At 72.1% G+C, this 56,301-nt stretch carries 54 protein-coding genes and 7 tRNA genes (1 of these 61 only partly in view); 21 read left to right on the top strand and 40 right to left on the bottom strand.

What is annotated here, in order from left to right; all coding sequences use genetic code 11:
* The 3 genes in view from alaS to JT723_RS27175 are tightly spaced (at most 6 nt apart) and all read right to left on the bottom strand, a layout consistent with a single transcriptional unit that may run on beyond the window.
* Window positions 1-1,320, bottom strand: the 5' portion of a protein-coding gene (gene alaS, locus JT723_RS27185; protein WP_205047446.1) for an alanine--tRNA ligase. The gene continues 1,350 nt to the left of window position 1, outside the view; the window shows 1,320 of its 2,670 coding nt (coding positions 1-1,320); its start codon is at window positions 1,318-1,320; the stop codon falls past the left edge of the window.
* Window positions 1,320-1,652, bottom strand: a complete 333-nt coding sequence (locus tag JT723_RS27180) for a DUF6167 family protein (RefSeq protein WP_205047445.1) — start codon at window positions 1,650-1,652, stop codon at window positions 1,320-1,322. Before JT723_RS27180 ends, alaS begins: the two co-directional genes overlap by 1 nt.
* A gap of 6 nt (window positions 1,653-1,658) precedes the next feature.
* A complete protein-coding gene (locus tag JT723_RS27175) occupies window positions 1,659-2,090 on the bottom strand; it encodes a DUF948 domain-containing protein (protein ID WP_205047444.1) in 432 nt (143 codons plus the stop codon).
* Window positions 2,091-2,471: 381 nt separating this feature from the next.
* On the opposite strand from JT723_RS27175, the gene JT723_RS27170 reads away from it, so the two are divergent.
* Window positions 2,472-4,625 (top strand): ATP-binding protein, encoded by a 2,154-nt coding sequence (locus JT723_RS27170; protein WP_240166255.1) that lies wholly within the window; start codon window positions 2,472-2,474, stop codon window positions 4,623-4,625.
* Between the two features lie 18 nt (window positions 4,626-4,643).
* On the opposite strand, the gene rpsD is transcribed toward JT723_RS27170, so the two are convergent.
* From rpsD to JT723_RS27145, 5 genes are all read right to left on the bottom strand, one after another.
* Entirely contained in the window at window positions 4,644-5,258 is a 615-nt protein-coding gene (rpsD, locus tag JT723_RS27165) for a 30S ribosomal protein S4 (RefSeq protein ID WP_205047443.1), read from the bottom strand.
* A gap of 242 nt (window positions 5,259-5,500) precedes the next feature.
* Window positions 5,501-6,856 carry a replication-associated recombination protein A gene (locus JT723_RS27160; RefSeq protein ID WP_205047442.1) on the bottom strand — a complete coding sequence of 452 codons (1,356 nt, stop codon included), beginning with the start codon at window positions 6,854-6,856 and terminating at the stop codon, window positions 5,501-5,503.
* A 111-nt stretch (window positions 6,857-6,967) separates the two neighbouring features.
* Window positions 6,968-7,627, bottom strand: coding sequence for a vitamin K epoxide reductase family protein (locus JT723_RS27155; protein WP_205047441.1), 660 nt, complete (start codon window positions 7,625-7,627; stop codon window positions 6,968-6,970).
* 102 nt (window positions 7,628-7,729) lie between these two features.
* The gene (gene hisS, locus JT723_RS27150; protein WP_205047440.1) at window positions 7,730-8,992 is read right to left on the bottom strand and encodes a histidine--tRNA ligase; all 1,263 of its coding nucleotides are present in this window, start codon (window positions 8,990-8,992) and stop codon (window positions 7,730-7,732) included.
* 11 nt (window positions 8,993-9,003) lie between these two features.
* Window positions 9,004-9,717, bottom strand: a complete 714-nt coding sequence (locus tag JT723_RS27145) for an MBL fold metallo-hydrolase (protein ID WP_205047439.1) — start codon at window positions 9,715-9,717, stop codon at window positions 9,004-9,006.
* Between the two features lie 292 nt (window positions 9,718-10,009).
* Between JT723_RS27145 and JT723_RS27140 the strand changes: the two genes are divergently transcribed.
* Both JT723_RS27140 and JT723_RS27135 read left to right on the top strand, forming a co-directional pair.
* Complete coding sequence (locus JT723_RS27140) at window positions 10,010-10,855, top strand: peptidylprolyl isomerase (RefSeq protein ID WP_205047438.1); 846 nt, start codon at window positions 10,010-10,012, stop codon at window positions 10,853-10,855.
* 147 nt (window positions 10,856-11,002) lie between these two features.
* Window positions 11,003-12,232: a DUF349 domain-containing protein gene (locus JT723_RS27135; RefSeq protein ID WP_205047437.1), complete on the top strand. Its 1,230-nt coding sequence runs from the start codon at window positions 11,003-11,005 to the stop codon at window positions 12,230-12,232.
* Window positions 12,233-12,288: 56 nt separating this feature from the next.
* Here the strand turns inward: JT723_RS27135 and JT723_RS27130 are convergent, their stop codons facing one another.
* The 15 genes from JT723_RS27130 to pgsA all read right to left on the bottom strand — a co-directional run bounded on the left by JT723_RS27130 (window position 12,289) and on the right by pgsA (window position 27,762).
* On the bottom strand, window positions 12,289-14,619 hold the full coding sequence (locus tag JT723_RS27130; RefSeq protein WP_251513679.1) for a RelA/SpoT family protein: 2,331 nt from the start codon (window positions 14,617-14,619) through the stop codon (window positions 12,289-12,291).
* Window positions 14,620-14,904: 285 nt separating this feature from the next.
* Window positions 14,905-15,465: an adenine phosphoribosyltransferase gene (locus JT723_RS27125; protein WP_205047435.1), complete on the bottom strand. Its 561-nt coding sequence runs from the start codon at window positions 15,463-15,465 to the stop codon at window positions 14,905-14,907.
* Window positions 15,466-15,654: 189 nt separating this feature from the next.
* A complete protein-coding gene (secF, locus tag JT723_RS27120) occupies window positions 15,655-16,833 on the bottom strand; it encodes a protein translocase subunit SecF (RefSeq protein ID WP_205047434.1) in 1,179 nt (392 codons plus the stop codon).
* Window positions 16,833-18,620, bottom strand: a complete 1,788-nt coding sequence (gene secD, locus JT723_RS27115; protein ID WP_205047433.1) for a protein translocase subunit SecD — start codon at window positions 18,618-18,620, stop codon at window positions 16,833-16,835. The genes secF and secD overlap by 1 nt, the downstream gene beginning before the upstream one ends.
* A gap of 78 nt (window positions 18,621-18,698) precedes the next feature.
* Complete coding sequence (gene yajC / locus JT723_RS27110; RefSeq protein ID WP_205047432.1) at window positions 18,699-19,178, bottom strand: preprotein translocase subunit YajC; 480 nt, start codon at window positions 19,176-19,178, stop codon at window positions 18,699-18,701.
* Between the two features lie 157 nt (window positions 19,179-19,335).
* Complete coding sequence (gene ruvB, locus JT723_RS27105; RefSeq protein ID WP_205047431.1) at window positions 19,336-20,418, bottom strand: Holliday junction branch migration DNA helicase RuvB; 1,083 nt, start codon at window positions 20,416-20,418, stop codon at window positions 19,336-19,338.
* 86 nt (window positions 20,419-20,504) lie between these two features.
* On the bottom strand, window positions 20,505-21,113 hold the full coding sequence (gene ruvA / locus JT723_RS27100; RefSeq protein ID WP_205047430.1) for a Holliday junction branch migration protein RuvA: 609 nt from the start codon (window positions 21,111-21,113) through the stop codon (window positions 20,505-20,507).
* Complete coding sequence (ruvC, locus tag JT723_RS27095) at window positions 21,110-21,712, bottom strand: crossover junction endodeoxyribonuclease RuvC (RefSeq protein WP_205047429.1); 603 nt, start codon at window positions 21,710-21,712, stop codon at window positions 21,110-21,112. The genes ruvA and ruvC overlap by 4 nt, the downstream gene beginning before the upstream one ends.
* Window positions 21,713-21,838: 126 nt before the next feature.
* Window positions 21,839-22,591, bottom strand: coding sequence for a YebC/PmpR family DNA-binding transcriptional regulator (locus tag JT723_RS27090; RefSeq protein WP_205047428.1), 753 nt, complete (start codon window positions 22,589-22,591; stop codon window positions 21,839-21,841).
* 82 nt (window positions 22,592-22,673) lie between these two features.
* Entirely contained in the window at window positions 22,674-23,264 is a 591-nt protein-coding gene (pdxT, locus tag JT723_RS27085) for a pyridoxal 5'-phosphate synthase glutaminase subunit PdxT (RefSeq protein WP_205047427.1), read from the bottom strand.
* A gap of 6 nt (window positions 23,265-23,270) precedes the next feature.
* Window positions 23,271-24,182, bottom strand: coding sequence for a pyridoxal 5'-phosphate synthase lyase subunit PdxS (gene pdxS / locus JT723_RS27080; protein WP_205047426.1), 912 nt, complete (start codon window positions 24,180-24,182; stop codon window positions 23,271-23,273).
* A 145-nt stretch (window positions 24,183-24,327) separates the two neighbouring features.
* Window positions 24,328-24,879, bottom strand: coding sequence for a LemA family protein (locus JT723_RS27075; RefSeq protein ID WP_205047425.1), 552 nt, complete (start codon window positions 24,877-24,879; stop codon window positions 24,328-24,330).
* Window positions 24,880-24,890: 11 nt separating this feature from the next.
* Complete coding sequence (locus tag JT723_RS27070) at window positions 24,891-26,051, bottom strand: glycosyltransferase family 4 protein (protein ID WP_205047424.1); 1,161 nt, start codon at window positions 26,049-26,051, stop codon at window positions 24,891-24,893.
* Window positions 26,048-26,989, bottom strand: a complete 942-nt coding sequence (locus JT723_RS27065) for a phosphatidylinositol mannoside acyltransferase (RefSeq protein WP_265749819.1) — start codon at window positions 26,987-26,989, stop codon at window positions 26,048-26,050. Before JT723_RS27065 ends, JT723_RS27070 begins: the two co-directional genes overlap by 4 nt.
* A 47-nt stretch (window positions 26,990-27,036) precedes the next feature.
* Window positions 27,037-27,762, bottom strand: a complete 726-nt coding sequence (gene pgsA, locus JT723_RS27060) for a phosphatidylinositol phosphate synthase (protein ID WP_372441387.1) — start codon at window positions 27,760-27,762, stop codon at window positions 27,037-27,039.
* A 259-nt stretch (window positions 27,763-28,021) separates the two neighbouring features.
* Here pgsA and JT723_RS27055 point away from each other — a divergent pair, with 259 nt between their 5' ends.
* A complete protein-coding gene (locus JT723_RS27055; protein WP_251513610.1) occupies window positions 28,022-30,238 on the top strand; it encodes an elongation factor G-like protein EF-G2 in 2,217 nt (738 codons plus the stop codon).
* Between the two features lie 214 nt (window positions 30,239-30,452).
* Window positions 30,453-32,102 (top strand): AbeC-like domain-containing protein, encoded by a 1,650-nt coding sequence (locus tag JT723_RS27050; RefSeq protein WP_205047423.1) that lies wholly within the window; start codon window positions 30,453-30,455, stop codon window positions 32,100-32,102.
* Window positions 32,103-32,146: 44 nt separating this feature from the next.
* On the opposite strand, the gene JT723_RS27045 is transcribed toward JT723_RS27050, so the two are convergent.
* Entirely contained in the window at window positions 32,147-32,704 is a 558-nt protein-coding gene (locus JT723_RS27045; RefSeq protein WP_205047422.1) for an HIT family protein, read from the bottom strand.
* Between the two features lie 66 nt (window positions 32,705-32,770).
* On the opposite strand from JT723_RS27045, the gene JT723_RS27040 reads away from it, so the two are divergent.
* Window positions 32,771-33,433: a potassium channel family protein gene (locus JT723_RS27040; RefSeq protein ID WP_205047421.1), complete on the top strand. Its 663-nt coding sequence runs from the start codon at window positions 32,771-32,773 to the stop codon at window positions 33,431-33,433.
* 97 nt (window positions 33,434-33,530) lie between these two features.
* Here JT723_RS27040 and thrS read toward each other — a convergent pair whose 3' ends face one another.
* The 5 genes from thrS to JT723_RS27015 form a co-directional block, all read right to left on the bottom strand.
* Entirely contained in the window at window positions 33,531-35,513 is a 1,983-nt protein-coding gene (thrS, locus tag JT723_RS27035; RefSeq protein ID WP_205047420.1) for a threonine--tRNA ligase, read from the bottom strand.
* Between the two features lie 196 nt (window positions 35,514-35,709).
* Window positions 35,710-35,784 (bottom strand) — tRNA-Val (locus tag JT723_RS27030).
* Window positions 35,785-35,822: 38 nt separating this feature from the next.
* Window positions 35,823-36,287 carry an SRPBCC family protein gene (locus tag JT723_RS27025; protein ID WP_205047418.1) on the bottom strand — a complete coding sequence of 155 codons (465 nt, stop codon included), beginning with the start codon at window positions 36,285-36,287 and terminating at the stop codon, window positions 35,823-35,825.
* 94 nt (window positions 36,288-36,381) lie between these two features.
* Window positions 36,382-36,453, bottom strand: a tRNA-Val gene (locus JT723_RS27020).
* Window positions 36,454-36,517: 64 nt separating this feature from the next.
* Complete coding sequence (locus JT723_RS27015) at window positions 36,518-36,931, bottom strand: TIGR02611 family protein (RefSeq protein WP_205047416.1); 414 nt, start codon at window positions 36,929-36,931, stop codon at window positions 36,518-36,520.
* A gap of 191 nt (window positions 36,932-37,122) precedes the next feature.
* Here JT723_RS27015 and JT723_RS27010 point away from each other — a divergent pair, with 191 nt between their 5' ends.
* Complete coding sequence (locus JT723_RS27010) at window positions 37,123-37,536, top strand: SsgA family sporulation/cell division regulator (RefSeq protein WP_003959770.1); 414 nt, start codon at window positions 37,123-37,125, stop codon at window positions 37,534-37,536.
* Between the two features lie 200 nt (window positions 37,537-37,736).
* Window positions 37,737-38,318 carry a CGNR zinc finger domain-containing protein gene (locus tag JT723_RS27005; protein ID WP_205047415.1) on the top strand — a complete coding sequence of 194 codons (582 nt, stop codon included), beginning with the start codon at window positions 37,737-37,739 and terminating at the stop codon, window positions 38,316-38,318.
* A gap of 39 nt (window positions 38,319-38,357) precedes the next feature.
* On the opposite strand, the gene JT723_RS27000 is transcribed toward JT723_RS27005, so the two are convergent.
* Together JT723_RS27000 and JT723_RS26995 are read right to left on the bottom strand one after the other, a co-directional pair.
* Window positions 38,358-38,642, bottom strand: coding sequence for a hypothetical protein (locus JT723_RS27000; RefSeq protein WP_205047517.1), 285 nt, complete (start codon window positions 38,640-38,642; stop codon window positions 38,358-38,360).
* Between the two features lie 117 nt (window positions 38,643-38,759).
* Window positions 38,760-39,209: a hypothetical protein gene (locus JT723_RS26995; RefSeq protein ID WP_205047414.1), complete on the bottom strand. Its 450-nt coding sequence runs from the start codon at window positions 39,207-39,209 to the stop codon at window positions 38,760-38,762.
* 124 nt (window positions 39,210-39,333) lie between these two features.
* On the opposite strand from JT723_RS26995, the gene JT723_RS26990 reads away from it, so the two are divergent.
* On the top strand, window positions 39,334-39,846 hold the full coding sequence (locus JT723_RS26990; RefSeq protein WP_205047413.1) for a DsbA family protein: 513 nt from the start codon (window positions 39,334-39,336) through the stop codon (window positions 39,844-39,846).
* Window positions 39,847-39,873: 27 nt separating this feature from the next.
* Here the strand turns inward: JT723_RS26990 and JT723_RS26985 are convergent, their stop codons facing one another.
* The 3 genes from JT723_RS26985 to JT723_RS26975 are packed head-to-tail and all read right to left on the bottom strand — an operon-like array spanning window position 39,874 to window position 42,190.
* Window positions 39,874-40,236, bottom strand: coding sequence for a GNAT family N-acetyltransferase (locus JT723_RS26985; protein ID WP_205047411.1), 363 nt, complete (start codon window positions 40,234-40,236; stop codon window positions 39,874-39,876).
* 53 nt (window positions 40,237-40,289) lie between these two features.
* Window positions 40,290-41,111 carry an aminotransferase class IV gene (locus JT723_RS26980; RefSeq protein WP_205047410.1) on the bottom strand — a complete coding sequence of 274 codons (822 nt, stop codon included), beginning with the start codon at window positions 41,109-41,111 and terminating at the stop codon, window positions 40,290-40,292.
* Window positions 41,108-42,190 carry a chorismate-binding protein gene (locus JT723_RS26975; protein ID WP_205047409.1) on the bottom strand — a complete coding sequence of 361 codons (1,083 nt, stop codon included), beginning with the start codon at window positions 42,188-42,190 and terminating at the stop codon, window positions 41,108-41,110. Before JT723_RS26975 ends, JT723_RS26980 begins: the two co-directional genes overlap by 4 nt.
* A gap of 366 nt (window positions 42,191-42,556) precedes the next feature.
* Between JT723_RS26975 and JT723_RS26970 the strand changes: the two genes are divergently transcribed.
* The 5 genes from JT723_RS26970 (at window position 42,557) to JT723_RS26950 (ending at window position 43,017) form a co-directional block, all read left to right on the top strand.
* Window positions 42,557-42,629 (top strand) — tRNA-Gly (locus JT723_RS26970).
* Between the two features lie 32 nt (window positions 42,630-42,661).
* Window positions 42,662-42,735: transfer RNA gene (locus JT723_RS26965), tRNA-Cys, on the top strand.
* 1 nt (window position 42,736) lies between these two features.
* Window positions 42,737-42,808: transfer RNA gene (locus JT723_RS26960), tRNA-Val, on the top strand.
* A gap of 37 nt (window positions 42,809-42,845) precedes the next feature.
* A tRNA-Val gene (locus JT723_RS26955) sits at window positions 42,846-42,917 on the top strand.
* Window positions 42,918-42,945: 28 nt separating this feature from the next.
* Window positions 42,946-43,017: transfer RNA gene (locus tag JT723_RS26950), tRNA-Val, on the top strand.
* 67 nt (window positions 43,018-43,084) lie between these two features.
* Here JT723_RS26950 and JT723_RS26945 read toward each other — a convergent pair.
* On the bottom strand, window positions 43,085-43,387 hold the full coding sequence (locus JT723_RS26945) for a TFIIB-type zinc ribbon-containing protein (RefSeq protein ID WP_205047408.1): 303 nt from the start codon (window positions 43,385-43,387) through the stop codon (window positions 43,085-43,087).
* Window positions 43,388-43,497: 110 nt separating this feature from the next.
* Here JT723_RS26945 and JT723_RS26940 point away from each other — a divergent pair, with 110 nt between their 5' ends.
* A complete protein-coding gene (locus JT723_RS26940; protein WP_240166251.1) occupies window positions 43,498-44,727 on the top strand; it encodes an RNA-guided endonuclease InsQ/TnpB family protein in 1,230 nt (409 codons plus the stop codon).
* Window positions 44,728-44,753: 26 nt separating this feature from the next.
* Here JT723_RS26940 and JT723_RS26935 read toward each other — a convergent pair whose 3' ends face one another.
* The 3 genes from JT723_RS26935 to JT723_RS26925 form a co-directional block, all read right to left on the bottom strand.
* Window positions 44,754-45,839: a phosphotransferase family protein gene (locus JT723_RS26935; RefSeq protein WP_205047407.1), complete on the bottom strand. Its 1,086-nt coding sequence runs from the start codon at window positions 45,837-45,839 to the stop codon at window positions 44,754-44,756.
* 184 nt (window positions 45,840-46,023) lie between these two features.
* A complete protein-coding gene (locus JT723_RS26930) occupies window positions 46,024-46,206 on the bottom strand; it encodes a hypothetical protein (RefSeq protein ID WP_205047505.1) in 183 nt (60 codons plus the stop codon).
* A gap of 245 nt (window positions 46,207-46,451) precedes the next feature.
* Complete coding sequence (locus JT723_RS26925) at window positions 46,452-46,718, bottom strand: DUF8836 family protein (protein WP_205047406.1); 267 nt, start codon at window positions 46,716-46,718, stop codon at window positions 46,452-46,454.
* 247 nt (window positions 46,719-46,965) lie between these two features.
* On the opposite strand from JT723_RS26925, the gene JT723_RS26920 reads away from it, so the two are divergent.
* From JT723_RS26920 to JT723_RS26895, 6 genes are all read left to right on the top strand, one after another.
* Window positions 46,966-48,228, top strand: coding sequence for a serine/threonine-protein kinase (locus tag JT723_RS26920; RefSeq protein WP_205047405.1), 1,263 nt, complete (start codon window positions 46,966-46,968; stop codon window positions 48,226-48,228).
* Between the two features lie 608 nt (window positions 48,229-48,836).
* A complete protein-coding gene (locus tag JT723_RS26915; RefSeq protein ID WP_205047404.1) occupies window positions 48,837-50,015 on the top strand; it encodes an acyl-CoA dehydrogenase family protein in 1,179 nt (392 codons plus the stop codon).
* A complete protein-coding gene (locus JT723_RS26910) occupies window positions 50,012-51,148 on the top strand; it encodes an acyl-CoA dehydrogenase family protein (RefSeq protein WP_205047403.1) in 1,137 nt (378 codons plus the stop codon). The genes JT723_RS26915 and JT723_RS26910 overlap by 4 nt, the downstream gene beginning before the upstream one ends.
* A 241-nt stretch (window positions 51,149-51,389) precedes the next feature.
* Window positions 51,390-53,075 (top strand): hypothetical protein, encoded by a 1,686-nt coding sequence (locus JT723_RS26905; protein ID WP_205047402.1) that lies wholly within the window; start codon window positions 51,390-51,392, stop codon window positions 53,073-53,075.
* A 2-nt stretch (window positions 53,076-53,077) separates the two neighbouring features.
* Entirely contained in the window at window positions 53,078-53,719 is a 642-nt protein-coding gene (locus tag JT723_RS26900) for a hypothetical protein (protein ID WP_205047401.1), read from the top strand.
* 16 nt (window positions 53,720-53,735) lie between these two features.
* The gene (locus JT723_RS26895; protein ID WP_205047400.1) at window positions 53,736-54,050 is read left to right on the top strand and encodes a hypothetical protein; all 315 of its coding nucleotides are present in this window, start codon (window positions 53,736-53,738) and stop codon (window positions 54,048-54,050) included.
* On the opposite strand, the gene JT723_RS26890 is transcribed toward JT723_RS26895, so the two are convergent.
* Both JT723_RS26890 and cobA read right to left on the bottom strand, forming a co-directional pair.
* On the bottom strand, window positions 54,047-54,859 hold the full coding sequence (locus tag JT723_RS26890) for a TrmH family RNA methyltransferase (protein WP_205047399.1): 813 nt from the start codon (window positions 54,857-54,859) through the stop codon (window positions 54,047-54,049). The genes JT723_RS26895 and JT723_RS26890 overlap by 4 nt on opposite strands.
* Window positions 54,852-56,090 carry a uroporphyrinogen-III C-methyltransferase gene (gene cobA, locus JT723_RS26885; RefSeq protein ID WP_205047398.1) on the bottom strand — a complete coding sequence of 413 codons (1,239 nt, stop codon included), beginning with the start codon at window positions 56,088-56,090 and terminating at the stop codon, window positions 54,852-54,854. Before cobA ends, JT723_RS26890 begins: the two co-directional genes overlap by 8 nt.
* Window positions 56,091-56,301 lie beyond the last annotated feature (211 nt).

Here is a 56,301-nt window from a genome sequence, read left to right as displayed (position 1 = left end):
GGCGTCGGCCTTGGCGCGGTCCCGCTGCTCCTTCATCAGCCGCCGGAAGCCGTCCTCGTCCACCGACAGGCCCTGCTCCGAGGCCATCTCCAGGGTGAGGTCGATCGGGAAGCCCCACGTGTCGTGCAGCAGGAAGGCCTGGTCGCCGGACAGCACGCTGCCGCCGGCCTGCTTGGTCTCGGTGACGGCGGTGTCGAGGATGTTGGTGCCGGCCCGCAGCGTCTTGAGGAAGGCGGCCTCCTCGGCCAGCGCGACGGTCTCGATCCGCTTGCGGTCGGTCAGCAGCTCCGGGTACTGCTCGCCCATGGTGGTGAGCACCACGTCGATCAGCTCGGCGGCGACCGCGTCGTGGGCGCCCAGCAGCCGCATGTTGCGGATGGCGCGGCGCATGATGCGGCGCAGCACGTAGCCGCGGCCCTCGTTGCCGGGGGTGACGCCGTCGCCGATAAGCATCATCGAGGTGCGCATGTGGTCGGCGACGACCCGCAGGGCCACGTCGGTGTCCTTGCCCTGGCCGTATTGGACGCCGGTCAGCTCGGTGGCCTTGTCGATGACGACCCGCAGGGTGTCGGTCTCGTACATGTTCTGCACGCCCTGCAGGATCATCGCGAGGCGTTCCAGGCCCAGGCCCGTGTCGATGTTCTGGGCGGGCAGGTCGCCGAGGATCGGGAAGTCGTCCTTGCCCTGGCCTGCGCCGCGCTCGTACTGCATGAAGACCAGGTTCCAGATCTCCACGTAGCGCTCGTCGTTGACGGCGGGGCCGCCCTCGGCGCCGAACTCCGGGCCGCGGTCGTAGTTGATCTCCGAGCAGGGGCCGCACGGTCCCGGCACGCCCATCGACCAGAAGTTGGGGCCCATGCCGAGCCGCTGGATGCGCTCCTCGGGCACGCCGATCACGTCACGCCAGATCTGCTCGGCCTCGTCGTCCTGCTCGTAGACGGTGATCCACAGCTTCTCCGGCTCCAGGCCGTAACCGCCCTGGTCCTGGGGCGTGGTGAGCAGCTCCCAGGCGTAGCGGATGGCGCCTTCCTTGAAGTAGTCGCCGAAGGAGAAGTTGCCGCACATCTGGAAGAACGTGCCGTGCCTGGTGGTCTTGCCGACCTCTTCGATGTCCGGGGTGCGGACGCACTTCTGCACGCTGGTGGCGCGCCGGAAGGGCGGCTTGACCTCGCCGAGGAAGTACGGCTTGAACGGGACCATGCCCGCCGGGACCAGCAGCAGCGTCGGGTCGTCGGCGATGAGGGACGCCGACGGCACAACGGTGTGTCCGCGCTCCTCGAAGAAGCGCAGCCAGCGGCGGCGGATTTCTGCCGACTCCATCAGTGTTCGTCCTTCCGGTCGTACGCGTTGTAGGCGATACCCCGGCGCGGTGCCGGGAGTTCGTTGTCCGGTTCCCGCGGGGCGGGGCGGCGGTCGCCGCGGTCGGCGCCGGTGAGCCCGAGGGCGTCGTGCAGTTCCCCTTCGCGCTGCGCCATGCCCGCCCTGACGTCGTGGGCGAAGGTGCGCAGCCGGGCGCCGGTCTCCAGCGCCCGGTCCGCCGCGGTCGCGGCGAGGCTGTCGGGGCTGAGCCTGCGCAGCGCGCGGTTGACCTTGGTGGTGGCCCACACGCCGGTGGCGGCACCGGTCAGGAACCAGAACAGACGGCGGAACATGGGGCCTCAGTCCTTCGAGCGGTTGCGGCGGCGGCCGCGTCGGGCGGCGGGCGGCTGCCCGGGCAGCACCTTGCCGGCGCCGCCGGCCTGCAGCCCGACCGCGCGCCGCACCCCGTAGCCGAAGGCGGCGACCTTCACCAGCGGGCCGCCGAAGGTGCTGGCGACGGTGGAGGACAGCGCGGAGGCGTTCGCGGTCACCTCGGCCACGTCCGCGGTGATCGTGTCGACCCGGTCGAGCTGGGTGTGCGCCGAGCGCAGCGCGTCCGAGGCCTCGCCGAGCAGCGGTACGGCCTGCTCGGTGATGCCGGCGACCAGCTCGGTGGTGCGGCGCAGCGTACTCGCCAGGCGCGCGAGCGCGACGGCGAGGAAGCCTACGAGGACTGCCCAGGACACCGCGACGACGAGGCCGGCCACGCCGGCCACTTCTCCACCGGACACTTTGCCGCGCTCCCTCTCGTCACCAGGTCGGTTGATCCCCGAGCCTATCGCGCCACGACGTTCTGCCCGTACCGCATTCCGGGGTGCCACTCGCCGTGGCGTGGCGTCCTCCTGCCCGTGAGGGCTGGGCGCGCAGTTCCCCGCGCCCCTGATGGTTGCCCTCTCGGAAGAGGGTGAGCGTTTTTCAGGGGCGCGGGGAACTGCGCGCCCCATCACGGTGCACCGAAGGAAAGCAACGCCACAGCAAGTGGCAATCACGGAAGGGGCTCGGGGAACTGCGAGACAAGCCCACCACCGGGGGAAGACGCCACGCCACGGCAAGTCGCAGCCCCTGATGCGCCGCTGTACGTAGCGCTAGCGTTCAAGTACGCTCCGTGCATCATGGAGACTGCGGGTAACCTCCCGTCCGAGCTGACGGGATTTGTCGGCAGGGCGCCGGAACTCGACCGGTTGAGCGCGATGGTGACCGGATCACGGCTGGCGACGGTCACCGGCGCGGGCGGGGTCGGCAAGAGCCGGCTGGCGTTGCAGGCCGCGTCCCGCGTGCAGGACCGTTTCCGCGACGGCGTCTGGCTCGTCGAGCTGACCGGTCTGCGCGGCGCGGATCTGGTGGAGCACACCGTCGCGGAGGCGCTGCGGCTGCCCGACCACACCACCAGGGTGCCCCGCGAGGCCCTGGCGGAGCACCTGGCCGACCGCGAACTGCTGCTGGTGCTCGACGGGTTCGACCGGCTGGCGGAGCCGTGTGCCGCGCTGGTCGCGGACCTGCTGCGCCGGGCGCCGGGGCTGCGGGTGCTGGCCGTCGGCCGGCGCCCGCTGGGCATCACCGGCGAGCTGCTGCTGCCGCTTGAACCGCTGCCGGTGGCCTCGGAGGCAGTGCAGCTGTTCGCCGAGCGGGCGGCGGCGGTGCTGCCGGGTTTCGCGGTGACGGCGGCGAATTCGGCCGCGGTCACCGAGCTGTGCTCACGGCTCGACGGCCTCCCGCTGGCACTGGAGCTGGCCGCGGTGCGGCTGCGCGCGCTGTCGGTGGAGCAGGTGCTTGAGCGGCTCGACGACCGCTTCCGGCTGCTGACCGGCGGCGACCCGAGCGCGCCGGCCAGGCACCGGGCGCTGCGTACCGCGATCGGCTGGAGCCACGAGCTGTGCAGCCCGGCGGAACGCCTGCTGTGGGCGCGGCTGTCGGTGTTCGCGGGGCGTTTCGACCTGGAGGCGGTCGAGTACGTGTGTGCGGGCAGCGGTATCGCCGAGGCCGAGGTGGTCGAGGGAGTAGCGGCGCTGGTCGCCCAGTCGGTGCTGAGCCGGCAGGAGGACGACGAGGGCGGTCCGGCCCGCTACCGGATGCTGGACAGCGTCCGCGAGTACGGCGCCGGGTGGCTGGCCAGGCTGGGCGAGGAGGCCAGGGTCAGGCGCCGGCACCGGGACTGGTACCTGGGCCTCGCCACCTGGTGCGAGCTGGACTGGTTCAGCCCGCGGCAGGCGGAGGTCGCGGCCCGGGTGGCCGCGGACCTGCCGAACCTGCGGCTGGCGCTGGAGTTCAGCCTGGACGGGATGCCGGGCGAGCCGGCCGAGGACCCGGCGGTGGGGCAGTACCTGGCGGGCACCCTGTGGTTCTGCTGGGTGGGCTGCGGGCGGCTGGCGGAGGGCAGGCACTGGCTGGGGCGCGCGCTGGAGGTGCCGGCGGAGCACTCGGAGGCCCGCGCGAAGGTGATGTGGGTGTTCGGCTATGTCGCCCTGCTCCAGGGCGACTCGGCGGCGGCGCTGGCGGTGCTGCAGGAGTGCAGGGACGAGGCGCGGGCGGCGGGCAACGCGGTGGCGGAGGCGTATGCGCTGCACCGCCTGGGCTGTCTGGCGCTGGTCTCGGACGACATGCCGCGTGCCGAGCGGTTCATCGACGACGCGCTGCTGCGCTACCGCTCGATCGGCGAGCTGAACAGCAACGTGCTGATGGCGCAGGTCGAGTTGGCGATGTCGGTGGCCTTCCAGGGCGACGTGGAGCAGGCGGTGCGGCTGGCCGAGGAGGTCAGGGACATCTGCCGGGACCACGGTGAGCGCTGGACGCTGGCGTACGCGCTGTACGTGCTGGGGTACGCGGCCTGGCTCGCGGGTGAGCCGGAGCGGGCCAGGCGGCTCACCGAGGAGTCGCTGGCCATCGACCACGCCTTCGACGACCTGGTGGGCGCGGTGCTGGCGCTGGAGCTGCTGGCGCTGATCACCGAGGGCGAGGGGGCGCCGTACGAGGCGGCGGTGCTGCAGGGTGCGGCGGGGCGGCTGTGGGAGTCGGTGGGCCTGCGGCTGTTCGGCTCGCGGTACTTCAACGCTCCGCACGCGGTGTGCGAGCAGCGGGTGCGCTCCGCGCTGGGGGACGCGGCCTATGCGGCGGCGCTGGGCGAGGGCGCCCTGCTGGGCCTGGACGCGGCGGCGCACCGGGTGCTGAACCGGCCGCGTACACCGCTGCGGGGCGAGGTGCGGGGGGCGCCGCGGACGCCCGCGGCGCGCACGCACGAGCCCGCCGCCTCTCCTGAGGCGGCGGGCTGAGGGTGCGGCGGCCTGCGCTCAGCGGGCGTAGTACTCCACGACGAGCTGCTCGTCGCAGATCACCGGGATCTCCTTGCGGTTGGGGTCGCGGTCGAGGCGGAAGGCCAGCTGCTGCAGGTTGATCTGCAGGTAGCGGGGGGCCTCGCCCTCGCCGGCCCAGCCGCCCTCGCGGGCGACCAGGAAGGGGGTCTTCTCCCGGGAGCGCTCCCTGACCTGGACGACGTCGTCCGGGCTGACCCGGAAGGACGGCTTGTCGACCTTGCGGCCGTTGACCTCGATGTGGCCGTGCACGACCATCTGCCGGGACTGGTAGATGGTGCGGGCCAGGCCCGAGCGCAGCACGAGGGCGTCGAGGCGGCGCTCCAGCTCGATGATCAGGGCCTCGCCGGTGCGCAGGCCCGCGACCTTCTTGGCGCGGTCGTAGGCGCGCTGCATCTGCCGCTCGCTGATGTCGTACTGCGCACGCAGCCGCTGCTTCTCCAGCAGGCGGGTCTTGTAGTCGCTGTTCTGCTTGCGACCGCGACCGTGCTCACCCGGCGGGTAGGGGCGTGCCTCGAAGTACTTGACCGCCTTCGGGGTGAGCGCGATGCCCAGCGCCCTGGACTTCTTGACCTTGGGACGCGACTGATTCACGTGCGTCGAACCTCCGGATCGAATTAGGTAAGGCTTACCTTAACTGAGGAGTGCGCGTGGATCGACCCGGGAACCCCGTACCCGCCGCCTCCGCCCCGCGAGGGGGCCTGAGCAGTCGGCGCACGGTCAGCCGCGTCCCGAAGCAGACGAAACGCCCCGCCGGCCGACGGCCGCGGAGCGCACGCACTCTGTTCGAGGGTAACCCGTCCGCCGCCCCGGTCATTCCGGCCCCGGCCCCGCGGCTACTCGGTGCGGCCCGCCAGCCGCTCGCGCACCCACTCCAGGACGTCGGCGTAGCGCCCCTCGGCCCCGTAGCGGGTCGGCTCGTAGTAGCGCCGGCCGGACAGCTCCTCGGGCAGGTACTGCTGGGCCGCGACCGCGCCCGGCACGTCGTGCGGGTAGACGTAGCCCTGCGCGTGGCCGAGCTTGGCCGCGCCCTTGTAGTGGCCGTCCCGCAGGTGCATCGGCACCGGTCCCGCCTTGCCCGCCCTCACGTCGGCGAGCGCGGCCCCGATCGCGGTGGTGGCGGCGTTGGACTTCGGGGCCAGGGCCAGGGCGATCGTGGCGTGCGAGAGGATCAGCGACGCCTCGGGGAAGCCGATCATGGCGACCGCCTGGGCGGCGGCGACCGCGGTGGGCAGGGCGGTGGAGTCGGCGAGCCCGATGTCCTCGCTCGCGGAGATCATCAGCCGCCGGGCGATGAAGCGCGGGTCCTCGCCCGCCTCGATCATCCGGGCCAGGTAGTGCAGCGCCGCGTCCACGTCGGAGCCGCGGATCGACTTGATCAGGGCGCTCGCCACGTCGTAGTGCTGGTCGCCGTCCCGGTCGTAGGTGACCGCGGCCCGGTCGACGGCCTCTTCCAGAGTGGCCAGCGTCACGGTGTCCTCGCCCTTGGCCAGGGCCGAGCCCGCCCCGGCCTCCAGCGCGGTCAGCGCCCGCCGCGCGTCGCCGCCCGCGACCCGCAGCAGATGCGCCTCGGCGTCCTCGGGCAGGCTCACCGCACCCGCGAGGCCGCGCTCGGCCTCCAGGGCGCGGTGCAGCACCCCGCGCAGGTCGGCGTCGGTGAGCGGTTCGAGGGTCAGCAGCAGCGAGCGGGACAGCAGTGGGGAGATGACCGAGAAGTAGGGGTTCTCCGTGGTGGCCGCGATCAGCGTGACCCAGCGGTTCTCCACGGCGGGCAGCAGCGAGTCCTGCTGCGCCTTGCTGAAGCGGTGGATCTCGTCCAGGAAGAGCACGGTCTCGCGCTGGAAGCCGCCGGACTGGCGCTTGGCGCTCTCGATGACCGTGCGGACCTCCTTGACGCCCGCGGTGATCGCCGACAGCTCCACGAAGCGCTTGTTGGTGGCCTTGCTCACCACATACGCCAGCGTGGTCTTGCCGGTGCCGGGCGGCCCCCACAGGATCACCGAGGACGGTCCCGCGGGTCCCCCGCCGCTCTCCCCCACCAGCCGCCGCAGCGGCGATCCGGGCCGCAGCAGGTGCTGCTGCCCGACGACCTCGTCCAGGACGCGCGGGCGCATCCGTACGGCGAGCGGGCTGGCCCCGGGGTCGCGCTCCCTGAGGTCCTCGGCGGCGGCGGTGAAAAGGTCTGGCTCCACGTCTTGCAGCGTAAATCACCGGTACGACACACACGTCGGCCGCCCGCCGGGGTGTGCCCGGGGGCGGCCGGTACGCGGTCGCAGAGCGGTCGGACGGCGATGCGACCGAGGTCAGATGACCGTCTTCCAGTAGTACCAGAAGTGCACCAGGATCAGCATCGCGATCACGCCGTACCAGAGCACCGGCACGACCCAGTGGAACTCCAGCACCAGCGCGCGGGCCTTGGCCGGGACCTTGATCAGGCCGTGCTTGATGTTGTGCACCGCCGTGTACCAGAACGTCGCGATGGTGACGACCCAGGCCAGGCAGCACCACAGGCACACCGCGTTGATGTTGTAGATCGTCTGGTACTGCAGCCAGGAGACGAAGCACACACCGAACAGGCCGCCGGCCTGCAGGCCGTACCAGAACCACGGCTTGTAGCGGGCGCCGGCGAACATGCCCATCGCCAGCGTCATCAGCACCGGGAAGGCGGCCAGGCCGATGATCGGGTTCTGGAAGCCGAAGACGTGCGCCTGGTCGCTCTGCATGACGTCGCCGCAGGAGATGACCGGGTTGAGGCTGCACGACAGGTGCAGCGTCTTGCCGTCGAGCTTCGCCTGGAGCAGCCGGAACTTGTCATCGGTGATCACGAAGGACGCGAGCAGGCCGAGAGCGCCACTGATCAGCAGCAGCCAGGTGAAGGGCTTGCCCGCCGCGATGCCGTCGGCGGCCGGGCGCTGCTCGCTCTCGCCGTCCGTTCGCGTCTCGTCCAGGGCGGAAGTCGTCATGATGGCCGATCTCTAGGTCCGTGGGGGCGGGCACCCCTCATTGTGCACCAGGGCCGTCAGGTTGGAGTAAGACTGAACGGCCCTGGTACACGGACGAGCGGTTCAGGCCATCCGCTCCTTGACGGCCGCCACGACCGCGTCGAGCGCGACCGGGGCCTGCTCGCCGCTTTCCAGGTCCTTGAGCTGGACGACGCCCTCGGCAAGGTCCCGGTCGCCCGCCACCAGCGCGAAGCGGGCGCCGGAGCGGTTCGCGGACTTCATCGCGTTCTTCATCCCCTTGCCGCCGTAGGCGAAGTCCGCCGCGACCCCGGCCCTGCGCAGCTCGGTGACCGCGGTGAACAGCGCCCGCCGCGCGTCCTCGCCGAGCGGCACCGCGTAGACGTCGGTGGCGGCGGGAAGTGCCAGGTCGACGCCCTCCGCGCGCAGCGCCAGCACCGTGCGGTCGACGCCGACCGCCCAGCCCACCGACGGCAGCGACGGGCCGCCGATCATCTCCGAGAGGCCGTCGTAGCGCCCGCCGCCGCCGATCGCGGACTGCGAGCCGAGCCCGTCGTGGACGAACTCGAAGGTGGTGCGGGTGTAGTAGTCCAGGCCGCGCACCAGCCGCGGGTCCTCCTCGTACGCCACCCCCGCCGCGGTCAGCAGCTCGCGCACCTGCTCGTGGTAGGCCTTGCAGGTCTCGCACAGGTGATCGGAGATGAGCGGCGCGGCGTCGAGTTGACGCTGCACCGACTCGCGCTTGTCGTCCAGCACCCGCAGCGGGTTGATCTCGATGCGGCGCCGGGTGTCCTCGTCGAGGTCCAGGCCGCGCAGGAAGTCCTGCAGGGCGCTGCGGTAGGCCGGGCGGCACTCGCGGTCGCCGAGCGAGTTCAGCAGCACCCGGTGGCCGCGCAGGCCCAGCGAGCGGTACGCCTCGTCGGCCAGGATGACCAGCTCGGCGTCGAGCATCGGGTCCTCGGTGCCGATCGCCTCGGCGCCGACCTGCGAGAAGTGCCGGTAGCGGCCGGCCTGCGGGCGCTCGTAGCGGTAGTACGAGCCCGAGTACCAGAGCTTGACCGGCAGGTTGCCCGCCTTGTGCAGGTTGGCTTCGAGCGCGGCGCGCAGCACCGAGGCGGTGCCCTCGGGGCGCAGCGCGAGCTGGTCGCCGCCCTTGGTGGTGAGGGTGTACATCTCCTTGGTCACGATGTCGGTCGACTCCCCGACGCCGCGGGAGAACAGCTCGACGGACTCGAAACCCGGGGTCTCGACGTATCCGTAGCCCGCGCGGCGGGCCGGTGCCGCGATCGCCTCGCGCACCGCGAGGTACACGGCGGAGTCGGGCGGCAGCAGGTCGTAGGTGCCCTTGGGGGCCTGGAACGTGCTCACGTCAGCAGTCGTCACAATCCTCGTCGCGGAGCCGCCGGGTGCGGGGCTCCTGAGCCGCGGGCCGCCTCTGCCAGATAGGGGTTGGCGGCGCGCTCGCGGCCGATGGTCGTCTGGGGGCCGTGCCCCGACAGCACCACGGTGGAGTCGTCGAGCGGCAGGCACACGCGGGCCAGCGACTCGTACAGCTCGGCCGTGGAGCCGCCGGGCATGTCGGTGCGTCCGACGGAGCCGGCGAACAGCAGGTCGCCGGAGAACAGCACGGACGGGATGTCCGCGGACTCCGGCAGCCGGTAGGTCACCGACCCCCTGGTATGGCCGGGGGCGTGCGCGACGGTGAACTCCATGCCGGCCAGCGCCAGGGCACCGCCGTCGGCCAGCTCCCGCACGTCGTCGGGTTCGCCGACGGTCAGCTCGCCCAGCAGCTGCTGCCCGACGCTGCGGCCCAGCGCCTTCTCGGGGTCGGTGAGCATGTAGCGGTCCTCGGGGTGGATCCAGGCGGGCACGTCGTGCGCGCCGCACACCGGGACCACCGAGGCGACATGGTCGATGTGGCCGTGGCTGAGGATGACGGCGACCGGCTTGAGGCGGTGCTTGGCGAGCATGTCCTCGACGCCCTGGGTCGCGAGGTGGCCCGGGTCGATGATGACGCACTCCTCACCGGCGGCGGGGGCGACCACGTAGCAGTTGGTCCCCCAGGCCCCGGCGGGGAACCCGGCAATGAGCACGTTCGTCCTTCTGTCGTCCGCGAGCGGTGTCGGCAGTTCACGAGCCTACCGGCGAGCACATCGCGGTCGCGAACACGTATCGGGCGCGCATCGGCCGGCCGGCGGACTGGACTGGACCCGCCGCAGGACGTCAAGATTTGCGCACACACGTGCCGCGACGCGGGACGGCATCGCGGCTACACAGTAAACGCACAGCTCACACGGCCTGCGGCACAATACGCCACGGGGCGATGGAAACACCGCACCAGACGCATCAGACGGCAGACGACACGAGCGACCGGGAGACGGCGAAGTGGTCACCAAGGATCAGCGGCGGCGGCAGCTCGCCCGGGAGAAGTTCGAGCGGCAGCAGGCGCGCAGGGTGGATCACCACCGCAAGTCGCGGCGGCGCAACGCGGCGGTGGCCGGGGTCCTGGCGGTCGTGGTCGCCGGCGGCGGCACCGCGTGGGCGGCGGGCGCCTTCGACGGCAGCAGCAAGAAGAAGGACGACGCGGCGGGCGCCACCCCGAGCGCGACCGCGCCCACCACCGCGGCGAGCAAGGTGCCCGACCCGTGCGAGAAGCCCGCCGCGGGCGACCCGACCACGGCGACGTGGAAGACCGCGCCGGCGATGTCGATCGACAAGAGCGCCAAGTACACCTTCACGATCAGCACGACGTGCGGCGACATCCCGATCTCGCTGGACGCGGCCAAGGCGCCGGCGACGGTGAACTCCTTCAAGTTCCTCGCCGACAAGGGCTTCTTCGACCACACGCGCTGCCACCGGCTCACCACCGCGGGCATCTTCGTGCTGCAGTGCGGCGACCCGACGGCGTCCGGCAGCGGCGGCCCCGGCTACAAGCTCCCGGACGAGAACCTGACCGCCTTCGGCAAGGCCGACGCGCAGGGCATGGTGACCTACCCGGCCGGCACCGTCGCGATGGCCAACAGCGGTCCCAACACCGGCGGCAGCCAGTTCTTTCTGGTCTACAAGGACAGTCCGCTGCAGCCCAACTACACTCCGTTCGGCACGATGAGCGCGGACGGCCTCAAGGTGCTGAACAAGATCGCCGCCGCGGGTGAGAACAGCGGCGGGCAGGGCGACGGCGCTCCGAACGCCACCGCCGTGATCAACAAGGCGACCGTCACCAAATCCTGATTCGCCCCGCATCGGATGCGGACAGCCGGGGCGATGGTCGCCTATGTTGGCGTTGGACCGGCCAGTGCGCACAGCCCGGCCGGAGAGACACTGTGGACGATGCCTGCCAGCCGCCCGGCCGGCAGGGCATCACGTGGAGGAGGCGCTGTGAGCAGCGACCCGTGGGGCCGCGTCGATGAGACGGGGACCGTGTACGTGCGTACGGCCGACGGGGAGAAGGAGGTCGGTTCGTGGCAGGCGGGCTCCCCCGCGGAGGCGCTGGCCTACTTCGAGCGCAAGTACGAGGGGCTCGTCGTGGAGATCGGCCTCCTGGAACGGCGGGTGCAGACCACCGACCTCGCCCCGAAGGACGCGCTGGCCGCTATCGAGCACCTGCGGACCTCGGTGACCGAGGCCCATGCGGTGGGCGATCTCGCGGCGCTCGGCGCCCGGCTGGACGCACTGGTCGCGCTGGTGGACTCGCGCCGCGAGGAGCGCCGGGCGGCCAGGGCCAAGCAGAGCGAGGAGGCCAAGGCCGCCAAGGAGCAACTGGTGGCCGAGGCCGAGCAGTTGGCGGAGAGCGAGCAGTGGCGCACCGCGGGTGAGCGGCTGCGGGCGCTGGTGGACACCTGGAAGGGCCTGCCGCGTCTTGACCGCAAGGCCGATGACGAGCTGTGGCACCGCTTCAGCCACGCCCGTTCGGTGTTCTCCAAGCGCCGCAAGGCGCACTTCGCCTCGCTCGACGCACAGCGCGAGGAGGCGCGGCGGGCCAAGGAGAAGCTGGTCGCCGAGGCGCAGGCGCTGTCGGACTCCACCGACTGGGGGCCGACCGCGGCCCGCTACCGGGAACTGATGACGGAGTGGAAGGCGGCCGGGCGCGCGCAGCGCGAGGCCGAGGACGATCTGTGGAATCGTTTCCGCGGAGCCCAGGACGTCTTCTTCGCCGCCCGCGCCGAGGTCTTCGCCGAGCGGGACGGCGAGCAGCGCGACAACCTCGCGGCCAAGGAGCAGCTGGTCGTGGAGGCCGAGAAGCTGCTGCCGGTGACCGACCTGAAGGCGGCGCGGGCCGCCTTCCGCGGCATCAACGAGCGCTGGGAGGCCATCGGCCATGTGCCGCGGGACGCCCGGCCGCGTATCGAGGCCCGGATGCACACCGTGGAGCGGGCGCTGGCGGACTCCGAGGAGGCCGAGTGGCGGCGCACCAACCCCGAGGTGCGGGCCAGGGCCGCGGGGCTGACCGGTCAGCTGCAGGCCGCGGTGGACAAGCTGCGCACCCAGGTCGACGCGGCACGCGCCGCGGGCAACACGGCGAAGGCCGACAAGCTCACGGCCGAGCTGGAAGGCCGCCAGGCGCTGCTCGACCAGGCGCTCAAGGGCCTGCAGGAGTTCGGCGGCTAGCCCCTGTCCCGCTCAGCTGCGCGGAAAGGCCCCGGTACACCCGTACCGGGGCCTTTTCAGCGCTGGCGGCCCGAGGTGACGCGGTAGACGTCGTAGACGCCCTCGACGCCGCGCACCGCCTTCAGGACGTGGCCCAGGTGCTTGGGGTCGCCCATCTCGAAGGTGAAGCGGGAGGTGGCGACCCGGTCGCGGGAGGTCTGCACGGCCGCGGACAGGATGTTGACGTGCTGGTCGGACAGCACCCTGGTGACGTCGGAGAGCAGCCGGGAGCGGTCCAGTGCCTCGACCTGGATGGCGACCAGGAAGACCGACGACTGGGTCGGCGCCCACTCGACGTCGATGATCCGCTCGGGCTGCTGCGACAGCGAGTCGACGTTGACGCAGTCCGCCCGGTGCACCGAGACGCCGTTGCCGCGGGTGACGAAGCCGATGATCGGGTCGCCGGGCACGGGGGTGCAGCAGCGCGAGAGCTTGACCCACACGTCGCTGGCGCCCTTGACCACGACACCGGGGTCCGCGTTGGCCCGGCGCTTGGTGCGGCCGGGCGACGGGGCGGTGATCTCCTCGACGTCCTCGGTCGCGCCCTCCTCGCCGCCGAGCGCGTCGACCAGCTTCTGCACCACGGACTGGGCGGTGATGTGGCCCTCGCCGATCGCCGCGTACAGCGCGGAGATGTCGGGGTAGCGCATCTCGTGCGCCAGGGTGACCAGCGAGTCGCCGGTCAGCACCCGCTGGATGGGCAGGTTCTGCTTGCGCATGGCCCGCGCGATGGCGTCCTTGCCGTGCTCGACGGCCTCCTCGCGGCGCTCCTTGGAGAACCAGGCGCGGATCTTGTTGCGCGCCCGCGGCGACTTGACGAAGCCGAGCCAGTCTCGGGACGGTCCCGCGCCGGCCGCCTTGGAGGTGAACACCTCGACCAGGTCGCCGTTGTCCAGGGTGGACTCCAGGGGCACAAGTCGCCCGTTGACCCTGGCGCCTATCGTCCGGTGGCCGACCTCGGTGTGCACGGCGTAGGCGAAGTCCACCGGGGTGGCGCCGGCCGGCAGCGCTATGACGTCGCCCTTGGGCGTGAAGACGAAGACCTCGCTCTGCGACAGGTCGAAGCGCAGCGACTCCAGGAACTCGCCCGGGTCCTCGGTCTCCTTCTGCCAGTCCAGCAGCTGGCGCAGCCAGGCCATGTCGTTGACCGCGTCGTCCTTCTTGTCCGAGCGCGGGCTGTCGGTGCGCACCTTGGACGCACCGGCGACGGCCTCCTGCTTGTACTTCCAGTGCGCGGCGATGCCGTACTCGGCGCGGCGGTGCATGTCGAAGGTGCGGATCTGCAGCTCGACGGGCTTGCCGCTGGGGCCGATCACCGTGGTGTGCAGCGACTGGTACATGTTGAACTTCGGCATCGCGATGTAGTCCTTGAACCGGCCGGGAACCGGATTCCACCGCGCGTGGATCGTGCCGAGCGCCGCGTAGCAGTCCCTGACCGTGTCGACCAGCACCCGGATGCCGACGAGGTCGTAGATCTCCGCGAAGTCCCGGCCGCGGACGATCATCTTCTGGTAGACGCTGTAGTAGTGCTTGGGGCGGCCGGTGACGGTGGCCTTGATCCTGGCGGCCCGCAGGTCCTGCTGGACCTGGTCGGTGACGATGGCCAGGTACTCGTCGCGCTTGGGGGCGCGCTCGGCGACCAGCCGGACGATCTCGTCGTACATCTTGGGGTAGAGGATGGCGAAGGCCAGGTCCTCCAGCTCCCACTTGATGGTGTTCATGCCCAGCCGGTGGGCCAGCGGGGCGTAGATCTCCAGGGTCTCGCGGGCCTTCTTCTCCTGCTTGTCCCGCTTGAGGTAGCGCATCGTGCGCATGTTGTGCAGCCGGTCGGCGAGCTTGATGACCAGCACCCGCGGGTCCTTGGCCATCGCGACGACCATCTTGCGGACCGTCTCGGCCTGCGCGGCCTCGCCGAACTTGACCTTGTCGAGCTTGGTGACGCCGTCCACCAGCAGCGCGACCTGGTCGCCGAAGTCCCGGCGCAGCTGGTCCAGGCCGTACTCGGTGTCCTCGACGGTGTCGTGCAGCAGCCCCGCCATCAAGGTGGCCGGGTCCATGCCCAGCTCGGCCAGGATGGTCGTCACGGCCAGCGGGTGGGTGATGTACGGGTCGCCGCTCTTGCGCTTCTGGCCGCGGTGCCAGCGCTCGGCGACCTGGTAGGCGGCCTCGATCTGCCGCAGCTGCGCGGTGTCGCCCTTGGGGTCGTTGCCCCGCACGACCCGCAGCAGCGGTTCGAGCACCGGGTTGTACGGGCTGGAGCGCTGCACGCCGAGCCTGGCCAGCCGGGCGCGCACCCGGCTGGAGGAGGCGCCGGGGCGGGTCGGCGCGACACTGCCGGGGGTGCGCACCGGCCGGACGGCGGGGGCGCCCGGCTTGGGCGCGGTCTCCGCGGTGGCGGCCTCAGCGGGCGCGTCGGTGCCGCGCGCGGCGGGGTCGGTACCGCCCGCGGCGTCGAGTGGCTGGGCCTTGTCTGGCAAGTGCACTCCTCACGCGGGGTCGAAATCCCATGGTATCGACCTGCGGCGACACCGGGGCGCGCGGAGCCCTCGGGCGCCCCCCGCGGCGCCCGCGTGCCGTCGTACGGCGCCGGGCGCCCCTGGGGCGGCCTGGGCGGCCCCAGGGGCGCCCGCGGGTCAGATGGTGACCAGGGCGTCCAGTGGGGCGTCTCCCAGGGCCGGGAGCAGCCGCTCACGGCCGCCGAGGAAGGTCAGCTCCATCAGCACCGCCAGGCCGGCGAGCCGGGCGCCGGAGCGGCGGATCAGCTCCAGGCTGGCTTCCGCGGTGCCACCGGTGGCCAGCACGTCGTCGATCACCAGCACCCGGTCCTCGGGGTCGAAGGCGTCGGTGTGCACCTCGATCTCCGCGGTGCCGTACTCCAGCTGGTAGGCCTGCCCGTGGGTGTCCCCGGGCAGCTTGCCGGCCTTGCGCACGGGCACGAAGCCCAGGCCCGCGCGGGCGGCGGCCGGGGCGGCCAGGATGAAGCCGCGGGCTTCGAGGCCGACGACCTTGGTGGCGCCGTGCCGCGTGCACAGCTGGGCCAGCGCCTCCACCAGGGCGCCGAAGGCCGCGGCGTCCGCCAGCAGGGGAGTGATGTCCTTGAACATCACCCCGGGCTCCGGGTAGTCCGGTACGTCCCTGATGTGGGCGAGCAGCAGCTCGCGCAGTTCGGCGGACGCGGTCGGCGTGGTGGTCATCGCGGTGTCTTCCTCGGCTTCCTGAGCGGCGTTCCCGATCATCGTCGCTGATCGGCGGTCCTGGTCATCGTCGCTGAGCGGCGTTCCTGATCGGCGTCTCCCCCGCATTGTGCCCCCGGCGCAACGCACGGGCCGCCCGGCCGTGACGGCCGGGCGGCCCGTGGGTGACCACCGGTTTCCTGCTGCGGCTCAGCGCCGCTTGCCGGAGGGACGGCTCCGGCCGCCGCGTCCGCGGCTGCCGGGCTGGGTGCGTGAGCTGCGCGCGGCGCCCTGGCCGCGCGGGGCGACCACACCGGCCGCCGCCGACGCGGTGGCCTCCTCGCCGTCCTGCGGGTCGGCGTCGTCGTCCGCCGCCTCCGGGTCCTCGCCGCGCGCCTCGGCCTCCTTGGCCTTCTGCGCGTCCGAGGCCCGCTTGGCCAGCACCCGCTTGCGCAGGGCCTGCATCTGCGGCTCGCGCTCCTTGAGGTCCGCCACGATCGGGGTGGCGATGAAGATCGAGGAGTACGCACCGGCGGTGAGGCCGACGAACAGCGCGAGCGCGATGTCGTTGAGGACACCGGCGCCGAGGATGCCGCCGCCGATGAACAGCAGCGCGGCGACCGGCAGCAGCGCCACCACGGTGGTGTTGATCGACCGGACCAGGGTGCCGTTCAGGCTGCGGTTGGCGACGTCGCTGAACGTCTTCTGGTTCTGCTTGGTGATGCCCCTGGTCGCTTCCTTGAGACCGTCGAAAACGACGACGGTGTCGTAGAGGGAGTAACCGAGGATCGTGAGCAGACCGATCACCGTACCCGGCGAGACCTCGAAGCCGACGATCGCGTAGACGCCGGTGGTGATCGTGATGTCGTGCAGCAGCGCGACCAGCGCCGCCACCGCCATTCGCCACTCGAAGGCGATGGCCAGGTAGATGACCACCAGCACCAGGAAGATGATCAGACCCTGCAGGGCCTTCTTGGAGATCTCCTTGCCCCAGCTGGGGCCGACGATCTCCGCGTTGATGTCCTTCGAGGGGATGTTCAGGTCCGCGCTGATCTTCTGCTGGACCTGCTTGGAGGTCGCGGTGTCGATGTCGCTGACCTGGATGCGCAGCCCACCGGTGCCGAGCTTCTGGATCGTGGCGTGGTGGCCCGCGGTGTCACCGGAGATCTTGTCCTGCGCCTGCGAGACCGAGACCGAGGTCTTGGGCGTGGTGAAGACCGCGCCGCCGGAGAACTCGATACCGAGCTTGAGGCCGTTCACGGCGAGGCCGATGATCGCGGCCAGCGTGATCAGGATCGAGACCCCGTACCAGAGCTTGCGCTTGCCCACGAAGTCGTAACTGACCTCGCCACGGTGCAGCCGGTGACCGAGAGTGCCGAGCTTGGACATCAGGCTTCCTTCGTCTCGGTGCTGTGGGTACGGCGGACGCGGCGCAGCGGCGCCTTGACCCCGAGGCTCTTCGGGTCCAGGCCGGACCACTTGTGCCCCTGGGCGAAGAACTTCCGGCGCGCCAGGATCGTCATCAGCGGCATGGTGAACAGGAAGACCACCGCGACGTCGAGCACGGTCGTCAGACCCAGCGTGAAGGCGAAGCCGCGGACCTTGCCGACGGTGACCACGTAGAGGACCGCCGCGGCCAGGAAGGACACGAAGTCCGACACCAGGATGGTGCGCCGGGCACGCGGCCAGCCGCGCGCCACCGCGGGCTGCAGCGATCTGCCCTCACGCAGCTCGTCCCTGATGCGTTCGAAGAACACGATGAAGGAGTCGGCGGTGATACCGATGGCCACGATGGCACCGGCGACAGCCGGCAGGTTCAGCGCGAAGCCGATGGCCCGGCCGAGCAGGCACATGATCGTGTACGTCAGCGCCGCCGACGTCATGAGGCTCGCGATGGCCACGAAGCTCAGTCCGCGGTAGTAGGCGAACATGTAGGCGACGACCAGGGCGAGGCCGACGGCGCCGGCGATCAGGCCGCCGCGCAGCTGCTCGCCACCGAGCGCGGCCGAGACCGTGGTGGTCTCGGAGGGCTCGAAGGCCAGCGGCAGTGAGCCGTACTTCAGCACGTTGGCCAGGTCCTCGGCCTCGTTCTGCTTGAAGCCGCCGGAGATCTGGGCGCTGCCACCGGTCAGTGCGCTGTGCACGGAAGGCGCGGACTGGACCACGCCGTCCAGGTCGATCGCGAAGCGGTTGTTCGGCTCGGCCTGGCTGGAGAGGTCACCGGTGACCTTGGTGAACTGGCCGGCGCCGCTGGAGTCGAAGTTCAGGTTGACGACCCAGCCGTTGCCCTGCTGGGTGTCGAAGGCGGCGTTGGCGCCCGAGACGCGCTTGCCGTCGATCAGGGAGGGGCCGAGCACGTACTTCTGCCAGATGCCGCCCTCCTGCCCGCAGGCGATGACCTTCTTGCCCTTGTCCTGCGCGGAGCCGTCGGTGATCGCGTTGCGCTGCTTGTCGTTGGAGCAGTCCAGCGCGGTGAACTTCGCCTGCAGGTCCGCCGGGACCGACAGGTCGCCCGACGAGGTGCTCGGGTTCGTCGCGTTCGGGTCGGTGGCCGGCGGGGTCGTCGGCAGCGGGGTGGGCGCCTTGTTCACACCGGAGGCCAGCGCACCGGAGACGGGGCGGTTCTGCACGGTGGAGGTGGCGGAGCCCGTGGGTGTGGCGGTGGACTTCGGCGTCGCCGTGCCGGTGGGCGTGGACGACGGGGTGCCGGAGGGAGTGCCGGACGGGGTGGCGCTGCCCGAGGGGGTCGGCGTCGGGGTGGCCGCGGGAACACCGTTGTCGACGGCGAGCACCTGGCGGAAGAACAGCTGCGCCGTGGTGCCGACCTGCTTCTGCGCCTGCTCGGCGTTGGTGCCCTTGGGGATGTTGACGATGATGTTCTTCGATCCCTCGGTCTGCACCTCCGCCTCTGACACGCCGAGGCCGTTGACCCGGTTGCTGATGATGTTGACCGCGGTGTTCATGTTCGCCTTGGTCACCGCGCTGCCCTGGTTGGGCTTGGCGGTCAGCGTGATACTGACACCGCCCGCCAGGTCGATGCCCAGCCGGGGTGTGGTGTCCCCGGAGAGAAACATGCCTCCGGTCATCGCCACCAGCGCGATGAGGATCACGGCCAGAGCGCGCCCGGGGTATCCCTGACTCCCCGAGGACCTGCGGCCCTTCTTGGCTGCTGCCACCTTCTTGATTCTCCCTGTCCTACCGCCCGGAGCCTGCGCGCTCACGGGCGGTGACGAGTGTTGCTCGAACCGGACCCTTTACTTGGCCGAACCGGAACTGCCCAGCTCCGACCCGTCCTCGGCCGCCTTCTTCAGCTCCACACGGTCCTCATCCGGCTCCTGAGCGTCGTCGTCCGCCGCCGCGGTCTCCCCGGTGCCCGCGTCGGCGGTGTCCTCGCCGGTCCCGGCCGCCTGGTCCGCGTCCTCCGCGGTCCCGGCGTCGTCCTCGTCCTCCGGCTCGATGCCGTGCACGATCCGGTTGAACTCCTGCTCGGACAGGACGGTGGAGATGGCGCCCTTGGTGAAGTGCGCGTGGACGCCGTCCGTGAGCTCCAGCAGCACCGTCTCCTCGTTGACCTCCTTCACCACGGCGTACATGCCGCCGATGGTGCGGATGCCGGTGCCGGGCTCCATCTTGTTGCGCATCTCCAGGGCCTGGCGCTGCTTGTTCTTGGCCGACCTGGTCATGAGCAGCATGCCGCCGATGAGGACGATGAAGATGAGGATCAGGGGATTCACGGTGGGGCGTTCCTTCGCACGGCCAACGGGCTGGCCTGGTTTCGGGATGTGAGTGCCGATCCAAAGGAAGGGCGTCGGCGGAGTCTAAGCGCTGGCTCGCCGCTGGAACAACGCCAAGCATGGCACCGAGGTTCCTGAACGGACGAGTCCGTCCGCGTCACGGACCGAACAGCCCGGTCTGTCCCGGTCCTGTCCCCGAACCTGTGCCCCCGCTGTGCTGCGGGGCCACCAGGCCCAGGTGCGTCCATGCCGCGGCGGTCGCCACCCGACCCCTGGGGGTGCGGGCCAGCAGTCCTTCCCGTACCAGGAACGGCTCGGCGACCTCCTCCACAGTCTCACGCTCCTCCCCCACTGCGACGGCAAGTGTGGACAAACCCACAGGACCACCGCCAAAAAGTGTCAGAAGAGCCCGCAGTACCGCGCGGTCCAGCCGGTCCAGGCCGCGGGCGTCCACCTCGTAGACCTCCAGGGCCTTCGCCGCGGTCTCCCTGGTGACCAGCCCGTCCGCTCTGACCTGCGCATAGTCCCGCACCCTGCGCAGCAGCCGGTTCGCGATCCTGGGGGTGCCGCGGGAGCGCCCGGCGATCTCCGCGGCCCCTCCCGCGTCGACGCTCACGTCCAGCAGGCCGGCCGAGCGGTGGATCACCCTTTCCAGTTCCGCCGGGGCGTAGAACTCCATGTGCCCGGTGAAGCCGAAGCGGTCCCGCAGCGGCGGCGGCAGCAGCCCGGCCCTGGTGGTGGCGCCGACCAGGGTGAAGGGCGGCAGCTCCAGCGGGATGGCGGTGGCGCCGGGCCCCTTGCCCACCACCACGTCGACCCGGAAGTCCTCCATGGCCATGTACAGCATCTCCTCGGCCGGCCGGGACATCCGGTGGATCTCGTCGAGGAAGAGGACCTCGCCCTCGGCGAGCGAGGACAGGATCGCGGCCAGGTCGCCCGCGTGCTGGATGGCCGGCCCCGAGGTGATCCGGATCGGCACGCCCATCTCGGCCGCGATGATCATCGACAGGGTCGTCTTGCCCAGCCCGGGCGCGCCGGAGAGCAGCACATGGTCGGCGGTGCCGCCGCGCTGGCGGGCGGCCTGCAGGACAAGGCCGAGCTGTTCGCGGACCCGCTCCTGGCCGACGAACTCGCCGAGGTCCCTGGGCCGCAGTGCGGCCTCGACCGCCTGGTCGTCGCTGTCCGCCGCGGCCCCGAGCAGGCGGTCGGGTGCGGCTTGTGCGGCGTCGTCCCAGTTCATGGCAGGTCTCTCGGGTCAGCGGCGGGTGGGTGGCGGTCGGTGGCGGGTGGCGGTCGTCTGTCGTTACGCCCCAGGGTCTGCGGGGGTCAGCGGGTCCTGTTGAGCGACTGCAGGGCGCTGCGCAGCAGCGCGCCGACGTTCGGCTCGGCCGCCGCCTCGGCCTGCGGGGTGACGGCGGCGACCGCCTCGTCCGCCTCGCGGGCGGCATAGCCCAGGCCCAGCAGTGCGGCATGCAGCTGCTCGCGCCAGGACGCGGCGGCCGGGGCGCCGGTGGCGGCGGGCGTACCGCCCAGCGGTGCGCCCAGCCGGTCCTTCAACTCCAGCAGCAGCCGCTGCGCCCCCTTCTTGCCGATGCCGGGCACCGCGGTCAGCGCCTTCTCGTCGCCCGCGGACACCGCGGCCCGCAGCGCGTCGGGCGAGTGCACGGCCAGCATCGTCTGGGCCAGCCGCGGGCCGACACCGCTCACCGTCTGCAGCAGCTCGAACACCTGCCGCTCGTCGTCGTCGGCGAAGCCGTACAGGGTCAGCGAGTCCTCCCTGACCACCAGGGAGGTGGACAGCCGGGCGGGCCGGCCGACGCGCAGGGCGGCGAGGGTGCCCGGCGCACACTGCACGGCCATGCCGACCCCGCCGACCTCGATGACGGCGGTGTCGGGGGCGAGTGCGGCGACCTGGCCGCTGACGAAGGCGATCACGAGGCGGACTCCCGGTTGCTTGCGGTGGCGCTGCGGGCGGCACGGGCCGCGCCGGTCCTGGCGGCAGGTGCGGTACGTGCCGCCGCCGCGCTCTGGGCTGCGGCGGCCTGCCGCAGCCGGTCGGTGGCGGGTCCCCGCCAGATGTGGCAGATGGCCAGGGCCAGGGCGTCGGCGGCGTCCGCGGGCTTGGGCGGCGCGTCCAGCCGCAGCAGCCGGGTCACCATGGCGCCGACCTGGGCCTTGTCGGCCCGGCCGCTGCCGGTGACGGCGGCCTTGACCTCGCTGGGGGTGTGCAGGTGGACGGGCAGGCCGCGGCGGGAGGCGCACAGGATGGCGACGGCGCTGGCCTGTGCGGTGCCCATCACGGTGCGCACATTGTGCTGGCTGAAGACCCGTTCGACGGCGACGGCCTCGGGCCGGTGCTCGTCGAGCCAGGCCTCGATGCCCTGCTCGATCAGCACCAGCCGCTCGCCGATCGGCGCGTCGGCCGGGGTCCTGACGACGCCGACGCCGGCCATCGCCAGCCGGCGCCCCGCGCTGCCGTCCACCACGCCGATCCCGCACCGGGTCAGCCCCGGGTCCACGCCCAGCACCCGCACCGCGCGCCCCCTTCCTCGCAGAGTCGTCCACCCGTTCCCGCAGGCTATCGGTTCGCACCGACAACGAGGGCGGGCGCGGCGGGGTGTCCCGCCGGCCCGCCCTCGTGAAGGCGAGTTGACCGACCGTCAGGCGTCGACCTTCTCCATGACCTCGTCGGAGACGTCGAAGTTGGCGAAGACGTTCTGCACGTCGTCGCTGTCCTCCAGCGCGTCGATGAGCTTGAAGATCTTGCGGGCGCCGTCCTCGTCCAGCTCGACCTGCATGGTCGGCAGGAAGTTGGCGTCGGCGGAGTCGTAGTCGATGCCCGCCTCCTGCAGCGCCTTGCGCACCGGCACCAGGTCGGTGGCCTCGCTGATGACCTCGAAGGACTCGCCGAGGTCGTTGACCTCCTCGGCGCCGGCGTCGAGCACCGCACCGAGCACGTCGTCCTCGCCCAGCTCGCCCTTGGGGACGATCACCACGCCCTTGCGGTTGAACAGGTACGACACCGAGCCCGGGTCGGCCATCGAGCCGCCGTTGCGGGTCATCGCGACGCGGACGTCGGAGGCGGCGCGGTTGCGGTTGTCGGTCAGGCACTCGATGAGGACCGCGACCCCGTTGGGTCCGTAGCCCTCGTACATGATCGTCTGGTAGTCGGCGCCGCCCGCCTCAAGGCCGGCACCGCGCTTGACCGCGCTGTCGATGTTCTTGTTCGGGACCGAGCTCTTCTTCGCCTTCTGGATGGCGTCGAAAAGGGTCGGGTTGCCGTCCGGGTCGGCACCGCCGGTCCTGGCCGCGACCTCGATGTTCTTGATCAGCTTCGCGAAGAGCTTGCCGCGCTTGGCATCGATCACGGCCTTCTTGTGCTTCGTCGTAGCCCATTTAGAGTGGCCGGACATCCGACAGTCTCCTTCGCGTCACCCGTTGCTGCTGTTCCACGTCGCGTGTTCTTCGTCGCGCCACGATCCTACCGGGATCCGATCAGCCCGCGGCGCGCACGGCCGCCACGAAGAGTTCATGCACCCGGTGGTCGCCGGTCAGCTCCGGGTGGAAGGACGTCGCCATGGCGTTGCCCTGCCGCACCGCGACGATGTGGCCGCCGTACTCGGCCAGCACCTGGGCCTGCGCCCCGACCGACTCCACCCAGGGCGCCCTGATGAAGACGCCCTCGACCGGGCCGCCCTCGACGCCCGCGACCTCGACGGACGCCTCGAAGGACTCGTTCTGCCGCCCGAAGGCGTTGCGGCGGACGATCATGTCGATGCCGCCGAAGGTCTCCTGGCCGCTGCGCGGGTCGAGGATCTTGTCGGCGAGCATGATCAGCCCGGCGCAGCTGCCGTAGACCGGCAGCCCGCCGCGTATCGCCGCGCGCAGCGGCTCCATCACCCCGAAGAGCACCGCCAGCTTGGAGATGGTGGTGGACTCGCCGCCGGGTATGACCAGGCCGTCGAGCCCGGCCAGCTCCTCGGGACGGCGGACCGGGGCGGCCGCGGCGTCCGCCGCGGCCAGCGCCGTGAGGTGTTCGCGTACGTCGCCCTGCAGGGCGAGCACGCCGATGGTGGGACGGCTCATCGGTGACTACCAGCCGCGGTTGGCGTAGTGCTCGGACTCCGGGAGGGTGTCGATGTTGATGCCGACCATCGCCTCGCCCAGGTTCCGGGAGGCGTCCGCGATGACCTTCGGGTCGTCGAAGAAGGTGGTGGCGCGCACGATGGCCGCGGCACGCTTGGCCGGGTCGCCGGACTTGAAGATGCCCGAGCCGACGAAGACGCCCTCGGCGCCGAGCTGCCGCATCAGGGCCGCGTCCGCGGGGGTGGCCACACCGCCGGCGGAGAACAGCACGACGGGCAGCTTGCCCAGCTCGGCGACCTCCCTGACCAGCTCGTAGGGGGCGCGCAGCTCCTTGGCGGCCGCGTACAGCTCGTTGTTGTCCAGGCCCTTGAGGCGGGCGATCTCGCCCTTGATCTGGCGCAGGTGGCGGACCGCCTCCACGACGTTGCCGGTGCCGGCCTCGCCCTTGGAGCGGATCATGGCCGCGCCCTCGGCGATCCGGCGCAGCGCCTCGCCCAGGTTGGTGGCGCCGCACACGAAGGGGGTGGTGAAGGCCCACTTGTCGGAGTGGTTGACCTCGTCGGCCGGGGTCAGCACCTCGGACTCGTCGATGTAGTCCACGCCGAGCGCCTGCAGCACCTGGGCCTCGACGACGTGGCCGATCCTGGACTTGGCCATGACGGGGATGGACACGGCGGCGATGATGCCGTCGATCATGTCGGGGTCGGACATCCGGGCCACGCCGCCGTGCTTGCGGATGTCGGCGGGCACGCGCTCCAGCGCCATGACGGCGACGGCTCCCGCGTCCTCGGCGATCCTGGCCTGCTCCGGGGTGACGACGTCCATGATCACGCCGCCCTTGAGCTGCTCGGCCATGCCGCGCTTGACGCGTGCGGTGCCGGTCTCGGGGCTGCTGGCGGTGGACGGTGTGGTGGACACGGTGACCTCACTCGCTGGGAAACGGCGGTTGTCGCCCCGGTCTACCACCAGGGCCACTGCCATGGTCCCCGTGCCGGGCGGCGGCGGAAAAGGGCCAATTCGCCGCAGGTGGCTCCCCGGCCCCGCCACCGGTTCCCGGCGCCGCTCAGCGGGCGCCCGCGCCCTCCGTGGTCAGCGGCTGCGGCGGCTCGTCGTCCATCTCGAAGGCCAGCGGGAAGGGCGCGTGCCCGGCCAGCCGCAGCCAGCGCACCACCCGGTGCTCGCGCACCGCACGGGCGGCGCGGACCGCGTCGTTGTGGAAGCGCCTGGCCATCGGGACCCGCCGCACCGCCTGGGTCAGCTCGCCGATCGCCTCGGTGCCGCCGGGCGCGCCGCTGACCTCGCCGACCGCCTCGGGGTCGGGGAAGACCGCGCGCAACGCCTGGCTCAGCTCGCTCTCCGCGACCTCCCGCTGCTCGGGCTCGGCCTGCCGGGCGGCGTGCGCGGACTCGTACAGCACGATGGACGCGGCCGGGTCGAGCACCCCCGCGGTCGCCAGCTCCTGGGCGACCGAGGCCCGGCGCAGCAGCTGCGCGTCCAGGGCGGCGCGGGCCGCGTCGATACGGGCGTGCAGCCGGTCAAGGCGCCCCGCGGTCCAGCTCAGGTACAGGCCGACAGCGACGAGCGCCACCGCGATCCAGATGATGGTGGTGGTCACGGGCGGCAAGGCTACCGGCGTGCGGGGCCGAAGAAGCCGCGCAGCCGGGTGCGTTCGTCGGTGGCGACGTGCGCGGCGCCGTCGGCGACGGTCTCGTAGACCGACAGGATGTCCGCGCCGACCGAGGACCAGTCGAAGCGCCGCACATGCGCCCTGCCCCGGTCGCTGAGCGCGGTGCGCCGCGCGGGGTCGGCCAGCAGCCGCAGGGCGGCGGCGGCCAGCGCGTCGGCGTCCTCGTTGGCGAACAGCTCGCCCGCCTCGCCCTGCGCGAGGACCTGCGCGAAGGCGTCGAGGTCGCTGGCCAGCACCGCGGCGCCGGCCGACATCGCCTCGACCAGGATGATGCCGAAGGACTCGCCGCCGGTGTTGGGCGCCACGTACACGTCGACGCTGCGCAGCAGCCTGGCCTTGTCCTCGTCGCTGACCATGCCGAGGAACTCCACCCGGGAGCGCATCTGCTCGGGCAGTGTCGCCACCGCCTCCTCCGCGTCGCCGCGGCCCGCGACCAGCAGCCGGGTCTGCGGGCGCTCGGCGAGGATCGCCGGCAGCGCCCGCATCAGCACCGGCAGGCCCTTGCGCGGCTCGTCGATGCGGCCCATGAAGCCGATGGTGTCGCCCTGCCACTCCTTGCGCGGCTCCGCGCGGGCGAAGAAGTCCACGTCGACCCCGTTGGGGATGACGACGGCGTCGCCGCCCAGGTGCTCGACCAGGGTGCGCCGGGCGTACTCGCTGACCGCGATGCGCGCGCTGATCTTCTCCAGCGCGGGCTGCAGGATCGGGTAGGCGGCGATCATCGCCCGCGAGCGCGGGTTGGAGGTGTGGAAGGTGGCCACCAGCGGCCCCTGCGCGGCCCAGCAGGCCAGCAGGCCCAGCGACGGCGAGGTCGGCTCGTGGATGTGGACGACGTCGAAGCCGCCGTCGTGCAACCAGCGCCTGACCCGGGCCGCGGACAGGAAGCCGAAGTTCAGCCGGGCCACCGAGCCGTTGTAGGGCACGGGGACCGCGCGGCCCGCCGAGACCACGTAGGGCGGCAGCGGTGTCTCGTCGTCCGCGGGTGCGAGCACCGAGACGTGGTGGCCGAGCCCGGTCAGGTGCTCGGCGAGGTCCCTGATGTGGAACTGGACGCCGCCGGGGACGTCCCAGGAGTACGGGCAGACGATCCCGATCCTCACGCCGTCCCCGTTCCGCCGCTGCCCGCGGCCGCCGCGGGTGCGGCACCCGCCCGCGGTTCCAGGTCGGCCAGCCAGAGCCGCTGCAGCATGTGCCAGTCCTCGGGGTGCTCGGCGATGCCCGAGGCGTACGCGTCGGCCAGCGCCTGGGTCATCACGGCGGTGCGGTAGGGGCGGTCGCCGCTGTCGGGCACCGCGACCGGCGGGTGCACCCTGCCCTGCATCACCGGCGAGTCGTCGTACCACAGGGTCACCGGCAGCAGCAGCGCCCCGGTCTGCTGGGCCAGCAGCGCGGGTCCCGCGGGCATCCGGGTCTTCTCGCCGAAGAAGTCGACCTCGACACCGGAGGAGGACAGGTCGCGGTCGGCGACCAGGCAGACCAGGCCGCCGTCGCGCAGCCGCCGGGCCAGGGTGCCGAAGGCGCTGCCGCCGGTGTGCGGCAGCACCTCCATGCCCAGGCCCTCGCGGTAGGCGACGAAGCGGTCGTAGAGCGTCTCGGGCTTGAGGCGCTCCGCGACGGTCGCGAAGGGCGTCTCCAGCTTGGTGGTGACCCAGGCGCCGGCCAGGTCCCAGTTGGCCATGTGCGGCAGCGCCAGGATCACGCCGCGGCCCGCGGCGAGGCCGCCGGTCAGGTAGTGCACGTCGGCCGGGGCGAAGCCGCCCCGCACCCGGTCCTTGCTCCACGCCGGCAGCCGGAAGGACTCCATCCAGTAGCGCAGGTAGGAGCGCATGCCGGCCCTGGACAGCTCGCGCAGCCGCTCCGGGCCGGCGTCCGGGACCACGCGGGCCAGGTTGGACTCCAGGCGCAGCACACCCTTGCCGCGCCGCCGCCAGGCCGCGTCCGCGACGGTACGGCCGAGTGCGCGGGCCGCCGGTTCCGGCAGGAGCTTGACCGCGCCCCAGCCGGCCCCGTACAGGCCGTCGATCATGCTCCCGCGCAGCCTGGCGGCCCGGGAGGGGGCGCCCTCCCCCGAGGCGTCGGCGCCGCTCACGCACCGCTCCCGTGCTCGGCCAGCGCCGCCGCGTCCGCCTCTGCGGACTCCCGGCGCACGGTCACCACCCGCTGGATCAGGGTGACCAGGCTGCCCGCGGCGACCGCCCACAGCGCGATCGGCAGCAGGTACTGGATGCCGGGCACACCGAACTTGTGCAGGCCGGAGAAGCCGCACAGCACCAGGGTGACCACCAGCCGCTCGGCCCGCTCGACCAGCCCGTTGACGTTCACCGGCAGCCCGATGGCCTCGCCGCGCGCCTTGGTGTACGACACGACCTGGCCGCTGGCCAGGCAGAAGATGGCCACCGCGCACAGCGGCAGGTTGTCGCCCTTGCCCGCGTACCACATGGCAAGGCCGCCGAAGATCCCCGCGTCGGCGACCCGGTCGAGGGTGGAGTCGAGGAAGGCGCCCCAGCGGCTGGAGACGCCGGCCTGCCGTGCCATGTTGCCGTCGACAAGGTCGGAGAAGACGAACAGGGTGATGACGACGGTGCCCCAGAAGAACTCGCCCCTGGGGTAGAAGACCAGCGCACCTGCCATCACTCCCGCGGTACCGATCAGGGTCACCGTGTCGGGGCTGACCCCCTTGCGCAGGAGAAATGCGGCGAACGGCGTGAGAACACGCGTGAAGAACGCACGCGCGTACTTGTTCAGCATGGCCTTCCCGACGGGTCGGAGGATGTGGTCGCGGCGGCTCGGGGCCGCCACCGGATGGCCCATCGTAGCCAGCCGCCGCCGGGCGGTTGCGGCAGGCACCGCCGGGGCCGCCGCCGCCCCCCGAACAGCAGACCGACAGCAGACCGAGCAGGCCGGCACCCGTACGACGTATGGACGCGACCTGACCGTCGTGGGAAGGTCGAAAGACCGCGGGCGTCGTCGAGGCCGCCTCGCCTGTACGCGGTCTCCCGTGGCGTCCCTGGCGCGCGCCCCCGACGAGGGCGCGGACCCCATGCGGGCAGGACCCGGGAGGCGAGTGCACGTGGGTGCAGCCGACAGGAGAGACGGACAACCAGGGGCCGCCGGAAGGGCACCGGCGGCCGACCGCCCCGAGAAGGTGCGCAATGTGGTGCTGGTCGGCCACAGCGGAGCAGGGAAGACGACACTGGTGGAGGCGCTCGCGCTGACCACCGGCGCGGTGAACAGGGCCGGCCGGGTCGAGGACGGCGGCTCGGTCTCCGACCACGACGAGATCGAACAGCGCCAGCAGCGCTCGGTCCAGCTGTCGCTGGTGCCGGTCGAGTGGGACGGCATCAAGGTCAACGTGCTGGACACCCCCGGGTACGCCGACTTCGTCGGGGAGCTGCGGGCCGGCCTGCGGGCGGCCGACGCGGCCCTCTTCGTGGTCTCGGCCGCGCAGGACGGCGAGGGCATCGGCGGCCCGACCCGCATCGTGTGGGACGAGTGCGCCGCCGTCGGCATGCCGCGGGCGGTGGTCGTCACGCACCTGGAGTCGGCGCGGGCCGGCTTCGAGGAGACCGCGGCCCAGTTCGCCCGCGAGCTGGGCGGCGACGACCCCGACGCGGTGCTGCCGCTGTACCTGCCGGTGCACGGCCCCGAGGGACCCGACGGGCACGCGCCCGTGACGGGCCTGGCCGGGCTGCTCACCCAGCGGGTGTACGACTACTCCTCCGGCGAGCGCGTCGAACACGACCCGGACGCCGGGCTGCTGCCGCGGCTCACCGAGGCGCGCAACCGGCTCATCGAGGGGATCATCGCCGAGAGCGAGGACGAGACGCTCATGGACCGCTACCTCGGCGGTGCGGACATCGACGTCGACACCCTGGTCACCGACCTGGAGCGGGCCGTCGCCCGCGGCAGCTTCCACCCGGTGGTGGCCGCGGCCCCCGCCGCCGACGGCGCCCGGCAGGGCATCGGCACGGTGGAGCTGCTCGAACTGATCACCGGCGGCTTCCCCACGCCCCTGGAACGCGCGGTGCCGCCGGTCACCACCCTGGACGGCGGGCGCACCACGCTGTCCTGCGACCCGGAGGGGCCGCTGGCCGCGGAGGTCGTGAAGACGTCCTCCGACCCGTACGTGGGCCGGATCAGCCTGGTGCGGGTCTTCTCCGGCACCCTGCGCCCCGACGAGACGGTGCACGTCTCGGGGCACGGCATGGAGGACCGCGGGCACGAGGACCACGACGTCGACGAGCGGGTCGGCGCCCTGTCCTCGCCGTTCGGCAAGCACCAGCGCCCCGTGCCGTCCGCGGCGGCGGGCGACCTGGTGTGCGTGGCGAAGCTGTCCCGTGCCGAGACCGGCGACACCCTGTCCGGCAAGGACCGCCCGCTGCTGATGGAGCCCTGGCGGATGCCCGACCCGCTGCTGCCCGTCGCCATCGAGGCGCACAGCAAGGCCGACGAGGACAAGCTGTCCCAGGGCCTGTCCCGGCTGGTCGCCGAGGACCCCACGATGCGCCTGGAGCAGAACCCGGCCACCCGGCAGGTCGTGCTGTGGTGCCTGGGCGAGGCGCACGCCGACGTGGCCCTGGAGCGGCTGCGCACCCGCTACGGGGTGCAGGTCGACGCGGTCCCGTACAAGGTGTCGCTGCGCGAGACCTTCGGCGAGGCCGCCACCGCTCGCGGCCGGCACGTCAAGCAGTCCGGCGGGCACGGGCAGTTCGCGATCTGCGACATCGAGGTCGAGCCGCTGCCGGTCGGATCCGGCATCGAGTTCGTCGACAAGGTGATCGGCGGCGCGGTGCCGCGGCAGTTCATCCCGTCGGTGGAGAAGGGCGTACGCGCCCAGGCCGCCCGCGGGGTGGTGCTCGGCTTCCCCGTGGTCGACATCAGGGTCACCCTGTCCGACGGCAAGGCGCACTCGGTCGACTCCTCCGACGCCGCCTTCCAGACCGCGGGCGCCCTCGCGCTGCGGGAGGCCGCCGCGGCCTGCCGCATCCACCTGCTGGAACCGGTCGCCGAGGTGGGGGTGCAGGTGCCCGACGCCTACGTCGGCCCGGTGATGAGCGACCTGTCCGGGCGGCGCGGCCGGGTGCTGGGCACAGAACCCGCAGGACCCGGGCGCACCCTGGTGCGCGCCGACGTCCCCGAGATCGAGATCGGGCGCTACGCCGTCGACCTGCGGTCCCTGTCGCACGGCACCGGGCGGTTCAGCCGGCACTACGCCCGGCACGAGCCGATGCCGGCCGCGCTGGCGGCGAAGATGCGGCAGCAGGAGGAGGCGGAGCGGGCCGGGTGACCGGTCCTGACGTCTGCCGTGCGGGACGGCGCGGGTGCACGATCCGCCGCCCCCCGCACGGCAGTTGACGGGCCGTTCGGCGGCTCGCGGGAACACCGCGGGCCGCTGCGCCGCTAATCTGGTGACTGCTCCGAAAGTGTGACCCGCACCCCCAGGGGGAATGGGCTGGTCGGAGCCGCGTGGTGGCGGGCGTATCGGCGGACTGGGGGCTTCGGTGACGGACGGGTTCGATTTCAGCCCGGGGGCGCAGATCCCGCTGACGGGCACCGACGGCGAGACCGGCGCCACCCAGGCGCTCGCCTCTGCCGCGTATCGGGACTCGCCGGTCAAGGCGCTGGTCGACATCAACGACGCCGCCTCCGTCAAGGCCCCCCGGCTCTCGCTGTTCGAACCGAACCTCGGCGAGGCCTTCGCACGCGCCGTCCAGGTCCGCATGCTCGGCGCCGCCCGCAAGGAGCTGGTGCAGTCCTTCGGCATCGAACCGCAGACCGTCGTCGAGCACTGCCTGGCCGCCAACCGCATCCGGCAGGAGCGCGACGCCCGGCTGACCATCGTCATGGGCGTCTTCGGACTGCTCTTCCTGCCCGGTGTGCTGCTCTGGCTCGGCGCCTTCCAGCTGCGCAGGTCGCTCGCCACCCTCAAGGCGGGCGGCAACCGCTACGGTGCGCTCGGCGGCGCCGTCCTGGCGGTCGCGGTCGCCCTGGCGGTGCTGCTGGCGATCAAACCGCCCTTCTCCGGCTTCTGGCACCAGTACTTCCGGGTGATGATGATCGCCCCGGTCATCGGCTGGTTCTGGGCCAAGCGGATCTGCGAGCGCACCGCGAAGGACCTGCGCGACCGGTGGAGCGGCCTGGTGGCCGGCACCGCCGTCGGCGCCAAGATCCCCGAGGCGGTCCCCCGCAACCCCAACCAGGTCCGCGCGGAAAGGCTGCGCCAGTCACTGGCGAAGCTGTCCGCCGAGCAGGGCAGCAACGTCGTCTTCTACGCCGGCCCCAAGGGAATACTGGGCATGGGCAGCCGCTGGGGCAGCTGGCACATGGCCGAGGAGCTGATCCCGGCGGAAGGCGTCACCGACATCAACCCCTTCCGCAGCTGGGACGTGATCCGCGCGATCCACGACAAGCTGCGCATGCTGGAGCGCGGCCCGCTGCACACCGGCGGCTTCCCCAAGCCGTCCATACGCCACTGGGTCGTCGCCCCGATAGGAGAGGGCGCCAAGAAGATCGCCCGCCCCACAGGACCCGAGGTCGACTCCTTCTCCGTCAAGGACTTCGAGATCCAGCGGATCTGCAACACCCAGCAGTTCGGCAAGGGCAACCGCCACTACCTGGGCATCCAGTTCACCCTGTGGGACGGCAACCTCGTCATCACCCTGCTGGTCACGGTCACCGTCCTCGCCCACACCCTGCGGGTCGACGTCACCGCGCACGCGCTCGGCCCGATCAACTCGCTGTTCACCGACGGGCCGCCGGACAAGGAGAAGAAGGTCAGCAAGCCGGTCAAGTTCTGGGAGACCAAGACCGTCCAGCTGCCGCTGATCGACTCGGGCGAGGTCGTCAGGCTCGCCGCCCGGGCGCCGCTGACCTGGTTCCCGCCGATCCTGGACTACTTCGGCGGCACCCTGACGCTGCCCGAGCCCTTCGGGCTGCGGCACACCTGGGTCGAGAAGCCGTGGCAGCACCGCTTCATGGCCGACGACGCGCTGCGCGCGGCCACCCCCGTGCTGCGGGCGGTGCACTCCGCCGCGATCCAGGTGATGACCGAGAACGGCGTGGACACCTCGCACTTCACCAACCGCTCGATGGTCCTCAGCGGTCTGGTGCAGGGCGTGGAGCCCAAAAAGGCCGACGCCTACGACGCATGAGCCCCGCGGCCGACGCCCACGCCTGACCTCGCGCGGTCACCCCGTCAGCGCGGCCAGGCGTCGGCCAGCATCTTGCGGGTGTCCGCCAGCAGTTGCGGCAGCACCTTGGTCTGGCCGACCACCGGCATGAAGTTGACGTCGCCGCCCCAGCGCGGCACCACGTGCTGGTGCAGATGCGCCGCGATGCCCGCACCGGCCACACCGCCCTGGTTCATGCCGATGTTGAAGCCCTGCGCCGCCGACGCGGTCCGCAGCGCCGTCATCGCCCGCTTGGTGAACTCCGCCAGCTCCACCGTCTCCGCCGCGTCCAGGTCCGTGTAGTCCGCGACATGGCGGTACGGCACCACCATCAGGTGCCCGCTGTTGTACGGGTAGAGGTTCAGCACCGCGTAGACGTGCTCGCCGCGGCTGATGACCAGGCCGTCCTCGTCGGACTCCGCGGGGATCGCACAGAAGGGGCAGCCGTCGCCGGCACCCGGACCGGTGGGCTTGTTCTCCCCCTGGATGTACGCCATCCGGTGCGGGGTCCACAGCCGCTGGAACGCGTCCGGTACCCCCGCTCCCTGCCCCTGCTGCGGCTCACTCGTCATGACGGTCAGCATAGGACTTCGCCCCCGCCACGCGTGTCGCCGGGCCTGCCACCGCACCCGTGACGGGATCCTGGCCGGATGGACGACGACGACAGCCGGCTGGCCCGCTGGGAGAACCGCAGCGAGGTCCCGCTGTTCCTCCTGTCGCTGCTCTTTCTCGGCGCCTACGCGGCCCATGTGCTGGCCACCGGCTGGCCGCAGGCCGCACACACGGCGCTGCTGGCGTTGATCGACGCGGTGTGGGCGTGCTTCGCCGTGGACTACCTGGTGCGGCTGCGGCTCAGCGGCCACCGCTTCGGGCCGCGCTACGTCGCCCACCACCTGCTCGACACGGTCGTGCTGATCCTGCCGCTGCTGCGACCGCTGCGGGCCGTGCACATCTACCAGGTGATGCAGCGCCGCCACGAGCAGCCGCGGCTGAGCCTGTACGGCCGGGTGATCTCCTACGCGGGCATGTCGGCGGTGCTGCTCGGCTTCTCCGGTGCGCTGGCGGTCTACCAGCAGGAGCGGTACGCCCCCGGTGCGACGATCCGCACGTTCGGCGACTCGGTGTGGTGGACCTGCGAGACGCTCACCACGGTCGGCTACGGCGACGTCACCCCGGTGACCTTCTGGGGCAGGGTGATCGCGGCCTTCCTGATGCTGATGGGCCTGGCCCTGCTGGGCGCCGTGACCGGCTCCTTCTCCTCCTGGCTCTACCAGGCCTTCGCCCGCGAGGGCGAACTGCCCCCGGGCCGCTGAGACCCGGGGGCTACCCCCGCTTGCGCGGGGAGCAGGCGTCGTCCGACCCGACGTACTTCTCAGGGGCCGGCACACCCCCGCTCACGCGGGGAGCGAGTCAAACCTGCACGCGACGCTCGACCACATCAACGAGCTTGGCCAGTGCCTGGTCACGCGGGATGCCGTTCTCCTGCGAGCCGTCGCGGTAGCGGAAGGAGACCGTGCCGTTGGTCATGTCCTCGTCGCCGACGATGATCATGAACGGGACCTTCTGCTTCTGCCACGTCCTGATCTTCTTCTGCATCCGGTCGGAGGACGCGTCCACCTCGACCCGCAGCCCCTTGCGCTTGGCCTCGCCCGCGAACTCCTGCAGGTACGGCACATGCGCGTCGCCGACCGGGATGCCGACCGCCTGGACCGGGGCCAGCCACGCCGGGAAGGCGCCGGCATAGTGCTCCAGCAGGACCGCGAAGAAGCGCTCGATCGAGCCGAAGAGCGCCCGGTGGATCATGACGGGCCGCTGCCGGGAGCCGTCAGGAGCGGTGTACTGCAGGTCGAAGCGCTCGGGCAGGTTGAAGTCCAGCTGCACGGTGGACATCTGCCAGCTGCGGCCGATCGCGTCCTTGGTCTGGACGGAGATCTTCGGCCCGTAGAAGGCGGCGCCGCCCGGGTCGGGCACCAGCGGCAGGCCCTGCTTCTCGGCGACCTTGCGCAGCGTGTCGGTCGCCTCCTCCCACACCTCGTCGGAGCCGACGTACTTGTTCTCGTCCTTGGTGGACAGCTCCAGGTAGAAGTCGGTGAGCCCGTAGTCCCGCAGGAGGTTGAGCACGAAGGTCAGCGTCGAGTCCAGCTCGTCGGCCATCTGCTCCTTGGTGCAGTAGATGTGCGCGTCGTCCTGGGTGAAGCCGCGGGCGCGGGTCAGGCCGTGCACGACGCCGGACTTCTCGTAGCGGTAGACCGTGCCGAACTCGAAGAGCCGCAGCGGCAGTTCGCGGTAGGAGCGGCCGCGCGCGTCGAAGACCAGGTTGTGCATCGGGCAGTTCATGGGCTTGAGGTAGTAGTCCGTGCCCTCGTCGAGCTGCATGGGCGGGTACATGCCGTCGGCGTACCAGTCCAGGTGGCCGGAGATCTCGAAGAGGGTGCCCTTGGTGGCGTGCGGGGTGTAGACGAAGTCGTACCCCTCCTCCTCGTGCCGGCGGCGCGAGTAGTCCTCCATCACCCGGCGGACGATGCCGCCCTTGGGGTGGAAGACGGCCAGGCCCGAGCCGATCTGCTCGGGGATGGAGAAGAGGTCCAGCTCGGTGCCGAGCTTGCGGTGGTCGCGCTTGGCGGCCTCCTCGAGGAAGTCCAGATGCGCCTTCAGTTCTTCCTTGGTGGGCCACGCGGTGCCGTAGATCCGCTGCAGCATCGGGTTCTTCTCGCTGCCGCGCCAGTAGGCCGCGGCATTGCGCATCAGCTTGAACGCCGGGATGTTGCGCGTGCTCGGCAGGTGCGGGCCGCGGCACAGGTCCTTCCAGCACAGCTCGCCGGTCTTGGCGTCCAGGTTGTCGTAGATCGTCAGCTCGCCCGCGCCGACCTCGACGTCGGCGCCGTCGTCGCTGGTGGCCGAGGAGCCCTTGAGGCCGATCAGCTCCAGCTTGTACGGCTCGCCGGCCAGTTCCTCGCGGGCCTGCTCGTCGGTGACGACGCGGCGGGAGAAGCGCTGGCCGCGCTTCTGGATCTCCTGCATCTTCTTCTCGATGGCCTTGAGGTCATCGGGGTGGAAGGGCTTGTCGACGTCGAAGTCGTAGTAGAAGCCGTCCCTGACCGGCGGGCCGATGCCCAACTTGGCCTCGGGGAACAGCTCCTGCACCGCCTGCGCCATGACGTGCGCGGTGGAGTGCCGCAGGATGTTCAGCCCGTCCTCGCTGGTGATGTCGACCGGCTCGACCTCCTCGCCGTCGGCCACGGCGTAGGCGAGGTCCTTCAGCTCGCCGCCGACCCGGGCGGCGACCACCGACCGCTCGCCCTGGAACAGCTCGGCCGCGGTCGTGCCCGTCGTGACCGTCCGCTCTTCCGGTTCGGCGGAATCGCGTTTGATGATCACACGGAGGTCTGACACCGGTCTGCTCCTGACTGAGGTCGTACGGGGCCGTGCGGCGAGCGCTCGCCGCACCGCTGAATCGTACCGAGCCGGAAGCTCTCCCCGCGAAGCCCGCCGCCGAGCCTGTGGAAAACCCCGCCGAGCCGGACGGAGCCGGACGCAAGGAAATAGGCGGGGCCGGTCCGCGCTGTCGCGGACCGGCCCCGCCTCGTGCTGGTGGGCGATACTGGGATCGAACCAGTGACCCCTTCGGTGTGAACGAAGTGCTCTCCCGCTGAGCTAATCGCCCGGGACGAGTGGAACCTTACAGGCGAACGCGCCCGGCGTTCAAACGACATCGCCGCGCCCTTCTGCGGCGAGGCGGGCCAGCAGGCCGGTACGGCCGCGGCGCATCATCAGGGCGTGGTTGGCGGTGAACAGCGGCCGGCCCGGGACGGCGAGCACCCGCATCAGCGGTTTGCGGACGACCACGTCCTGCTCGAACAGCAGCCGGGTGCCGGGGCCGTCGGCGGTGACGGTCCAGCGGACCCAGCCCTCCAGGTCGCCGGCCATGGCGACTTCGAGGATCCGGCGCTCGGGGTCCTGCCGGGTGGAGCGGGCGGTGACCACCAGGTCGTAGGGCAGGACGGAGCGGAAGCGGAGCACTCCGGTGGTCTCGCCGGTCTGCCGCACCTCGCGGATCTGCGGCCACCACAGGGGGTACAAGTCCGGGCGCTCCAGCACCCGGTAGACCGTGTCGGGCGGCGCGGCCAGCCGCCAGGTGCTGCGGAATCGGTAGTGACTCCAGTCCATACGCCCCAGTGTGCGCGAGCGGCCGGCGGGCGCGGCGGAAAACGCCGAGGGTCCCGGAGGCTGTCTGCACGGCCTCCGGGACCCTCGGTCCGGGTGGGCGATACTGGGATCGAACCAGTGACCCCTTCGGTGTGAACGAAGTGCTCTCCCGCTGAGCTAATCGCCCCGGCGTGCGCACCACTTTACCGTACCGGGGCAGGCCCCTGGACCAGTCCCGGTGCGCGGCAAGATCAGCCCAGCCGCCAGGGCAGGGTGAAGCCGAAGCTCAGCACGTACCAGATCGCCAGGCCCGCCAGCGCGGCCACGGCCACCGACCCGATGACCAGGTTGCGCCGCCTGACCCGGGGGTCGGCGGCGGCCCTGGCGGCCTCGGTGACCTTGCGGCGGGTCCAGCGCAGCACCTTCTGCGCCCAGACGAACTCGGTGCCCCAGATCGCCATGCCGCCGAAGATGATCAGCCAGCCGGGTCCGGGCAGCGGCAGCAGGATCACCCCGCCGGCGATCACCGCGAGGCCGACCACGAAGATCCCGGCACGCCAGATCGCGTGCAGCGGGCGTGATCGCTGCACGAAGGCGGGGGCTCGCGAGCCGAGCCGTGAATCTCTGGCCACGACTCTGGTCATCTCGTCACTCTCCGCGGTCATATATGCCAACGTACCGGACGCCGGGGCGATCACCGAAATGGGCGTTCCGCCCTTCTCGTGACTAGTCCGTACGAGGTACGAGAACCCTCACAAACTTCTCAGAGGGGTTTACAACGTCCTCGCAGGTGGCATGTCGATTTCGCCGACGTGCGAATCCCCGAGCGCACACTGAGCGAAAGGCCCTGGCGCTTATGAACACCACGGTCAGCTGCGAGCTGCACCTGCGCCTCGTTGTGTCGAGCGAATCCTCACTGCCTGTACCCGCGGGCTTGCGGTACGACACGGCCGATCCGTATGCCGTGCACGCCACCTTCCACACCGGAGCCGAAGAGACGGTCGAATGGGTGTTCGCCCGCGACCTGCTCGCCGAGGGTCTGCACCGGCCCACCGGCACCGGAGACGTCAGAGTCTGGCCGTCCCGCAGCCACGGCCAGGGCGTCGTGTGCATCGCCCTCAGCTCCCCCGAGGGCGAAGCCCTGCTCGAAGCCCCGGCACGTGCCCTGGAGTCCTTCCTCAAGCGGACGGACGCCGCGGTACCGCCGGGCACCGAGCACCGCCACTTCGACCTCGACACCGAGCTGTCCCACATCCTCGCGGAGAGCTGAGACCGGTCACCGACCGTCCGCGGCCGTCCTACTCGGGGGGACAGCCCGGACACCCAAGGCGGCGCAGGGCAGCGCCCGGCCGCCTGACACCGCAGGAACGAGAGCCGCCGCCCGTGGGACCCGCACCCCCACGGCGGCGGCTCCCGCGCGCTAGAGTCACCGGAACGCAGCCGCTCGACGACGCCGGCAGGGAGCGTTCCGTGCTGATCAACCATGACACCAGGTGCGCGCTCGACAGCGTGGTCGACCTGATCAACACCGCACCCTCGATCGCCGGCCACGAGGCGCTGGCCGAGGTCGCGGACCTGCGCGCCTTCGTGGAGCGCAACAAGGTCAGCGAGATCGGCCGCCTGGACCGGGGCGACATCACCGCCGTCCAGTCGGTGCGCGGCCGCTTCACCGAGGTCTTCGCCACCACCGACGACGCCACCGCAGCCACCATGCTCAACGCGATGATCGCCGAGGCCGGCACCACGCCCCGGCTCACCGACCACGACGGCTACGACTGGCACGTGCACTACTTCGCGCCCGGCGCGTCGCTGTCCGACCACCTGGCCGCCGACTGCGGGATGGCGCTGGCCTTCCTGATCACGGCGGGCGAGCGGGAGCGGCTGCGGCGCTGCGACGCGCCCGACTGCCGGCACGCCTTCGTGGACCTCTCGCGCAACCGCTCCCGCCGCTACTGCGACAGCCGCACCTGCGGCAACCGGCTGCACGTGGCCGCCTACCGGGCCAGGCGCCGGGAGGCGGGCGAGGGCGGCGACGAGGCCGCCGCGTCCTGAGGCCTGACGCCTGAGGCCTCGTGTGACCGGGCGGCCGGGTCAGAGGAAGATCAGGTCGTACGCGGCGCCGAGGCCGAGCAGGCCGCCGATCACCAGCAGGAAGAGCATCAGCGGCGGCTGCGAGAGGGCGTAGAGGCAGCCCTGCGGCTCGTCGGCGGGCGCTGCGGCCACGGCAGGGGGGCGAAGCCCTTCCGGCGGCTCCTGCGGCTCCAGCGGCCCTGCGGCGCCGGGTGCGGTGCGGGGAGCGGGAAGGACGTCGGAGGCGGTCGGGACGGCACGGTCTCGCCGCTCAGCGGCGACGCGGTCGCCGGTGGTGGACAGCACACGATGATCTTCGCGCAGCGCGGGAGCGCCCGTGGCCCAACACGCGGACTCCCAAGGGATCTTCCACCATGCGGGCAGCAGGCGTCCGGTCCGTGGACAGCGGGTGGGCGGGGCGGGTCAGATGCCGCGGCGCTTGAGGATCTCCTCGACGTCCGCGAAGTCCGACAGGCCGCTGTCGGAACCGCCCCTGCGGCGGCCTGCCGCCGCCGGGCGCCCCGACGGTATCGCCGGACTGGACGCGCCCGGCACCGCCGCCGGTGCGCGGCCCCCGCCCTCCGGCAGCCGGGCCGAGATCAGCCGGGTGATCCCGTAGAGCATCGCGGCGACGGCCAGCACGCCGAAGCCCATCCACACGGTCGGCTTGAACACCAGGTCGGCCGCCCAGTGCCCGGTGGCGGTGCCCACCTTCCTGCCCAGCGTGACCAGGCCGGCCATCGCCAGCCCGACCGGCACCAGGGACACCGCGGCGATCCTGGTGGCCGCCAGGAAGCGCCGCCGGTAGGCGGTCAGCATCGCGATGGCCAGGCCGCCCGCGGACAGCGCGGCACATAGCGTCGTGGTCAGCATCCTGCGGCTCCCGTCGGTCGGCCTGCCTCCATCGTGCCCCCGAGGCGGCCCTCCGGGCCACGTCCTGCGCCCAGGTTCAGGGGGATATCGGGGGTGCCTCCTCCCCGAGTGGGAGACTGGCCGCATGGATCTTCCCCCTCCCCCGGCCGGCCCGCGCGCCGTCCTCGACGTCTGGTGCGAGCTGCAGTGCCCCGACTGCCGTACCGCCCTCGGCGACCTGCGGGCGCTTCGCGAGCGGTACGGCGAGGCCCTCGACATCCAGCTGCGGCACTTCCCGCTCCCCAAGCACGCGCACGCCCTCGCGGCGGCGCAGGCCTACGAGGAGGCGTACGCGCAGGGCCGCGGCTGGGAGTACGCGGAGGCCGTTCTCGCCCGCGCGGAGGAGCTGGGCGCCGCGGGTGAGCCGCTGCTCGTCGAGATCGCCCGCGAACTCGGGCTCGACGCGGAGGAGTTCGACACCGCCCTCATCGACGGGCGGCACCTTCTCGTCGTCGACGCGGACCTTGCCGAAGGCAAGGCCATCGGGGTGACCGGCACCCCCACGTACGTCATCGCCGGCCACCGCCTCGACGGCGGCCAGTCCCAAGCCGGCCTGCGCGCCAGGATCGAGTCCCTGACAGACGAACTCCTCGCCTGAGGGGGTGCCACAGCATGTGGCACCCCCTCAGGCGAGGGGCTTCTCGAAGTGGTGGACCCCGTCCGCGGCCGGGGCGGTCTCGGTGTAGCCGAGCGCGGCCGCCATCCGCAGCGCGTACTCGGCCTCGTCGGGCACCGACACCAGCACCCGGGTGCAGCCCCACTGCCGCAGCACTTCCTCGGCGGCGAGCGCGGCGACGGTGCCGCGGCCGCGCCGCCGGTCCTGCTCGTCGACGGCGAGCGCGTCGATCCGGCCGGGGCCGCGGTCGGCCGCGGCGCCGATGCGTACGCTGCCGACAGGGCGTCCGTTGACGCAGACCGTGTAGTCCCGGGTCCGGGCACCGCCGGGCTCGCGGCGTTCGGGTCCCGCCGGTCTCAGGGTTGTCGTCACCGGTCGCACCCCCTCCGCAGTGCCGTCGAGTGTACGGTCCCGTGGCCGTACGGCTACGGGTTCGGATCGGCGGCGGCGCGCTCGGCGAAGATCTCCATGGCCTTGGCGGTGACCGGCCCGGGGGCGCCGGGCAGCTCGCGGTCGTCCACGCGGTCGACGGCCTGTACGTCCCGCAGCGAGGAGGTGACGAAGACCTCCTCGGCCTCGTACAGCGCCTCGTAGGGCAGGTCCTCCTCCTCGGCCCCGGCCCATTCCACGACCAGTTCGCGGGTGATGCCTGCCAGGCAGCCCGAGGACAGCGGCGGGGTGAGCAGCCGGCCGTCCAGGACGACGAAGACGTTGGAGCCGGTGCCCTCGCACAGGCGTCCCGTGGTGTTGGCGAAGATCGCCTCGGTGGCGCCCTGTTCGCGGGCGCGGGCCAGTGCCACGACGTTCTCGCCGTAGGAGGTGGTCTTCAGGCCGGACAGGGCGCCGCGCTCGTTGCGGGTCCAGGGCACGGTGACGACGGCGCTGGGGCCGGGGGGCGGGGTGGCGGTGCCGAGCGCGACGACCAGCGTGGCGCCGGCCTCGCCGCGGTCGGAGCCGAGCGGGGAGATGCCGCCGGTGTAGGTGATGCGGAGCCGGCCGTGCGGCATGGGGTTGGCGTCGAGCACGGCCTGGCAGGCGCGCGCGACCTCGTCCTGGTCGGGCTCGGGCAGGCCGAGCCCGCGGGCGGAGCGGGCCAGCCGCCTGAGGTGCCGGGTCAGGGCGAAGGCCTGCCCTTGCGTGGCCTTCAGCGTCTCGAAGACGCCGTCGCCGACGGTCAGCCCGTGGTCCAGCACCGACACGGTGGCGTCCGCGGTGTCCCGCAGTCCGCCGTCCACCCAGATCTTCACCGCAGTGTCCTTCCCCTTGCCTCGTGTACTTCCGACGCTACCGCCAGCAGCCGCTCGGCCTTGAGCTCCGTCTCCGCCCATTCACCCGCCGGGTCGGATCCCCAGGTGATGCCGGCGCCGGTGCCGAACCGCAGTTCGGGGTGTCCCGCGGTGCCGCGGTCGATCCAGAAGGTGCGGATGCCGACGGCCAGTGCGCCGGTGCCGCGGTCGGCGTCGACCCAGCCGATGCCTCCGCAGTACGGGCCGCGGGGCGCGGTCTCCAGTTCGCCGATGATGCGCAGGGCGCTGGACTTGGGTGCGCCGGTGACCGAGCCGGGCGGGAAGGTCGCGGCGAGCAGCTCCGGCCAGCCGGCGCCGGTGCGCAGCTCCCCGCGGACGGTGGAGACCAGGTGGACCAGGCCGGGGTGCGGTTCGACCGCGCACAGTGCCGGCACCGTGACCGAGCCGCTGGTGCAGACCCGGCCGAGGTCGTTGCGCACCAGGTCGACGATCATGATGTTCTCGGCGTCGTCCTTGGGCAGGAAGCTGTCGGCCGTGCGTGCGGTGCCCTTGATGGGGCGGGACTCGACGGTGCGGCCGTCGCGGCTGAGGAAGAGTTCGGGCGAGGCGGTGGCGATCTCGACGCCGTGGCCGGGAAGGCGGATCGTTCCTGCGTAGGGCGCGGGATTGCCGAGGGCGAGGACCGCGCCGAGCGCGTCGATGTCGGGGCCGCGGCCCTGGTGCGGGCCTGCGGGCAGCGGTGCGCCGAGCACCCGGCAGAGGTTGACCTGGTAGACGTCGCCGGCCGCGATGCGCTCCCTGATCGTACGGACGCCGTCCTCGTAGGCCTGCCGGTCCATCGAGCTGGTCCAGGCCGTACGGTCCGGGCCGTGCCAGCGGGCCGCGCGCGCACCGGTGGCGGCCGGGTCGTGCGGGTCGGGGCGTACGTCGCCGAAGCGGGCGCAGACGGTGCGGCCCTCGAAGTCCACCGCGACCGCCCAGAAGCCCGCGGAATCGAGCGCGGCCGGGTCCGCGGTGACATCCCGCAGGTCGGAGGCGACAAGACCGCCGAAACGGGCCATGGGGGCGAGATCGCGCACGGTGTTTCCCTGGAGGACTGGAGCGGGCGGATGCCGAGTCTAGGCCGTGTTGTGGAAGTCCCGCCTGCCCCGCGACGCCTGGCACGCACACTCGCTGCGTTGTCGGAGTCGTCCGAGTAGGCCCACTACGAGGACGACCCTCCGCCTTGCGATCGCACGCACCAGACGCCGCGGGGCCCGCCCTGTGGGCGGACGGCGCTACTTCCAAAACACGGCCTAGGCGGGCCAGGTCACGGGGGTGCGCCGGCACCCGGCACGCCAACTCCCCGTCATTGGCCCGGCACGCTGCGGAAACCGGTTTTTGAGCTGGCCCGGGAATCCGCTAGAGTTCAACCCGTCGCCCCGGGAGTTCGAGCCGGGGGACGTGCGGACGTGGCTCAGTTGGTAGAGCATCACCTTGCCAAGGTGAGGGTCGCGAGTTCGAATCTCGTCGTCCGCTCGATGTGGGGGATCATCCTCCCCCGCTGTGTTGGTGGAGTGGCCGAGAGGCGAGGCAACGGCCTGCAAAGCCGTCTACACGGGTTCAAATCCCGTCTCCACCTCCAAGGACGATTAGCTCAGCGGGAGAGCGCTTCCCTGACACGGAAGAGGTCACTGGTTCAATCCCAGTATCGTCCACTGGACCCCACCGGGTCCGCGTCCGAGCAGGACACCCGCGCGATTAGCTCAGCGGGAGAGCGCTTCCCTGACACGGAAGAGGTCACTGGTTCAATCCCAGTATCGCGCACGCACCACCGGCGCACGGCGCCGCACGAGGACGATTAGCTCAGCGGGAGAGCGCTTCCCTGACACGGAAGAGGTCACTGGTTCAATCCCAGTATCGTCCACGCACAGCACACGACCCGAGGGCCGGAAGCATCCGCTTCCGGCCCTCGGCCGTTGCCGGCCGCCGCGTCAGGACGAGAAGAGCATGTGCCCGAAGCCGTGCTTGTGGTGCTTGTGGCCGTGCCCGTGGCCGTGTCCGTACTGGGGGGCACCCCAGGCGGGCGCCGGCGGCTGCGGGTAGCCGGGCTGGACGTGCGGCGCGGGATAGGCCTGCGGCGGCGGTGCCGGCTGGTTCCACTGCCCTTCGAGCTGGGTCAGCGCCTCAAGCTCGCCGTAGTCGAGGAAGATGCCGCGGCAGTTGCCGCACTGCTCGATCTGGACACCACTGCGGTTGTACGTCTGCATGTGGCCGTGACACTTGGGGCAGACCATCTCGCCTCATCTCCTCGCGTTGGCAGAGGAGTTCACCGTACCTCCCGCAGAGAAGCCGGATCGTTCGCAGGTGAGGGCGCTTTGTCAGTGGTTGCGTCTACGTTGTGGGCATGAAGGTCGTGGTGCAGGTGAGGTTGCTGCCGTCGCCGGATGAGGCGGTGGCTTTGGCGGCGACCCTGCGCACGGTGAACCAGGCGGCGAACGCAGTCTCTGAGGTCGCCTTCAACGGGGGCGTGACGTCCCGCAACGATCTACAGAAGGTCGTCTACGGCCGGTTGAGGGGCGAGTTCGGCCTGGGAGCACAGGCGGCCGTGCGGACGGTGAAGAAGGTCGTGGACGCCTACGCGACGCTGCGGGGCAGTGTCGCCGCCGGTCTGCTGGGCGCTCCGGGGTCGTCACGCAGGCAAAGGGCGGCAGGCAAGCCGATCGCGTTTCGGAGGCATGCAGCGCAACCGTTCGACGACCGGATTCTGTCGTGGCAGCACAGCGCGGGAACGGTGAGCATCTGGACGGTCGCGGGTCGGTTGAAGCATGTGCGGTTCACCGGAGCGACCGAGCAACTGAGCACCCTGGCCAAGTTCCGGAGCGGTGAAAGTGATCTTGTGTTCCGAGCCGGGAAATGGTTCCTGGCTGCCGTGTGCGAGGTCCCGGCCGAGCCGCTGAACGCTGATCCGGTGGACTGGATCGGAGTAGACCGAGGCATCGTCAACCTGGCCACGACGTCGGACGGCCACAATTACTCAGGCCGCAGACTGGCCCGCTACCGCCGGTGGCAGGCGCACAAGAAGGCTGAACTTCAGGCGAAACGGACACAAAGTGCGACCCGACGGTTGAAGCGGAGGGCGAAACGGGAGGCGCGGCATGCCGCGCACATCAATCACAAGATCAGTAAAGACTGTGTAGCCGTCGCGAAACGCACCGGTCGAGGGATCGCCCTGGAGGAGCTCCGGGGTATCCGGGACCGGGTACGGCCTTGCCGCGACCAGCGGGCTGCACTGTCCTCGTGGCCCTTCCAGCTCGACCGGTACATCACGTACAAGGCCGAGCGTGCCGGAGTCCCGGTGATCAAGGTGGATGCGGCGTACACCTCCCAGATGTGCCCACGGTGCGGGCACATCTGGGAGGAACAACCGTCCCGACCGGGACACCTTCTGCTGTCGTCGGTGCGGGCTCGCTGGTCCTGCCGACTTCGTCGCCGGGGTCAACGTGCGCAACCGTGCACGCTCGGCGTGGGTTCTCGCCAACGGACCCGCACCGCAAGAGGGCTGAGCCCGCAAACGGTGGATGCGACCCGTGACCGCCCCGTCGTAGGGGGCAGTCGGGAGCGCGACAAAGCCTGAGGAGCCGAATGCACAAGCCCGGGTCTTCAGCGCCTAGAGGTTGGCTCTAGTTGGGCGATACGGGCACAGGTGGCCACGAGTTCGGACTCCGCCTCGTCCAGGTCGCGGCCGTCCCTGGCCGCCTTCGCCACGCCGATCGCGGCGGTCTGGACGGCCAGGGCGCGGGCGGGGACGTCGAGTTGGGCCCAGGGGTCGCCGGTCTCCGGGACGGCGGGGCCGCCGGCGGCGCGGTAGGCGGCGAGGAAGCGCGCCCAGGCCTCGGGGGCGAGCAGGCCCGCCGCGAACCACATGGCGGGGCGTGCCAGGTCCCAGGCGGCGGGGCCGGTGCCGAGGTCGTCCACGTCGATCAGCAGCCAGTCGCCGTCGCGTGCTGGGTGCCGGACCAGCTGGCCCAGGTGGAGGTCGCCGTGGCAGAGCGCGGCCGGGGCGGGGCCGGGATAGGGCGCCTCGTCCCTGGCCCAGGCGGGCAGCCGGCGCCACGCCCTGCGGACGGTGCGGGCAGCGGCCGAGTCGGCGACGCCGCGCAGCCGGGCGACGGCCAGTGCGGCCTTGGCGGGGCCGCGCATCGGCGGCAGCGGGCCAGGCAGCGCGCCCTGCGGCACGGTGTGCAGCCGGGCGAGCAGGACGGCCGCCTCGGCCCAGGGCGCGGCGGCGGGGTCGTGGCGGTCGACGGGGACGCCGTAGGGCCAGGCGGTGACCGGGCGGCCCGGTACGGCCGAGGTGTCGGCATGGCCGGCCGCGGCGGGCAGCGGGGCCAGCAGGATGCCGCGCAGGAGCGGGTGTGCGGCGACCGCGATCCGTACCGCGAGGGCGGCGGCGTCGGTGCCGGGCGCGTGGGCCTTGGCGACGACGGCGCCGACCCGTACGACGGTGCCGTCGGGCCGGTCGGCCAGAACGGTGGTGGCCGCGGGCACGGTGGGTGCCGCCGGGTCGGCCACCCGCTCCTGCCGGTCGCCGCCCAGGCTGCGCCGGGCCGCCGCGGCGGCTGCCGTGGCCAGTGCGGTGACCAGGGCGTCGTCGGCGGGCGGCCGTGCCGTACGCCGTGCGGTCTGCGGGACGGCACGCAGCGCGCCGCCCGCCTGGGTGCCGGTCTGCTCCCCCGTGGTCGTCATCAGGCCAGTGAAGCATCCCCGCGGCTGCCCGGCTCTTCCAGCGGGCGTACGGGGTCCGGACAGCGCAATGCCCGGGTATCGGATGACACCCGGGCAAACGCAGTCGTCCGCCGTACCCCCGTCCCCACGGGGTTCTACCGGTGAGTCCCTGGCCCGGACCGCTCTTCCAGGCCTGGCGCGCTTCTCAGCGCCCCATCAGGCCGGCCACGGACGACGCTTGTGTGACCACCGCATCCACCCCTCCGAAGGCGTAGGCGAGCAGTGCGGCCAGCGGCAGCACCATGGCCGCCGCCACCAGCGGATGCCGGGTGCTGGTCCGCCGCCCGCCGCGCACGGCTCGTACGGTGCGGGTCACCGTGTCCGCCATGCTCGCCATTGCCTCTCCCTGAGGTCCTGAGGTCTGCTGTGTGGTCGGTCGCAATGTGCAGTTTTGGCAGCGGCGGGCGCTTGACCTCGGGGGACGAGTGCTCCGCCCGCCGCTTGATCTCAACACTAGGTGGGCCGCCGCCCCCGGTCGTCAGGCCCTGGTACCCCTTTGCAGGCCTCCCGGGGGATGACAGGAGCCCTTCCGGATACTCCCCTGGGTGGACGCCGCCGCCCGGGGCGCCAGGGTCATCCCTGAGATGCCGCCTGGGACGCGGGGGGCCGTCCGGCCTGCTCGTCGTCCCGCGGGACGGGCTGCTCGACCAGGGCGAGCACCCGGGTGGCCATGAAGCGGGCGGTGCGCACGACGGTGCCGCTGCGGGTGACTTCACTCACTTCCACCACCCCCCGGCGCACGGCCGTCTCGACCCGGCGGCCGGCCCGGGTGGCGATCACCTCATAGGTGCGGGTGGTGTCCCCCGCGTCGACGACTATTTCCACTCGATCACCTTTCACGGCGTCATTCCCCTTTGGCAGACGGACCGTTGGCGGATCGGGGCGCGGTAGTGACGGCCCGTCGGACGGACCCCTCGCCACATGTCCAGGATCCCACCGGGCACTGACAATTCACGGCCCGCCGCCTGCGGGCCTTCACCGCGCAGCGGGACTTGAGTCCGTAAGCTGTGGGCGGCCGACCCGGCCGTCGGTGCAGGCACCGGAAGCAGCAGTGGGGTACTCGCCCACCGGAGGTAGGGGAACGGACATGGCGATGATGCGGCTCCGGCGCGAGGATCCGCGGGTCGTCGGCGCGTTCCGGCTGCACCGGCGGCTGGGCGCGGGCGGCATGGGCGTGGTCTACCTCGGCGCGGACAAGCGCGGGCAGCGCGTCGCGCTCAAGGTGATCAGGCCCGAGCTGGCCGAGGACCAGGAGTTCAGGTCGCGGTTCGCCCGCGAGGTCTCCGCGGCCCGCCGCATCCGCGGCGGCTGCACCGCCCGGCTGGTCGCCGCCGACCTGGAGGCCGAGCGCCCCTGGTTCGCCACGCAGTACGTCCCCGGCCCGTCGCTGCACGACAAGGTCGCCGAGCACGGTGTGCTCGCCGCCGCCGAGGCCGCCTCGATCGGCGCCGCGCTCGCCGAGGGCCTGGTCGCGGTGCACGAGGCCGGGGTCGTCCACCGCGACCTCAAGCCGTCGAACATCCTGCTGTCGCCCAAGGGGCCGCGGATCATCGACTTCGGCATCGCCTGGGCCACCGGGGCCAGCACGCTCACACACGTGGGCACGGCCGTCGGGTCGCCCGGCTTCCTCGCGCCAGAGCAGGTCCGCGGTGCGGCGGTCACGCCCGCCACCGACGTCTTCGCCTTCGGCGCCACGCTGGCGTACGCGGCGACCGCGGACTCCCCCTTCGGGCAGGGCAGTTCCGAGGTCATGCTCTACCGGGTGGTGCACGAGGAGCCCGACCTCGGCGGGGTGCCCGACGCGCTGGCGCCGCTGGTGTACGCGTGCCTCGCCAAGGACCCCGAGGAGCGGCCCAGCACGGTGCAGCTGTCCGAGCGGCTCGCCGAGATCGCCGCGCGCGAAGCGCGCGGCATCGGGGTGCCGCGGCGGGACGGGCTGCCCAAGGCGGCCGGGCCGCGGCCGGAGCGGCCCGTCGGGCGACGGGCCGCCGAATATGCGGAGCAGCCGACGCGGCGGAGCCCGCAGGGCTCCGAGTCGGGTGCAGGGCACTCGGCGTCGACTTCCCCACGGGGTACGGCCGGGCGCGGGCCTGCGGTGCCGGCGGCGCGCACGCCGGCGGTCCGTACGCCCGCGGTGCGGACCGGAGGGGGCCGGCGGCCCGCTCCTGCCGCCCCGGGGCGGCGGCGGTTGCTGCGGCAGCGGGTGGCGGTGTTCGTCATCGTGACGTTGCTGGCGGCGATCTGTATCGCGGCCGTGCAGGGGTGTCACCGGTTCTCCCGGGGCACGGGCGCCCCCGACGCGCCGGTGGTTGCCCCCCTCCACATCCCCCCGGGCGCCCCAGCGCCCTGACCCCTCCCCGGCGGTGCCCCTTGCGGCGGGCGGTCGCCTTTCCCCGGCGGTGGGCCGGTCGCGCGGTACCCCGCGCCCAGGCGGGTGCCACCTTCTGTGGCGTTGCCCTCTTCCGGTGCGCTGTGGCCGGTCGCGCAGTTCCCCGCGCCCCCAGATGGGTGCCACTTGGGGTGGGCTCGCACCTTTCGGTGGGTGGGTGATTGGTCACGCAGTTCCCCGCGCCCCTGGGGTGGGTGCCACCTGCTGTGGCGTTGCCTTCTTCCGGTACGCGGGTGGCTGGGCGCGCAGTTCCCCGCACCCCTGAGGGTTGCCCTCTCTCGCAGGGGTGGCGCTTTCAGGCGGCGCCCTTTGCGGAGGAGGGTGAGCGTTTTTCAGGGGCGCGGGGAACTGCGCGCCCAGCCCGAGGAGCGGGAAGGAAGCAACGCCACAGCAAGTGGCACCCGCCCAGGGGCTCGGGGAACTGCGAGACCAACCCACCGCCGGGGGCAAGCCGACCGCCCGCCGCAAGGGGCAGGGCGTGGCGCGACGCGCCCCGGGGGGATGGTCACCCCCGGGGGTGGCGAGGTAGGTTAACAAGCGCTTGCTTAGGGGCGACGGAAGGTGCGGGTATGGAGGAGCGGGTGCGGGCGGCCGTCCGGGAGCTGCTGGCCGGGTGGGACCCGGCGACCACGGAGCCGGGAGAGTTTCTGCGGGCGCGCTTCGACGCGGGCCTGGCGTGGGTGCACTACCCCGTAGGGCTCGGCGGGCTGGGCGCCCCCAGATCCGAGCAGGCGGCCGTGGACGCGGAGCTGGCCGCGGCGGGGGCGCCCGGCAACGACCCCCGCCGCATCGGCATCGGCCTCGGGATGGCGGCGCCGACGATCCTGGCGTACGGCACCCCCGAGCAGAAGGCCCGCTTCCTGCGGCCGCTGTGGACCGGCGAGGAGGTGTGGTGCCAGCTCTTCAGCGAGCCGGGTGCCGGCTCGGACCTGGCGGGGCTGCGCACCCGGGCGGTGCGCGACGGGGACGAGTGGGTCGTGGACGGCCAGAAGGTGTGGACGTCGAGCGCGCACACCGCCCGCTGGGCGATCCTGATCGCCCGCACCGACCCCGACGTGCCCAAACACCGCGGGATCACCTACTTCGTGTGCGACATGACCGACCCCGGTGTCGAGGTGCGGCCGCTGCGGCAGATCACCGGTGAGGCGGAGTTCAACGAGGTGTTCCTGACCGGGGTCAGGATTCCGGACGCGCACCGGCTGGGCGAGGTGGGCGACGGCTGGCGGGTGGCGCAGGCGACGCTGATGAACGAGCGGGTCGCGATCGGCGGCGGCGCGTCCGTACCGCGGGAGAGCGGCATGGTCGGGCCGGTCGCCGCGACCTGGCGGGAGCGGCCCGAGCTGCGGACGCCGGAGCTGCACGACCGGCTGCTGCGGCTGTGGGTGGACTCCGAGGTGGCGCGGCTGACGGCGGAGCGGGTCCGCCAGCAGATGGCCGCGGGCACGCCGGGTCCCGAGGGCTCGGGTCTGAAGCTGTCGCTGGCCCGGCTCAACCAGCAGCTCAGCGGCCTGGAGCTGGAGCTGCTCGGCGAGCAGGGGCTGCGGTACGGGGACTGGACGATGGTCCGCCCGCGCAGTGTGGACTTCTACGGGCGCGACGCCGGCTACCGCTATCTACGGGCGAAGGGCAACTCGATCGAGGGCGGTACGTCCGAGATCCTGCGCAACATCGTGGCGGAACGGGTGCTCGGGCTGCCCGCGGAACCGCGGAACGACAAGGACGCCGCCTGGAAGGACCTCCCCCGATGAGCACTGTTCCCGATCTCCTCTACTCCGACGTCGAGGACGACCTGCGCGCCGCGGTCCGCGCGGTGCTGGCCGACCGGTGCGGCCCCGCCGCGGTGCTGGGCCGTATCGAGACGGCCGAGCCGTACGACCCGGCACTGTGGCGGGTGCTGGCCGGGGAGCTGGGCCTTGCCGGGCTGCTGGTGCCGGAGAAGCTGGGCGGCCAGGGCGCGTCGGCCCGGGAGGCGGCCGTGGTGCTGGAGGAGCTGGGCGGCGCGGTGGCCCCCGTGCCCTTCCTGGGCAGTGCGGTGCTGGCGACCACGGCGCTGCTGGGCTGTGGCACCGCGGAGGCGGCGACGGCCGCCCTGCTCGGCCGGCTCGCGGCGGGCGAGGTGACGGCGGCGCTCGCGGTCCCGCTGTCGGCGGCGCCCGGGGGCACTTTCCCGTCGGCTGTACGTGCGGACGCCGGCGGGCGACTGACGGGCGCGGTGACCAGCGTGGCGGACGCGCTGACCGCCGGGGTGCTGGTGGTGCCCGCGCTCGGCCCGCAGGGTCCCGGTCTGTACGAGGTGGCGGCGGCGGAGGCGGTGGTGGGCCGGCCTGTGTCCTTCGACCTGACGCGCCCGCTGGCCGATCTGCGGTTGGACGGGGCGCGGGGGCGGCTGCTGGCCGGCGGGGACGCGGCGGCGGCCGCCCTGGAGCGGGCGCTGCTGACCGGTGCGGGGCTGCTGGCCTCGGAGCAGGTGGGCGTGGCGCAGTGGTGCCTGGACGGGACGGTCGAATACCTGGGCGAGCGGCGGCAGTTCGGCCGGGTGGTGGGGTCCTTCCAGGCCCTCAAGCACCGGTTGGCGGATGTGTGGCTCGACGTGGTCTCGGCGAGGGCGGCGGCGCGCAACGCGGCCGGTGTGCTGGCCGCGTCGCCGTACGACCCGGCGGAGGCGGCGCTGGCGGTGGCCGTGGCGCAGGCGTACGTCTCCCCCGTCGCGGTGCGGGCCGCCGAGGAGGCGGTGCAGCTGCACGGCGGTATCGGCATGACGTGGGAGCATCCGCTGCACCTGTATCTCAAGCGGGCCAAGGCCGACGAGATCGCGCTGGGCACCGCGGGGCGGCACCGTGCGGCGCTCGCCGGGCTCGTGGGGCTGCCTGCCGCGGGGTGAGGAGCGGCAGTTGAGTGTCGGCGGGTCGTTTCCCGCAGGTCCCGACCGTGTCCCAAGGCGGTCCCAACGGCGTCCGAACGGTGGACGCCGTCGGCCCCGCCTTGGGAGGATGTTCGCCATCTCCACAGACGATGGCCGGAATCGGCCTGCCGACAACTGAGGGATTGATGTGGGAAGACCAGACGGGGGCGGAGACTTCAGCGGCATAGATCCGCAAAAGCTCTGGGACCTAATCAACTCGATGAAGAACAAAACCGGTTACGACGGAAACGGGAGCGCGGCACCGCAGGTCAACGGGTGGATGGGGCAGGCCAACAGGATCGGCCTCGACACCAGCAGGCTGAGCACCATCAACCGGCACTTCTCGTGGGCGCAGGGCCAGTTGCCGATGCTGCGGCGCCGGCAGAGCCTGGCCGCCAACGAGGCCAAGGAGCAGGGCGACTTCGGCCAGGGCAGCGGCATGGTCGGTGCGGGTGCGAACGACCTGGGGAATTTCCCGACGTCCGAGGCGGCGGCCAAGGCCGGGCAGGACGACGCGAAGAAGTTCAAGGACGGCAAGATCAGCCTGCAGGACTATCTCAAGCTGATCCAGGCCAACCAGTACGACCCGGACTACGCGAAAGCGTCGGCGACCGAACTCGGGCAGTACCAGCTGACGGAGTTGCTGCACAATTCCGCGGCACTGGATTTCGACCACCCGGATCTCGGCCGTGCGGCGCTCGCCAACTTCGTCGCCAACGCGATGCGCGCGGGCGTCGACTTCAAGGACAGGGACGGCAACGAGCCGCTGTCGCTGCTCTCCGGGCTGGTGAACAAGGCGGTCTTCCCCGCCGACGTGCTGACCAACCTGGCCGACCAGTGCCTCGCGCCGGGCAACACGATGTACTCCGACGAGGTGTGGAAGGCGCTCGCCGCCGACCCGAAGGCCGCCACGCAGTTCGTGCACGACAACATCGAGTACCTGCCGGAGTTCATGAAGGCGAACTCCGAGCACACCGGCGGCCTGGTGAACCCGTACGTGAAGGACTTCGCCGCGGTCCTGGAGGCGGGCATGATCGGCGGCCCGGGCGCCGACCCGAAACTCGCCGCGGACAACACCACGAAGCTGGTGACGTACTACTCCAGCCACGACAACCACACCCACCCGGAGATGCAGCAGGTCTTCGCCGACGTCATCGTCTTCTACGGGGACGACGTGAAGGCGTCGCTGACCGACCCCTTCCCCGTCGACCTCGGTCCCGGGCACGTGTCGGTGCCCAACTCCGCATGGGAGGGCTTCATCCACGAGTCGATGCAGAATCCCAACGCGACGGCCGAACTCCTGGCGTTCAGCAAGGACATGGCCAACAGCGTCGCCGACAGCGACCCGGACAACCCGGCGATGCAGAACGCGGCGGGCCTGATCGAGGGCACCTTCGGCTTCGAGGCGACCAAGGTCTACCAGGAGATGAAGGACAAGGGCAGCAAGGAGGCCAACACCTGGCAGAGCACCGTCGCCTCGCAGCTCAGCACGGTGTTGGGCACCGGTGTCGACATCGCCTTCGACCCGGGCGCGGTCGTCAAGACGGTCTCCAAGGCGGCCATCAAGGACGTGCTGAACCTCTTCAGCACCCACATCGTGAAGATCAGCGCCGACCAGATGGGCGACCCGCCCTCGACCGCGACCTGGCGGGACGACTGGAGCGAGGCGGCACACCAGAGCTACATGAAGAACCACAACCTGGGCAATCCGCAGCAGTACGCCCAGATCTACTCCGGCGGCAAGCCCTTCCTGACCGACGACGGGCACCTGGTCGAGAACGCCACCGCAGGCCAGAAGGAGGCGTACAACCAGTGGTTGAAGGACCCGGCGGTCGCCAACGCGCTGGACAAGGCCTTCCTCAACCGCGACCTGGGCCGGCTCGGTTCGATGACGGGAGTCCACTGACCATGACCTTCCGCAGGCCGCTGCCGGCGCTCGCGCTGCTCGCCTGCGCCGCGCTGGCGGCGGGCTGCGGCGGCGGGTCGAGTGCGGCCGACGGCACCGCGAAGGCCAAGCAGCTGCGGGTCGCGGTCGCGACGACGTACTGGACGGTGCGCCCCGCGCTGCCCGCCACGCTCGACACACCCGACGGGCGGGGCGCCTTCACCAGGTGCGCCGACAGCGAACCGGACGGCAAGGGCGCGGTCAGGTACGGCATCGAGGACTACCTGCAGCCGCGGGACGGCTCGGTGACGATGGCCCAGCTGCTCGCCGAGGTCCAGGGCGCGCTGGGGCCGCAGGGCTGGACCTTCACACCGGTGGACATCCCCGAGGCGTCGATGCCCGACCCGCAGCGGGAGCCGCTGCACGGCTGGGCGGCGCACCAGGGTGCGGTGACGCTGCGGCTCACCCTGCACGACCGGTCCGGCGGCGAGCCCGGCGCCGGCTACCTCGACGTGCTCAGCGGATGCCGGACGTTCGGCAAGGCGCAGCCGCAGCTGCTCGCCGCGTACCGCAACGGGAGCAGCCGGGACAGCTACCGGCCGACGGCGGCCTCGCCGCGGCCGGTGCCGACCGGCTTCCCCACCACGCCAGGACAATCGCAGTGACATACGGGAGGACATGATGGCTGACAAGGTGCCAAGTCCCATGTGGGCGGCCCTCAATCAGCTGAACAACGACGTTCAGCGCGAACTGGCCAACGTGGCCGGCGCGTTGAAGGACGCCGACACCCGGATGGCCGGCGGCAAGGGCGACGTGTGGTGCGGGCCGACCGCCCGCACCTGGGCGAGCGACCTGTCCGGCGCGGCCGGCGACATCACCAAGCAGGCCAACGAGTTCGCCGCCTACGTGCGCCGTGAACTGGCCGGCCACGACAAGGAGGTCACCCAGAGCGAGGCCGACCTGGAGCGCCGGCTGCTCTCGGGGCGGATGGGCTAGGACGCCGCGGCGACCGCGTAGAAGGCGACCGCTGCCGCCGCGCCCACGTTCAGCGAGTCGATGTCGTGCGACATCGGGATGCGGACCAGGGTGTCGGCGGCGGCGAGCGCCTTGTGGCTCAGGCCGGGGCCTTCCGCGCCAAGCAGCAGTGCCAGCCGCGGGAGTTCGTGCGCGGCCAGGTCCGGCAGGGCGGTGGCCTCCGCGGCGGGGGTGAGTGCCAGCAGCCGGAAACCTGCCTCCTTGACCGTGCCGTACAGGTCCCGCGGCCAGGCGTCGAGCCGGGCGTAGGGCACCGAGAAGACCGCGCCCATCGAGACCTTCACCGAGCGCCGGTAGAGCGGGTCGGCGCAGTCCGGCGACAGCAGGACCGCGTCCATGCCGAGCGCGGCGGCGCTGCGGAAGATCGCCCCGATGTTGGTGTGGTCGTTGACCGCCTCCATGACCACCACCCGGCGGGCGCCGGCCAGGACGTCCGCGGCGTCCGGCAGCACCTTGCGCTGCATCGCGGCGAGCGCCCCGCGGTGCACGTGGTAGCCGGTGACGCGCTCGGCCAGTTCGTCGCTGACGACGTACACCGGCGCGGGCACCTCCTCGATCACGTCCCGCAGCGCGTCCACCCACTTCGCGGTGAGCAGCATCGAGCGCATCCCGTATCCGGCCCGCAGCGCACGCCTGACGACCTTCTGGCCCTCCGCGATGAAGAGGCCCTCCGCGGGCTCGCGGCGGCGCCGCAGCTCCACGTCGGTGAGCGCGGTGTAGTCGTGCAGCCGCGGGTCGTCCGGGTCGCCGACCTCGACCGGCTCAGCCACGGGACGGACCGGCCGTACGCCCCACCGTCACCACGTCGCCGACGACCACGACGGCCGGCGGGCGCACACCCTCCTCCGCGACCACGCGCGCCACCGACGACAAGGTCGCGTCCACCCGGCGCTGGGCCGCCGTGGTGCCCTCCTGGACCACCGCGACCGGGGTGCCGGCCGGGCGGCCGCCCGCGATCAGGGTGTCGGCGATGGCGCCGATCCGCTCCACGGCCATCAGCAGCACGAGGGTGCCGCGCATCCGGGCCAGCGCGGCCCAGTCCACCAGCGAACGCGCGTCGTCCGGCGCCACGTGCCCGCTCACCACGGTGAACTCGTGGGCGACGCCCCGGTGCGTGACCGGGATGCCGGCCGCGCCCGGCACACTGATCGAACTGGAGATGCCCGGCACCACGGTCACCGCGATGCCCTCAGCCGCCAGCGCCTCCGCCTCCTCCATACCGCGGCCGAAGACGTACGGGTCACCGCCCTTGAGCCGCACCACGGCCTTGCCGGCCTTGGCGTGCTCGATCAGCGCCGCGTTGATGGCCTCCTGGGCCATCGCCCGCCCGTACGGGATCTTCGCCGCGTCGATCACCTCGACGTGCGGGGGCAGTTCGTCCAGCAGGTCGCGCGGGCCGAGGCGGTCGGCGATCACCACGTCCGCCTCCGCCAGCAGGCGGCGCCCGCGCACGGTGATCAGGTCCGGGTCGCCCGGGCCGCCGCCGACCAGCGCGACGCCCGCGGTCCGCTCGCGGTGCCGCGGCGCCACCAGGCTGCCGTCCCGCAGGCCCTCGACGACCGCGTCCCGCACCGCCGCCGAGCGGCGCGGGTCACGGCCGGTCAGCACCGCCACGGTGACGCCTTCCGTGCGGCCGGTGGCCGGCGTCCACGCGGTCGCCGCGTCGGCGTCGTCGCTGCGGACGCACCACACGCGGCGCTCCTCCGCCTCCGCGGAGGCCGCGGCGTTCGCGGCCGGGTCGGTCGACGCGACCAGGGCGTACCAGGCCTCGGCCAGGTCGCCCGGGCGGTACGCCCGGCGCTCCCAGCGCACTTCGCCCGCGGCAGCCATCGCCTCGACCGACGCGGTCGCCTGCGGCGACACCACGACGATGTCCGCGCCGGCCGTCAGCAGCGCCGGGAGGCGGCGCTGCGCCACCTGGCCGCCGCCGATCACCACGACGCGGCGGCCGCGCAGCCGCAGTCCCACGGGGTACGCCGGGGCGTCGTCCATCCGGTCCATCCGCCTCGGCTCCCTCGCACTCACGCCACTGTTCGACCTTGATCTTACGTTCCCCCGGTGAGTTCTCCCCCGCCGAGGGTTCCCCCGCTCCCGGGTGACTGCCCCTTGCGGTGAGCTCGCACCTTCCGGCCGGTGGTGGGCCGGTCTCGCAGTTCCCCCAGCCCCTTCAGGTCCAGCCCCTTGCGGTGGGCTTGCACCTTCCGGCCGGTGG

The organism is Actinacidiphila bryophytorum (genome assembly GCF_016916835.1).
Lineage (GTDB): Bacteria > Actinomycetota > Actinomycetes > Streptomycetales > Streptomycetaceae > Actinacidiphila > Actinacidiphila bryophytorum.
The sequence above is the reverse complement of the archived record's forward strand: the minus strand, read 5'-3'. Positions and strand labels throughout refer to the sequence as shown.

Coding starts and splice junctions, on each gene's coding strand:
- JT723_RS27010 (WP_003959770.1), top strand. CDS start 37,123: ATGAACACCACGGTCAGCTGCGAGCTGCACCTGCGCCTCGTTGTGTCG.
- JT723_RS26915 (WP_205047404.1), top strand. CDS start 48,837: ATGGAGGAGCGGGTGCGGGCGGCCGTCCGGGAGCTGCTGGCCGGGTGG.
- JT723_RS27090 (WP_205047428.1), bottom strand. CDS start 22,591: ATGTCCGGCCACTCTAAATGGGCTACGACGAAGCACAAGAAGGCCGTG.
- JT723_RS27180 (WP_205047445.1), bottom strand. CDS start 1,652: ATGTTCCGCCGTCTGTTCTGGTTCCTGACCGGTGCCGCCACCGGCGTG.
- ruvB (WP_205047431.1), bottom strand. CDS start 20,418: ATGAACTGGGACGACGCCGCACAAGCCGCACCCGACCGCCTGCTCGGG.
- JT723_RS27170 (WP_240166255.1), top strand. CDS start 2,472: ATGGAGACTGCGGGTAACCTCCCGTCCGAGCTGACGGGATTTGTCGGC.
- pdxT (WP_205047427.1), bottom strand. CDS start 23,264: ATGAGCCGTCCCACCATCGGCGTGCTCGCCCTGCAGGGCGACGTACGC.
- JT723_RS26895 (WP_205047400.1), top strand. CDS start 53,736: ATGGCTGACAAGGTGCCAAGTCCCATGTGGGCGGCCCTCAATCAGCTG.
- JT723_RS26935 (WP_205047407.1), bottom strand. CDS start 45,839: ATGACGACCACGGGGGAGCAGACCGGCACCCAGGCGGGCGGCGCGCTG.
- JT723_RS27025 (WP_205047418.1), bottom strand. CDS start 36,287: ATGGACTGGAGTCACTACCGATTCCGCAGCACCTGGCGGCTGGCCGCG.
- pgsA (WP_372441387.1), bottom strand. CDS start 27,762: ATGGGCCATCCGGTGGCGGCCCCGAGCCGCCGCGACCACATCCTCCGA.
- JT723_RS26905 (WP_205047402.1), top strand. CDS start 51,390: ATGAAGAACAAAACCGGTTACGACGGAAACGGGAGCGCGGCACCGCAG.
- JT723_RS26990 (WP_205047413.1), top strand. CDS start 39,334: ATGGATCTTCCCCCTCCCCCGGCCGGCCCGCGCGCCGTCCTCGACGTC.
- JT723_RS27155 (WP_205047441.1), bottom strand. CDS start 7,627: ATGACGACTTCCGCCCTGGACGAGACGCGAACGGACGGCGAGAGCGAG.
- JT723_RS27015 (WP_205047416.1), bottom strand. CDS start 36,931: ATGACCGCGGAGAGTGACGAGATGACCAGAGTCGTGGCCAGAGATTCA.
- JT723_RS27045 (WP_205047422.1), bottom strand. CDS start 32,704: ATGCTGACCGTCATGACGAGTGAGCCGCAGCAGGGGCAGGGAGCGGGG.
- JT723_RS27125 (WP_205047435.1), bottom strand. CDS start 15,465: ATGACCACCACGCCGACCGCGTCCGCCGAACTGCGCGAGCTGCTGCTC.
- JT723_RS27040 (WP_205047421.1), top strand. CDS start 32,771: ATGGACGACGACGACAGCCGGCTGGCCCGCTGGGAGAACCGCAGCGAG.
- JT723_RS26940 (WP_240166251.1), top strand. CDS start 43,498: ATGAAGGTCGTGGTGCAGGTGAGGTTGCTGCCGTCGCCGGATGAGGCG.
- JT723_RS26930 (WP_205047505.1), bottom strand. CDS start 46,206: ATGGCGGACACGGTGACCCGCACCGTACGAGCCGTGCGCGGCGGGCGG.
- JT723_RS26910 (WP_205047403.1), top strand. CDS start 50,012: ATGAGCACTGTTCCCGATCTCCTCTACTCCGACGTCGAGGACGACCTG.
- secF (WP_205047434.1), bottom strand. CDS start 16,833: ATGTCCAAGCTCGGCACTCTCGGTCACCGGCTGCACCGTGGCGAGGTC.
- cobA (WP_205047398.1), bottom strand. CDS start 56,090: ATGGACCGGATGGACGACGCCCCGGCGTACCCCGTGGGACTGCGGCTG.
- JT723_RS26920 (WP_205047405.1), top strand. CDS start 46,966: ATGGCGATGATGCGGCTCCGGCGCGAGGATCCGCGGGTCGTCGGCGCG.
- JT723_RS26995 (WP_205047414.1), bottom strand. CDS start 39,209: ATGCTGACCACGACGCTATGTGCCGCGCTGTCCGCGGGCGGCCTGGCC.
- JT723_RS26900 (WP_205047401.1), top strand. CDS start 53,078: ATGACCTTCCGCAGGCCGCTGCCGGCGCTCGCGCTGCTCGCCTGCGCC.
- JT723_RS26945 (WP_205047408.1), bottom strand. CDS start 43,387: ATGGTCTGCCCCAAGTGTCACGGCCACATGCAGACGTACAACCGCAGT.